This is a genomic window from Campylobacter sp. IFREMER_LSEM_CL2194 (assembly GCF_025771685.1).
In the GTDB taxonomy this organism is placed as follows: domain Bacteria; phylum Campylobacterota; class Campylobacteria; order Campylobacterales; family Campylobacteraceae; genus Campylobacter_D.
The window spans coordinates 1-45,449 of record NZ_JAKMQS010000011.1 but is presented as its reverse complement, the minus strand read 5'-3'; the positions used below and the strand labels follow the sequence as shown (position 1 = coordinate 45,449).

The 45,449-nt window shown below is 29.3% G+C and carries 44 protein-coding genes; 17 read left to right on the top strand and 27 right to left on the bottom strand.

The window, feature by feature from the left end; translation table 11 throughout:
• Positions 1 to 103: 103 nt before the first annotated feature.
• The 6 genes from L8V79_RS06665 to L8V79_RS06640 all read right to left on the bottom strand — a co-directional run bounded on the left by L8V79_RS06665 (position 104) and on the right by L8V79_RS06640 (position 8,433).
• Entirely contained in the window at positions 104 to 2,212 is a 2,109-nt protein-coding gene (locus L8V79_RS06665; RefSeq protein ID WP_263702987.1) for a polyribonucleotide nucleotidyltransferase, read from the bottom strand.
• Positions 2,213 to 2,344: 132 nt separating this feature from the next.
• Positions 2,345 to 3,001 (bottom strand): phosphoribosyltransferase family protein, encoded by a 657-nt coding sequence (locus L8V79_RS06660; protein ID WP_263683187.1) that lies wholly within the window; start codon positions 2,999 to 3,001, stop codon positions 2,345 to 2,347.
• Complete coding sequence (locus L8V79_RS06655; protein WP_263702988.1) at positions 3,001 to 5,037, bottom strand: LPS-assembly protein LptD; 2,037 nt, start codon at positions 5,035 to 5,037, stop codon at positions 3,001 to 3,003. Before L8V79_RS06655 ends, L8V79_RS06660 begins: the two co-directional genes overlap by 1 nt.
• Positions 5,027 to 5,485, bottom strand: coding sequence for an RDD family protein (locus L8V79_RS06650; RefSeq protein WP_263702985.1), 459 nt, complete (start codon positions 5,483 to 5,485; stop codon positions 5,027 to 5,029). Before L8V79_RS06650 ends, L8V79_RS06655 begins: the two co-directional genes overlap by 11 nt.
• On the bottom strand, positions 5,482 to 6,732 hold the full coding sequence (gene purD, locus L8V79_RS06645) for a phosphoribosylamine--glycine ligase (protein WP_263702983.1): 1,251 nt from the start codon (positions 6,730 to 6,732) through the stop codon (positions 5,482 to 5,484). The genes L8V79_RS06650 and purD overlap by 4 nt, the downstream gene beginning before the upstream one ends.
• Positions 6,733 to 6,993: 261 nt before the next feature.
• Positions 6,994 to 8,433: a hypothetical protein gene (locus L8V79_RS06640; RefSeq protein WP_263664185.1), complete on the bottom strand. Its 1,440-nt coding sequence runs from the start codon at positions 8,431 to 8,433 to the stop codon at positions 6,994 to 6,996.
• 112 nt (positions 8,434 to 8,545) lie between these two features.
• On the opposite strand from L8V79_RS06640, the gene L8V79_RS06635 reads away from it, so the two are divergent.
• The gene (locus L8V79_RS06635) at positions 8,546 to 9,097 is read left to right on the top strand and encodes a class I SAM-dependent methyltransferase (protein WP_263664184.1); all 552 of its coding nucleotides are present in this window, start codon (positions 8,546 to 8,548) and stop codon (positions 9,095 to 9,097) included.
• Here L8V79_RS06635 and guaA read toward each other — a convergent pair whose 3' ends face one another.
• Together guaA and nhaD are read right to left on the bottom strand one after the other, a co-directional pair.
• Positions 9,098 to 10,633, bottom strand: a complete 1,536-nt coding sequence (gene guaA, locus L8V79_RS06630; protein ID WP_263702981.1) for a glutamine-hydrolyzing GMP synthase — start codon at positions 10,631 to 10,633, stop codon at positions 9,098 to 9,100. It lies immediately after the preceding gene.
• A gap of 9 nt (positions 10,634 to 10,642) precedes the next feature.
• Positions 10,643 to 12,001 (bottom strand): sodium:proton antiporter NhaD, encoded by a 1,359-nt coding sequence (nhaD, locus tag L8V79_RS06625; RefSeq protein ID WP_263702980.1) that lies wholly within the window; start codon positions 11,999 to 12,001, stop codon positions 10,643 to 10,645.
• 134 nt (positions 12,002 to 12,135) lie between these two features.
• Between nhaD and L8V79_RS06620 the strand changes: the two genes are divergently transcribed.
• From L8V79_RS06620 to L8V79_RS06610, 3 genes are read left to right on the top strand one after another with little or no spacing between them, the layout of a single operon-like run.
• Positions 12,136 to 12,588, top strand: a complete 453-nt coding sequence (locus tag L8V79_RS06620; protein ID WP_263679592.1) for a hypothetical protein — start codon at positions 12,136 to 12,138, stop codon at positions 12,586 to 12,588.
• Positions 12,581 to 14,374, top strand: coding sequence for an excinuclease ABC subunit UvrC (uvrC, locus tag L8V79_RS06615; protein WP_263702978.1), 1,794 nt, complete (start codon positions 12,581 to 12,583; stop codon positions 14,372 to 14,374). The genes L8V79_RS06620 and uvrC overlap by 8 nt, the downstream gene beginning before the upstream one ends.
• Complete coding sequence (locus tag L8V79_RS06610) at positions 14,371 to 15,399, top strand: hypothetical protein (protein WP_263702977.1); 1,029 nt, start codon at positions 14,371 to 14,373, stop codon at positions 15,397 to 15,399. Before uvrC ends, L8V79_RS06610 begins: the two co-directional genes overlap by 4 nt.
• Here the strand turns inward: L8V79_RS06610 and recR are convergent.
• From recR to L8V79_RS06595, 3 genes are read right to left on the bottom strand one after another with little or no spacing between them, the layout of a single operon-like run.
• The gene (gene recR / locus L8V79_RS06605) at positions 15,386 to 15,958 is read right to left on the bottom strand and encodes a recombination mediator RecR (protein ID WP_263679595.1); all 573 of its coding nucleotides are present in this window, start codon (positions 15,956 to 15,958) and stop codon (positions 15,386 to 15,388) included. The genes L8V79_RS06610 and recR overlap by 14 nt on opposite strands.
• Before the next feature lies 1 nt (position 15,959).
• Positions 15,960 to 17,192, bottom strand: a complete 1,233-nt coding sequence (locus L8V79_RS06600) for an ArsS family sensor histidine kinase (RefSeq protein ID WP_263702975.1) — start codon at positions 17,190 to 17,192, stop codon at positions 15,960 to 15,962.
• Complete coding sequence (locus L8V79_RS06595; RefSeq protein ID WP_012661225.1) at positions 17,189 to 17,860, bottom strand: response regulator transcription factor; 672 nt, start codon at positions 17,858 to 17,860, stop codon at positions 17,189 to 17,191. Before L8V79_RS06595 ends, L8V79_RS06600 begins: the two co-directional genes overlap by 4 nt.
• Positions 17,861 to 17,973: 113 nt before the next feature.
• On the opposite strand from L8V79_RS06595, the gene dnaJ reads away from it, so the two are divergent.
• A complete protein-coding gene (gene dnaJ, locus L8V79_RS06590) occupies positions 17,974 to 19,095 on the top strand; it encodes a molecular chaperone DnaJ (RefSeq protein ID WP_263702974.1) in 1,122 nt (373 codons plus the stop codon).
• On the opposite strand, the gene L8V79_RS06585 is transcribed toward dnaJ, so the two are convergent.
• From L8V79_RS06585 to gatC, 8 genes are read right to left on the bottom strand one after another with little or no spacing between them, the layout of a single operon-like run.
• Positions 19,092 to 19,874, bottom strand: a complete 783-nt coding sequence (locus L8V79_RS06585) for a shikimate dehydrogenase (RefSeq protein WP_263702973.1) — start codon at positions 19,872 to 19,874, stop codon at positions 19,092 to 19,094. The genes dnaJ and L8V79_RS06585 overlap by 4 nt on opposite strands.
• Entirely contained in the window at positions 19,871 to 20,677 is an 807-nt protein-coding gene (locus L8V79_RS06580) for an SPOR domain-containing protein (RefSeq protein ID WP_263702972.1), read from the bottom strand. The genes L8V79_RS06585 and L8V79_RS06580 overlap by 4 nt, the downstream gene beginning before the upstream one ends.
• Positions 20,678 to 20,694: 17 nt before the next feature.
• Complete coding sequence (locus L8V79_RS06575; RefSeq protein ID WP_012661221.1) at positions 20,695 to 21,240, bottom strand: DUF1882 domain-containing protein; 546 nt, start codon at positions 21,238 to 21,240, stop codon at positions 20,695 to 20,697.
• A complete protein-coding gene (locus tag L8V79_RS06570; RefSeq protein WP_263702970.1) occupies positions 21,237 to 22,478 on the bottom strand; it encodes a serine hydroxymethyltransferase in 1,242 nt (413 codons plus the stop codon). Before L8V79_RS06570 ends, L8V79_RS06575 begins: the two co-directional genes overlap by 4 nt.
• Positions 22,479 to 23,981: a lysine--tRNA ligase gene (gene lysS / locus L8V79_RS06565; RefSeq protein WP_263702969.1), complete on the bottom strand. Its 1,503-nt coding sequence runs from the start codon at positions 23,979 to 23,981 to the stop codon at positions 22,479 to 22,481. It abuts the gene before it with no gap.
• A gap of 11 nt (positions 23,982 to 23,992) precedes the next feature.
• Positions 23,993 to 24,448: a Fur family transcriptional regulator gene (locus tag L8V79_RS06560; RefSeq protein WP_039617809.1), complete on the bottom strand. Its 456-nt coding sequence runs from the start codon at positions 24,446 to 24,448 to the stop codon at positions 23,993 to 23,995.
• On the bottom strand, positions 24,438 to 25,007 hold the full coding sequence (locus L8V79_RS06555; protein ID WP_263702968.1) for a CvpA family protein: 570 nt from the start codon (positions 25,005 to 25,007) through the stop codon (positions 24,438 to 24,440). Before L8V79_RS06555 ends, L8V79_RS06560 begins: the two co-directional genes overlap by 11 nt.
• A 21-nt stretch (positions 25,008 to 25,028) precedes the next feature.
• The gene (gene gatC, locus L8V79_RS06550; RefSeq protein WP_263664170.1) at positions 25,029 to 25,316 is read right to left on the bottom strand and encodes an Asp-tRNA(Asn)/Glu-tRNA(Gln) amidotransferase subunit GatC; all 288 of its coding nucleotides are present in this window, start codon (positions 25,314 to 25,316) and stop codon (positions 25,029 to 25,031) included.
• A 149-nt stretch (positions 25,317 to 25,465) separates the two neighbouring features.
• Between gatC and L8V79_RS06545 the strand changes: the two genes are divergently transcribed.
• The 6 genes from L8V79_RS06545 (at position 25,466) to pyk (ending at position 30,865) form a co-directional block, all read left to right on the top strand.
• Positions 25,466 to 26,011, top strand: coding sequence for a hypothetical protein (locus L8V79_RS06545; protein ID WP_263702967.1), 546 nt, complete (start codon positions 25,466 to 25,468; stop codon positions 26,009 to 26,011).
• Positions 26,008 to 27,003, top strand: coding sequence for a hypothetical protein (locus tag L8V79_RS06540; RefSeq protein WP_263702966.1), 996 nt, complete (start codon positions 26,008 to 26,010; stop codon positions 27,001 to 27,003). Before L8V79_RS06545 ends, L8V79_RS06540 begins: the two co-directional genes overlap by 4 nt.
• 1 nt (position 27,004) lies before the next feature.
• The gene (locus tag L8V79_RS06535; protein WP_263679603.1) at positions 27,005 to 27,337 is read left to right on the top strand and encodes a hypothetical protein; all 333 of its coding nucleotides are present in this window, start codon (positions 27,005 to 27,007) and stop codon (positions 27,335 to 27,337) included.
• Entirely contained in the window at positions 27,324 to 27,947 is a 624-nt protein-coding gene (locus L8V79_RS06530; RefSeq protein ID WP_263702965.1) for a type III pantothenate kinase, read from the top strand. The genes L8V79_RS06535 and L8V79_RS06530 overlap by 14 nt, the downstream gene beginning before the upstream one ends.
• A gap of 107 nt (positions 27,948 to 28,054) precedes the next feature.
• Positions 28,055 to 29,401 (top strand): FAD-dependent oxidoreductase, encoded by a 1,347-nt coding sequence (locus L8V79_RS06525; protein WP_263702964.1) that lies wholly within the window; start codon positions 28,055 to 28,057, stop codon positions 29,399 to 29,401.
• Positions 29,402 to 29,413: 12 nt separating this feature from the next.
• Positions 29,414 to 30,865 carry a pyruvate kinase gene (pyk, locus tag L8V79_RS06520; protein ID WP_039668148.1) on the top strand — a complete coding sequence of 484 codons (1,452 nt, stop codon included), beginning with the start codon at positions 29,414 to 29,416 and terminating at the stop codon, positions 30,863 to 30,865.
• A 7-nt stretch (positions 30,866 to 30,872) separates the two neighbouring features.
• Here the strand turns inward: pyk and gmhA are convergent, their stop codons facing one another.
• The 4 genes from gmhA to L8V79_RS06500 are packed head-to-tail and all read right to left on the bottom strand — an operon-like array spanning position 30,873 to position 34,254.
• A complete protein-coding gene (gene gmhA, locus L8V79_RS06515; RefSeq protein ID WP_263702963.1) occupies positions 30,873 to 31,433 on the bottom strand; it encodes a D-sedoheptulose 7-phosphate isomerase in 561 nt (186 codons plus the stop codon).
• Complete coding sequence (gene rfaE1 / locus L8V79_RS06510; protein WP_263702962.1) at positions 31,423 to 32,796, bottom strand: D-glycero-beta-D-manno-heptose-7-phosphate kinase; 1,374 nt, start codon at positions 32,794 to 32,796, stop codon at positions 31,423 to 31,425. Before rfaE1 ends, gmhA begins: the two co-directional genes overlap by 11 nt.
• A complete protein-coding gene (rfaD, locus tag L8V79_RS06505; RefSeq protein WP_263702961.1) occupies positions 32,789 to 33,742 on the bottom strand; it encodes an ADP-glyceromanno-heptose 6-epimerase in 954 nt (317 codons plus the stop codon). The genes rfaE1 and rfaD overlap by 8 nt, the downstream gene beginning before the upstream one ends.
• The gene (locus tag L8V79_RS06500; protein ID WP_263702960.1) at positions 33,739 to 34,254 is read right to left on the bottom strand and encodes a D-glycero-alpha-D-manno-heptose-1,7-bisphosphate 7-phosphatase; all 516 of its coding nucleotides are present in this window, start codon (positions 34,252 to 34,254) and stop codon (positions 33,739 to 33,741) included. Before L8V79_RS06500 ends, rfaD begins: the two co-directional genes overlap by 4 nt.
• Before the next feature lie 130 nt (positions 34,255 to 34,384).
• Here L8V79_RS06500 and L8V79_RS06495 point away from each other — a divergent pair, with 130 nt between their 5' ends.
• Entirely contained in the window at positions 34,385 to 34,690 is a 306-nt protein-coding gene (locus tag L8V79_RS06495; protein WP_039668143.1) for a cytochrome c553, read from the top strand.
• 11 nt (positions 34,691 to 34,701) lie between these two features.
• On the opposite strand, the gene ccoS is transcribed toward L8V79_RS06495, so the two are convergent.
• Both ccoS and L8V79_RS06485 read right to left on the bottom strand, forming a co-directional pair.
• A complete protein-coding gene (ccoS, locus tag L8V79_RS06490; RefSeq protein ID WP_039668142.1) occupies positions 34,702 to 34,911 on the bottom strand; it encodes a cbb3-type cytochrome oxidase assembly protein CcoS in 210 nt (69 codons plus the stop codon).
• Positions 34,908 to 37,253 carry a heavy metal translocating P-type ATPase gene (locus L8V79_RS06485; protein ID WP_263702959.1) on the bottom strand — a complete coding sequence of 782 codons (2,346 nt, stop codon included), beginning with the start codon at positions 37,251 to 37,253 and terminating at the stop codon, positions 34,908 to 34,910. The genes ccoS and L8V79_RS06485 overlap by 4 nt, the downstream gene beginning before the upstream one ends.
• 175 nt (positions 37,254 to 37,428) lie before the next feature.
• Here L8V79_RS06485 and rho point away from each other — a divergent pair, with 175 nt between their 5' ends.
• Positions 37,429 to 38,733 (top strand): transcription termination factor Rho, encoded by a 1,305-nt coding sequence (rho, locus tag L8V79_RS06480; protein WP_039617780.1) that lies wholly within the window; start codon positions 37,429 to 37,431, stop codon positions 38,731 to 38,733.
• Positions 38,734 to 38,735: 2 nt separating this feature from the next.
• Positions 38,736 to 40,268 (top strand): DNA polymerase III subunit gamma/tau, encoded by a 1,533-nt coding sequence (locus L8V79_RS06475; RefSeq protein ID WP_263702958.1) that lies wholly within the window; start codon positions 38,736 to 38,738, stop codon positions 40,266 to 40,268.
• Here the strand turns inward: L8V79_RS06475 and L8V79_RS06470 are convergent.
• A complete protein-coding gene (locus L8V79_RS06470) occupies positions 40,265 to 42,355 on the bottom strand; it encodes a TonB-dependent receptor domain-containing protein (protein ID WP_263702957.1) in 2,091 nt (696 codons plus the stop codon). The genes L8V79_RS06475 and L8V79_RS06470 overlap by 4 nt on opposite strands.
• Before the next feature lie 154 nt (positions 42,356 to 42,509).
• Between L8V79_RS06470 and exbB the strand changes: the two genes are divergently transcribed.
• The 3 genes from exbB to L8V79_RS06455 are packed head-to-tail and all read left to right on the top strand — an operon-like array spanning position 42,510 to position 43,973.
• Positions 42,510 to 42,941 carry a TonB-system energizer ExbB gene (gene exbB, locus L8V79_RS06465; RefSeq protein ID WP_263702955.1) on the top strand — a complete coding sequence of 144 codons (432 nt, stop codon included), beginning with the start codon at positions 42,510 to 42,512 and terminating at the stop codon, positions 42,939 to 42,941.
• Entirely contained in the window at positions 42,934 to 43,323 is a 390-nt protein-coding gene (gene exbD / locus L8V79_RS06460) for a TonB system transport protein ExbD (RefSeq protein WP_263702954.1), read from the top strand. The genes exbB and exbD overlap by 8 nt, the downstream gene beginning before the upstream one ends.
• Positions 43,320 to 43,973 carry an energy transducer TonB gene (locus L8V79_RS06455; RefSeq protein ID WP_263702953.1) on the top strand — a complete coding sequence of 218 codons (654 nt, stop codon included), beginning with the start codon at positions 43,320 to 43,322 and terminating at the stop codon, positions 43,971 to 43,973. The genes exbD and L8V79_RS06455 overlap by 4 nt, the downstream gene beginning before the upstream one ends.
• Before the next feature lie 10 nt (positions 43,974 to 43,983).
• Here L8V79_RS06455 and L8V79_RS06450 read toward each other — a convergent pair whose 3' ends face one another.
• A complete protein-coding gene (locus tag L8V79_RS06450; protein WP_263702952.1) occupies positions 43,984 to 44,436 on the bottom strand; it encodes a DUF411 domain-containing protein in 453 nt (150 codons plus the stop codon).
• Positions 44,437 to 45,449: the final 1,013 nt, after the last annotated feature.

Genomic DNA, 45,449 nt, shown 5'->3' with positions numbered 1-45,449 from the left:
CTGAGCTAACGAGACAATCAAAAAACGAAATTATGCCAAAAGAATATTCTTTTGTCAAGATATAATATAAAATTTTGAGCATATTTTTTTATATACTCAAAATTTAGGCTAAGTCTAAAGATACTTTTCCATTTTTAATTTCTGCAACTTTAACTTTAATTTCATCTCCTACCTCTAACTTTTCTTTAATCTTAGAATTATGTAATAAACCATCCACGCCTTCTTTAAGTTCTACAAAAACTCCAAATTCTACAACCTTTTGAACTCGTCCTAAAAATTCTTCACCGATATCAAATTTAGGCATTTCCTTTTTGTCGCGCTTTTTGTTAGAACCTTTAGAGTGAAGTAAATTTAATATATACTCTTTACTTTGAGAAATCAAATCATGATCAATTCCTGCTATTTTAACCTCACCTTTATCTCTATCTAAATCAATATTAACTTCAAATTTTTCAATAATTTCTTTAATGGTTTTACCACCTTGACCTATAATATCAGGAATTTTATTTGGATCTACATTAAAAATTTCAATCTTTGGCAAAATAGCTTCATTAACAACTATGTTTTGATTAGCCTCTTCCATTAATTGCAAAATGTGCTTCCTAGCTTCTTTTGCTTGATATAAAGCCTCTTTTAAAACCTGTTGCTCTATACCACCAAGTTTTATATCCATCTGCAAAGCAGTGATTCCATCATAGCTTCCTGCTACTTTAAAATCCATATCTCCATCATGATCTTCAAGCCCCATGATATCGGTTAAAATAGCATATTTTTCATCTTCAAAAACAAGCCCCATCGCCACACCTGCTACTAGTTTTTCACTTTTTACCCCTGCAGCTCTTAAAGCCAATGCACCACCACAAACAGTAGCCATAGAACTAGAACCATTGCTTTCTAAAATTTCAGAAACCAAACGAATTGTATGAACATAATCTGTATCAACACTAGGATACAAAGCTCTTTTTGCTAAATTTCCATGACCTAGCTCTCTTCTGCCAGGAGCTTTTATAGGGCTAGCTTCGCCCACCGAAAAACCTGGAAAATTATAATTAACCATAAATTTTTCACAAATTGGGTTTTTTTCTGTAAGCATATCTGACATTTGCGCATCATTATCATTTCCCAAGGTGGCCACAACTAAGGCTTGGGTTTGCCCTCTAGTAAAAAGACAAGATCCATGTGCACTTGGTAAAATATTTGTTTCTATGTCTATTTTTCTAACATCCTTTAAACCTCTACCATCTGCTCTTTTATTTTCATTAATAATTTGGTTTCTAATAAGTTCTCTTTTGCATACATGTAAAGCTTTTTCAATATCTTCAAATTTCCATTCGTTTTCAATAACTATAGATTCACTTTCAATCTCTTTTGCTATTTGTAAAATTTCACTTGCCCTTTCACTTTTTGCCATTTGATTAATAGCAATTTTGAGTTTTGTTATATAAGTATTTTTTATATAGTCAATAATTTGAATATTATCTGACTCTATTTTAAACTCAAGTTTAGAATTTTTTCTATAAGCAGCAAATGCTTTTTCATATTCATTGGAACCACGCAAGATTGCACTACTTGCAAAATCTAAAGCCTTTAAAGTATCATCTTCGCTAAGTTCATTCATACGGTGTTTATCATCTTGCTTGTTTGCCAAAGCTCTCATTTCTATCATTAAAAGCTCATCTTTAACGCCTGCTACATAAAGATCTAAAGTGCTATTTTTTAACTCGCTATTGCTTGGATTTAAAACAAATTCATTATTTATACGACCTATTCTTACGCCACAAACAGGTGCTTTAATAGGGATATCACTTAAATACAAAGCAACGCTTGCAGCGTTTAAACTCATCACTTGTAAATCTACTTCAGGATCAGCAGAAAGAACCATTACAACAATTTGGGTTGGATATGCATATCCTTTTGGAAAAAGAGGTCTTAAACTTCTATCTATAATCCTAGCGCTTAATGTTTCATTGTCGCCTGGCTTAGTTTCTCTTTTTACATAACCTCCTGGAATTTTACCTGCTGCGTAAGCTTTTTCTATATATTGAACTGTAAGAGGCAAAAAATCTTCTTCTACCATTTTTTCTTCTCTTGCCACAGTTGCTAAAACTACTGCATTTTTTTCTTGCATTAAAACTGCACCTGCTGCTTGTTTTGCCACTTTATCGGTATCAAATATTTCAAGGTGATTATTGATATTTATTTCATGTCGCATGATTTTCCTTTAAATTTTTATCATAGGCAAAACCAAATAAGCTTTTTAAATTTTAAAAACTAAAACTTAAAAAGCCTGTTTTTATTTTGCCTATAAATTTATATCTAAACAACTTATTGCTCAGATATAAATTTATTTTTTTAAAGGTAAATAATACCTACTTTCTTCTAAAATATCTAAAATTTCGTGAGCTTGCAAAATCGTTTTATTTTTAAAATAAAACTCAATATCTACAAAATGATCAATTTTTTGCACGCAATAAACCTCATCTGCAAAAACACTAATATAATCATATACATCACTTGGCATTAAAGCGGTGGCATAAATAATACTACTAACCTCTTCTTTTAACAAACTTTTTATACATGAAGAAGCAGTAATCCCACTCTCACACCCCTCATGCAACATTAAAATATTTTTTCCTTTTAAATCTTTTAAAAGATTACCTTTTCTATAACGATATACATTCTTTAAAATTTTTTCTTCATAAGTTCTATTTGCCTCACCATAAATATAATCTAAGCTTATATCAAAAGCCTTAACTAAGGCTTCATTGTAAACTAATTCTTTTGTTTCGCTAATCATAGCTATTTGACATTCATCATTATTAGGAGCTTTAATTTGCTCTGTAAATAAAAAATCATAGGGTATTTCTAATTTTTTTGCCAATACATCAACAAAAACTATAGATTTTAAAGAAGGAGTAATAATGATATAATCTTTTAATTTATTTAATGGAAGTAAATCATATAATCTTTCAAGCGCATCTTTTTCATCTTCAAAAAACATTATATAGACCTTTCATTTTCTTCCAGAGAAAAATCATAAGATACACCACCCAAAGGATAAAAATTAAACATAAAATACACACCACTTTGATCTTTAGCGCTAATCCCACCACTAGTAAGTTTAGGTGAAATATCCTTACGATACATCAAAGAATAATTCCAACACTTTCTTTGATAAGTATAACCTATCTCCCATTTTTCAGGATCTTTATTCAAATCAAACCACAAACCACCAAATATTTGATAGTTGGTATTTATATCATACTGAGCTTTAGTTCCTAAAAAATTATATTTTTCTTTTTCATATATTCTATAGGCATGATTTAAACTAACTTTCCACTCACCATAATCAAATAAGGCCTCACTAAATACTTTATCAAAGCGATTATCTACCCCTGAATATTCTGCCTCATTTCTTAAACTTATATAATCATTATAAAAATATTCCACAACATTATCAAAACCACCAAAACTACCTTCTTTGGTAAAATATTTAGCCTTTAAACCATGATATAGCTTTTTTTTGCCTAAAGCACTATAAAAATACTGATACATCGAAAAATTAAACTGCTCAGGATCATCTTTTAATTCTATAAAATCTTCGGTAATTTTACCTGATTTGGCTCCGGGTATAAAATAATTAGCACCTAAATATAAGGTATGATAAAAATTTTCATAAGGCTTAGAAAGATCTGTATATAAAGAAAAATTATGTGAATTTCTAAACAAATGCTCTTGATTTTTAATATCTGTATTAGAATAATCTACAAAATTTACATAAACTCTTTCTGTAAAGGCAAAATTTAAAAAATCATCCAAAAAACTTGTATGATAAATTAAAGGCAAATCAAAATCTAAAGTTTTAGCATAAATACCCGTATGTCTATAATATCTATGAAAAGAAGCATCTAAGCTATACTGTATATAGTTATCAAAAAAACCATTTAAATATCTATGATATTGAAAAGAAGGGTATTCTTGCATGGTATCTTTGTTGCTAATTTTAGAAGTGTCTATATAATACTTCGCATAAGCACCATAATAATTATCATCATCAGATAAGAAATAATTTATTTTTGAGGTAACCAAAGAAGCTTCAGTTTTTGCACTAGAGCTTAAGTTCATATAATCTACATCATTTAAATAAGTAGCATCAATCCATAAGCCTTCTTGAAATTCATCGCTCAAAAGGCTCTTGAATAAAGCTTCGCTTGAATATTTAATTTCTAAACCATAATGTTCTTTGTTTTTTAAATTTTCCTCTCTTTTGTAGCTTGATTTTTCTCCAAAAATACCACCGCTAATTTCACCTTGAGAATAAGGACTATCAATAAATCTTAAAGTTGAGTATAATCCATAGCCTCTTTTTGTCCTAATTTGAGGTTCAAATTGAATATCTGCATTATCATCAATAACATAATAGATTGGTTGGTTATAATATAACCCCTCGCTTTGTTTTAAAACCACCTGAGGAATTAACAAACCACTTTTCCTTTTAGTGTCTACACTAAAGCCAAAATACGGCAAATACATCACAGGAGTATTTTTTACATACAATCTTGCATTATAAAGATGTAAAAAATTACTCTCTTTATTTAATTTACCCTCATCAAAACGAATTTCCCAATCAGGATTTTCAACATTACAACTAGAAACAACCGACTTTTTAGTTACAACAAACTTATCATTTAAATCTGCTTGATGACATTGCAACCAAACCTCTAAATCGTTATTTGAAAAAAATAAATTTTTAAAAGCTGTTGTGTTATCTTTAAGATTAATTTTAGTATAAGTAGAATTGGTTCTTTCTTTTTGTCCTCGTAAGATATTTACATCACCAAACAATTCTAAATCTTTAGTTGTTTCATTAAATTTAGCCTCGCTTGCGGTTATTAAATATAAATCAGAAACTACAACTACATTGTTTTTTGCTTCTATAATATCATTTGTTTTTACAACATCTAAAGCATAAATGTCTACCTTAGAAGCATACAAACTCCCTACACAAGCTAAAGAAAGCAATATTTTACGCAAGATCTATCACCACTGTTTTGGCTGCATAATCATGCCAAGTTTTCAAAACAATATTACTCAAAGCCCAAGCAAATCCTAAACCATACAACATATCACTAATTTGTCTTACACCTGCTCTTAGAGCGCTTTGAGTAAAATTTGGTTTATCTAGCAATTCTTGATCAATCACCATGATCTTCAAAAGCATTTTTCCTAAAGTTGCGCCATATAAATAAGTAAATAAACTATGGTATGCAAACTGTAAAATCAAAATCCCACCAGCAAAACGCATTAAAAGATTATGAATTTCTTCATAAGTTTGCATAGAATTAATTTTATCAAGCAAAATAATACTTACGATGCCCAAAATTACAAAACTATCAACAACATAAGCTAAAAATCTTTTTTTAAAACTTGCTATTTTTATTTCTTCTTTTTCTAGCTTATCAAATAATTCTTGATTGGCGCTCATTTAAGAACCTGAAAGGCAATATCTTTTCTGTATTGTTTTCCTTTAAAATGGACATTTTCACAAAGCATATAAGCGTTTTTTTGAGCTTCTTCAATGCTTTTGCCAGTTCCCACACAAACCAACACGCGACCACCGCTGGCATATAATTTATCATCTTCTAAACTCACACCAGCATAAGAAATATGAGAATTTTGTGGAATATCGCCTATCTCAATCAAAGCTTTTGGTGAGTCCTTGTAAGGATAATTTTTACTTGCACAAACCACACCCACTGCAAATTCATTTTTAATGTTTATATGAGTATTAGCAAGATTTTTATTCACACATGCTAAAAATAAATCCAAAGGATTTTCTATTAAAGGCATCAAAACCTCACATTCAGGATCGCCAAAACGCACATTATACTCTAAAACATAAGGTTTATTATTTACAACCATCAAGCCTATAAACAACACTCCAACAAATTCAGCACCTTCTTCTTTCATGCCTTTAAGAGTTGGCGCCACTATATCTTTCTTCACTTGCTCTAACAAACTTTCACTTGCTAAAGCACTTGGAGCATAAGCCCCCATGCCGCCCGTATTAGGCCCTTTATCATTATCTAATAATCTTTTATGATCTTGCGCTGCAGGCAACAATATAAAATCATTTCCATCGCAAACTGCAAATACACTTAATTCAAAGCCATCAAGATATTCTTCAATCACAACAATTTTTCCAGCTTCCCCAAAGCTTTCTCCACTTAGCATATTTTTAGTAGCTTCTAAAGCTTCTTCATGGCTTTGCGCGATAATCACCCCTTTACCTGCGCATAAGCCATCTGCTTTTACAACAATAGGAGGTGTTAAAGATGTGATAAATTTCTTAGCTTTTTCATAATCAGTTGTGTTTAAAAATTTAGCTGTTTTGATTTTATATTTTTTTAAAAAACTCTTCATAAAAGATTTTGAAGCTTCCAACATAGCAGCAGCTTTAGTAGGCCCAAAAATAGCAATATTGTTTTCTTTAAAAAGATCTACTATACCCTCTGCTAAAAAATTTTCACTCCCAACTATGCAAAGATCAATCTCAGATGCTTTTGCATAAGCTGTTATAACTTTAGGATCTTTCATATTAAGATTTGTTCCTATTTTAGCAGTAGCACCATTTCCTGGAGCAAAATAAAATTCTAAATTATCATTTGTTTTTTGAAGAGCCAAAGCGATAGAATACTCCCTAGCACCGCTTCCTAGTATTAAAATTTTCATTATTTTCCTTAAAAATATTACAAAAACCCAAATGGCCGGAGTATAAGTGTCTGACCCTCAAAAAGTCAAAGTATGCCATTAGGTGATTTTTAAAGGCTGCAGCTTCTCGCTTTTTTCAAAACTCAAACGAAGTCACAGAACACGGTAAATCACACATCACAGCTTATAATTAATGTGTTGGATCCTCTTTAATACCATATCGAACCATTTAGGCAGTATAATTATAACTAACAAAACTTAAAAATAGCGTTTAAAAGGTTTTTATAAAATCTTAAATTTTGTCTTAGAATCTTTCTTTAAAAAATATTTTCCTTCCAAAATAACATCAGCAACAGGCGCCCATATAGTCTTTTCATCGACATAAACTATATCAAATTCAGTATTTTTCATTAACCCTTGGTAATTTACTTTCTTAGGTGCATGCTTAACTACATAATAAGGATTCATTGCAAAAATTTGAATCTTCATATTAACATATAAATCAGGATTAGAAGTTACAACTAGGAAATTCTTTTCACATTCTTTTTTTACTTTCTTTACATATGAAAACAACAATTGATCATTTGGGTTTAAAGCATGTTTGTTTAGTCTGTTTAAATAAAGCTCAGCAAAAGAAAGCGTACAAAAAGAAATTTCACTTGCTGTTTTAAAATAAGAGTTTTTAATGCTTGTTGATTTTAAAGATTTTTTCCAAATTTCTATATCTAGTTTTGTTGCACATATATTTAAACCCTGCTTAATCTTTTCAAAAAGCTTTTCTCTTGCCATATTAAAACTATTACTAAAAATAGTAAAATTTTTTTCATAAAAAGATTTTTTTATCAACTCTAGTCTTTCTACGCTTTTAGTAAAATAATCAGCTTCGTTTTTTAATTCTATTAGTTTTTGTTTTTTACCTTGTATCATTTCTTCTAGTTCATGGTGTTTTTTTCCACCTTCTGCTTCTAATCTTGCTTGTTTTGATTTTATATCTGTTATTAAAGTACTCATTTGACGATCAAGTGCTAATTTTCTATTTTTTCTATTATCGATCGAAGCAAGAAGCGCTTGATAATGACACTGATGAGATAAAAAAACCTCTTCATATAAGCGTTCCATATTGATATGCTTTTGCTTGTCTTTCATATCTTTATATGACATTTCAAGGTGCACTATGATATTTTTCATTGCAGAAAAATCAGCTTGATTGATAGTATTATCCGAAAATAATAAAGTATCTAAAGCCTTATATAAAAAACGCTTCATAGCAAAAAAATCAATAATATATGGCACCTCATCTGTGTTAATGTCTTTTACTGCATTAATTGACAAGGTTTCATTATAAAAATATCTTTGAATGGCTTGTGGGATAGTTAAATTTAATGTGATTTTATCAAGATTATCATAATCTGTTTCTCTATAAAGTTCTTGAACATAAGCATCTCGTCTTGTCAGTCTTAAATCTTCTAATTCATCATCACTATCTGTTTTCCAGAAATCTCTTTCTTTGATAAAATCACCATCTGTAAATTCTTGAAATTTAGAAGGACGTAAATCGGTAATATGCTTTCCATCGGATCTAAATTCAACAAACATACCAACCGTTGGCATACTTCTTTTATCATGCCATGCGTGTTTATTAAATTCAAAAAATGTTTTTGCTAGATTGATTACTGTTCCTCTTCCAGTAGCATCCACATAAACCATTATTTTTCCGTGCATATCCAAATCCTTGATTTAAAGAAAAATTCAATTCTTATTTTAACTTTGTTTTCATAAATTTACAATTATATTTTAAAATTTCACAAAATAAACGTCTTTAGGTATTTTATTTATGTTTTTATATCAATATTTTAAAAACCCAAAACAAACAGGTGCGTTTTGCGCAAGCTCTAAAAAATTAAGTAAACTCATAACTTCTCATGTCCAACATGCAAAAAATATCGTTGAAATAGGGCCTGGTACAGGAAGTTTTACAAAGTATATCCTCAAACAAAAAAGCCATAATGCAAGTTTTTTTGCCGTAGAAATCAACCCTCAAATGGCAAAAAAATTAAAGCAAAAAATAAAAAATATAGATATAGAAGTCAACTCAGCAGAATTTTTACCAAATATGTTAGAAAAAAGAGCGATCAATAGTGTAGATTTAATTATCTCAGGAATTCCTTGGGCTTTATTAAATTCCAAAGAACAAGATTTATTGCTAAAATCCATTCATGATGCTTTAGAGGAAAATGGTTGTTTTGCAACATTTGCTTATATACTCCCAACACCAAAAGGGAGAGCTTTTAAGAAAAAACTTTTTGCCACTTTTAGCAAGGTAGAAATTTCACCTATCATTTGGCAAAATCTTCCCCCTGCTTTTGTTTATTTTTGCACTAAATAATCATTCCCATTCAATCGTTGCTGGTGGCTTGCTAGAAATATCATACACTACGCGATTGATTCCTTCTACTTCATTAATAATACGACGTGAAATATTTTCTAATAATTCATAAGGTAAATGAGAAAAAGTTGCAGTCATACCATCGCTTGCATTAACAACACGCACGCAAACTGCATTATCATAAGTTCTATTATCACCCATTACACCAACACTTTGCACGTTTAAAAGCACACAAAAAGCTTGCCATGTCTTATCATACCAGCCACTGCTTTTTAATTCTTCAATCAAAATAACATCTGCTTTTCTTAAAAGCTCCAAACTAGGCTCATTTACCTCACCCATTATACGTATAGCAAGGCCTGGCCCTGGGAAAGGGTGACGATAAACTACATCTTTACTTAAGCCAAGCTCCATTCCCAAAGCTCTTACCTCATCTTTAAAAATTTCCTTTAATGGCTCGATGAGTTTTAAATTCATCTTTTCAGGTAAACCACCCACATTATGATGAGATTTTATAGTCTTACTAGCTCCTACAACCGAACTTTCAATAATATCAGTATACAAAGTCCCTTGTGCTAGATATTTTACATCTTTATGTTTTTTAGCTTCTTCTTCAAAAACTTCTATGAAAGTATTTCCTATGATTTTTCTCTTTTGTTCAGGATCTCTTACCCCTGCTAAACGACTTAAGAAAATCTCTCTAGCATCAATACTGATTAAATCAATGCCTAAGGTGTGTCTAAACATATACTCAACTTGTTCTTTTTCACCACTTCTTAAAAGACCATTATCAACAAAAACAACTACTACTTGATCTTTTATCGCACTTGCCAACAATGCAGCCACCACGCTACTATCAACTCCGCCACTTACTGCACAAAGTACTTTATCATTTCCTACTTCTTCTTTGATTTTTTGTGCTTGAGTTTTTGCAAAAGATCCCATATTCCATACACTATCACAATTACATGCATACTTAGCAAAATTTTTCAAGATGCTTTTTCCAAATTCACTATGTTGCACTTCAGGGTGAAATTGTAAAGCAAAAAATTTACGCTTCTCATCTCCAAATACACAAAATGGACTATTTTCGCTAGTCGCTAAAACCTCAAAACCTTGTGGCAAATTCTCAACCTTATCAGAATGGCTCATCCATACCGTTTGCTTTTTAGGTAAATTTTTAAACAAATCACTATCATTTTGAATATCTATAGTTGCTTTACCATATTCTTTATGGCCTGCTGGGGCAACATTTGCTCCAAAATGATGTGCCATAAGTTGCATACCATAGCATATTCCTAAAACTGGTATATTTAAATCAAAAATACCCTTATCACAAAAATAAGCATCATTTGCATATACACTAGCTGGCCCACCACTTAAAATAATACCCTTAGGCTCTTTAGCTTTGATCTCATCTAAACTTACATTAAAAGGTAAAATTTCTGCATACACACCTTGTTCTCTTAATCTTCTAGCAATGAGTTGTGTGTATTGTGAACCAAAGTCCAAAACTAAAATATCTGCTTTTTTCATCTAACTCCTTTACAAATTTAACAATTGAAATTGTACATACCAAACTATAATAGATATTATATAACCAACCAAAATCGTCCATGCATATTTTAAATGAGCATTAAAAGTATAAATTCCCTTCATTTTGCCCATCACTCCTACTCCAGCAGCTGAACCAAAGCTGATCAAAGACCCCCCTATTCCTGCTGTAAGAGTTACTAAAAGCCATTGAGTATCATCCATGCTTGGATTTGCCTTTAATACCGCACTCATAACCGGAACATTATCTACAATAGCAGATAAAAATCCTACTCCTATATTAATACTAGTAGCTCCAAATTTTGTATAAAGATCAGAAGCATAAGCAAGCCAACCAACAAAATGCAAGGCGCCCACAGCAGATAAAATACCAAAGAAAAATAATAAAGTGTCCATCTCAATACGCGTCATATAATGAAAAATATTTAAATCTTTTTTACCTTGTTTTCTGTTGAAAAAATACATATACAAACTAAGCAATGAAAGGCCAAAAATCATACCCCACATTGCAGGTAAATCACAAATACTATGAATAAATACCGCCAAAGCTATAGTTAAAAAACCAAGCACAATAAAAACTTTACCACCTGGTTTAATCTCGACTTTTTCTAAATTATCCTTATGGAAATTTGGCTTAATATTAGGCACATAACGTGACAATAAATAAGCAGTAAGCAACCAGCCAATAAAAGAGGCAGGAAAAAGAGCAAAAAATTCAAAAAACGTGGCTTTTTTTGCTGTCCAAACCATTAAAGTAGTAATATCACCAAAAGGCGACCAAGCTCCACCAGCATTAGCTGCTACTACAATATTTATAGCACCTGGGATTAAAAATTCTTTATTATGTTTATCTATAGTTAAAAGCACAGTGGATAAAATCAAAGCTGTTGTAAGATTGTCCGCAATTGGGGAAATAAAAAAAGCTAAAATACCTGTTAGCCAAAATAACTTTCTATAAGTATAACCCTTGCTTACAAGTTTGTATTTTAAAGTTTCAAAAACTGATCTTTCTATTAAAGCTTCTATAAAAGTCATAGCAGCTATTAAAAAAAACACAATTTGCGCAATTTCTAAAATAAGATGATTTACACTTTCTTCAAGTATTTGTGTGTCTAAATCATTCATTACCATATATATACCAATGATAATAAAAGAAAAAGTTCCTATAAATAAAGCGGGCTTAGTTTTATTGATATGATATTTCTCTTCTGCTGCGATAAAATAATAACCCAATATAAAAATTATTAAAATACCTATACCTAAAGCACTAAAAGCTAAATTTAGCTCATGTGTTTGACTAGCCAACAAAAAACTAACACCAAAACAAAGTAAAAAAAGTATTTTATTCATATTTCACTCTCCAAAGATTGGAATTTTTTTATTTCCTTTACACTACCATTATTATCTTTTATCTCATAAAATGGAGCATCCTTATAGCCACATGCATTTAGAAATATTAATAAAAAAAATGTTAAAATAATTAAATGAAAATTAAAACGAGTCATTACATCATCAACGAGCTTGCTGATTTTAAACATTATAAACCTTTAAAAATATTTTTTCAATATAAAGAGTTTTTAAATTTATTTAATCACAATCACCAACAAATGATTACTAAACTCTTTATAAAAAATAATACTTTGATTATTTTAGTTAAGCACCACATTGCATATATGGAATTAAATCACGATAATACCAAAAAAATGATTAAAAGTCTCATAAAAAACTATACTTTAGCTAGGCCAATGAGTAATTTTGCAAAGGTGAAAAACATAAAAATACTCAGTGATCAAAACTTTATTTCTAAAAACAAAACTTTTAATGAGCATAAAAAAGCTCACTTAGAGCTTTCTAATGGAAATTTTAAAAATCATTTTGAAAATCCCATTTTACATAACAAATTTGAAGAACTGCGAAAGCTTATAAAAAATGCTTGAAAATGAACTCAAAACCTTGCCAAATTTACCTGGTGTATATCAATACTTTGATATTCAAGGTAAGCTTTTATATGTAGGTAAAGCCAAGAATTTAAAAAACCGTATTAGAAGTTATTTTAACTTCACTCCAAATCTTTGCCCAAATCCTAACAATAGCTTGAGAATTCAAAAAATGATTAGCCAAACACATCATTTAGAATTTATCACTACAAAAAGTGAGGCTGATGCTTTAATATTAGAAAATTCTTTCATAAAACAACTTCATCCAAAATATAATATATTATTAAGAGATGATAAAACCTACCCTTATATTTATATAGATTTAAATGAAGATTTTCCAAGATTTGAAATTACAAGAAAAATCATCAAAAAAAACAAAATAAAATATTTTGGTCCATTTTTTAAAGGAGCAAAAGAGTTTTTAAATGCTTTGTATTTATCATTTGAACTAAGACAAAAAAAATCTTGTAAGGAGCTTTGCCTTTTTTATCAAATCAAGCGTTGCAAAGGTCCATGTGAGCAAAAAATTTCTAAACAAGAATATGAAAAAATTATCCAAAAGGCCACTCAAGCTCTTTTAAATCCCTTATCTTTGACAAAAAATTTAGAAAATAAAATGTTTGAATATGCAAAAAATGAAAACTATGAAGAAGCAGCTACTATAAGAGATCAAATCAAAACAATAGAAGATTTAAGTGTAAAAATACAAATAGACCTTGCAAAATTAGAAGATTTTGATGTTTTTGCCATACACCATGAAGCAAATATACTCTCTATGGTGCGTTTTGTTATAAATAATGGCAGGATAATCAGCTCAAACCATAAAGTACTAACTCTAAATCATCAAGATGAATTTGACCTAAATGCAATATATAAACAATACATATTAGAAAATTATACCCAAGATAGTCCAATAAATTCAACCCGAATCTATACGCATGAAGAATTTGAAGACATGAACCTTTTGCAAAATTTACTTAGTGAAAGGTTTTCTAAAAAATTTCATCTTAAAACTCCAAAACTTGGCGAAAAAAAAGCCTTATGTGAACTTGCACTAGAAAATGCAAAAATAAACACACAAAAGCACTTAAAAAGCGATAATTATTTATTTTTAAAAGAATTAAAAGATTTTTTTAACCTACAAAATTATCCTAATTATATAGAAATTTTTGATAATTCTCATATGCAAGGTGAAGCGAATGTCGGTGCTTTGGTAGCTTATAAAGATGGACAATTTGACAAAAGTTCTTATAGACACTACCATTTATCCTATAAAAACGATTACGATCAAATGCTTCAAACCCTTAGCAAAAGGGCTTTGTCATTTGATAAAAATCCCCCACCTGATTTATGGTTAATTGATGGAGGAGATGCTTTATTAAAGCTAGCCAATGATATCATAAAAAGCTCTGGTGTAAATGTAGATATTTTAGCAATTTCTAAAGAGAAAATAGATGCGAAAGCTTACAGGGCAAAAGGAAGTGCGAAAGATAAAATTTATACTCAAGAAGGCAAAATTCAACTTTCTACTGATGATAAAAAATTACAATTTTTGCAAAAATTACGTGATGAAGCACATCGCTTTGCAATTAGTTTTCATCAAAAAACAAAAAGAAAACAAGATTTGCAAAGTTCTAGATTAATACAACTTGGAATTTCTCAAGGATATATTAAAAAATTTTTAGATTATTATGGTAGTTTTGATGAGATTAGCAAAGCTAGTTTTGATGAATTAAAATCACTTTCCAATGCAAAAATAGCTAAATTAATCAAGGAAAATTTATGATATTATTTATTAGTGTTTTGACTTTAATTTTATGTTTTTTAAATTATTATTTTTTATATCCTATGGATCAAAAATTATTCTTCATTTATACTTTTATAAGTATTTTGATTTTTATTATTGCCTGTATTTATATAATCTCAAAAAATCATAAAATCAAAAAAGACAAAACCTTGATTCAAGAAATAGAAAAATATTTTTCCTTACCAAAATCAAACTCTTTAGAAGAATTAAAAGAAAATTTAAAATTATCGTTTGATTTAATGGGTAAAAAACTGCATGAGCAAAAAAAGGAAAACCTACATCTAGAACAAAATTATCAATATCTTGTCCACGGCTTGAGCTATCTATATCTAGATAATTCTGCTTATATATTAAAACCTTTTATCAATGATTATAAACCTAACTTAGAGCATAGACGCTTTAAAAACATACATGCGGGTATTATCAATAATAACAAAAATGAAAATTTTCTATTGCAGTCTATTTTGCTTAAAATGGGTATTAGTAGTGAAATTTTATACAAACATAACCAAAAAGATGATAAAAATTATTCTTTTATCATTTCAAAGGAAAAAATAGATGATGTTTTAAATTTCACTTTTGAAGAAATTCATATTGAGGAGATTGTTGATTTTTTAAATACTCATTTTACACAAGAGTGTTACATTACAAGAGATTGTTATAATGTTTTAATTTTTAAATCTTCTTACTTTGAAAATGATCTTATTTTAAACATAACTAATCAATTTTGTTCACATAATCAAACCATAGATAATTTAAGTGACTTTAAAAAGGCATTACAATTTAGATTTAAATTAATTTTAGTAGACTATGAGGTTATAAAATTTGACCTAATGCATATTAGTCAAATTTTACAAGAGTACAAGATAAAAAATCCACAAATTGCAATTTTGCTTTTTTCTAAAAACAGAGTTAAAGATTGTAATTTTGCAAATTTAATCTTAAATGATATTAATAAAAGTGAATGGCTAGTATTGTTAAAACAATATATCAATCAAGCTTAGTTCTATGATTTATAGCTTTATGCAAAGATATAAAATCAACATTTTCCAAACTAACACCACTTGGAATACCTTGAGCTATTTGAGAAAAACTCAAATTTAAATCTTTTAATTTTTCTTCTATAAAAAAAACAATGGCATCAGAATTTAAGCCTTGTGTGAAAGCAAAAAATATTTCTGTGGTTTTATTATGCTCAATCATGCTTCTTAATTTTATAATATTTTCTTCACTTGTATCATCAAGTACAAAATAAAGCCCATCATAACTTCCACTATCTTCTAAAACCAAAACATCTTTAGAATCTTGAACTATACAAATAATGCTATGATTTCTTTCTATATTAGAACAAACTTCGCATAATTCATTTTCACTTAAAGCACCACATTGTGTGCATTTTTTTATCATTCTAATTGATTCTTCAATATGATAAGCAAGCTTAGAGCCTAATAAAGGATCTTTTATGCAAACATGATACGCAAGCCTTAAAGCAGACTTTTTCCCTATAGTAGGCAAAGCGGAAAAGGCAGATACTAGCTCGTTAAATTTTTCCAAACCTTTCAAATTATTTTAACCTTGAAAAAACAATTTTAAAAGTATGATAGCCATCTTCATAGCTGTAGGTTAAATTATAACCGTGAAGATTGCAAATATTGTTAATGATATAAAGTCCTAGCCCCATTCCCTCTACTTGGGTATTTTGTTCTCTCACAAAAGGTTTTAAATAATAATCAAAAGTTTTTTTAAGCTGCATCCCTTTATTTCTAACAATTATATAATCCCCAGAGCATATAATCTCACACGCTTTATCATCTGAATACTTAATAGCATTATCAATTAAATTTTTAAGCATTAAAGAAAAGAGTTCTAGATCGGCAATTATCATAGTATCTTCTTTATAGGATATTTTTACTTTTTGATAAAAATCATCCCTCATTAAATAATCTTCAGCCTGCTCTAAAATCAAACTCAAATGATAGGTTTGCAAATTAAGTTGACAATTTCTTGATAAGACTTTTTCAATTTTTCCAAATTCATCAATCAACAATTCAAGTCTTTCAAAAATCGCTACTAGACGATCTTTTTGCTTTTGGTTATCTAACATTTCACAAACTATTCTACCTTTGCCAATAGGTGTTTTAAGCTCATGCATAATCATTCTTAAAAAAAACTGTCTTGATTTTACAAGCTCTTGAATTTTATTGATAGCATGATCAAATTCAAAAGATATTTCTGAAATTTCATCATTAATCTGAGAGTATTCAGATAAAGGTTCAATTTTACCTGCACTAATATTTTTAATTTTCTTTTTTAGAATTTTTAAAGGCATTAAAGATCTTAATACTGAAAAATATAAAAATATAATCAAAATCAAACTAAAAAAGAAACTTAATAAAAATAAATATTCTAAACGCGTAGAAGCATTTAATTCATAAAGATGTTTTGCATTCAATCTTTCTACATAGAAAAAAATTTGATTATGATAAATAATAGAAGAAAAACTTCCATACAAAGAATTAATCCTAAATACCTTTTCACCTTTTGCAATGATATGTTTTACACTGCGATCATTTTCAACTAATTTAAAAGATTTAGAAAGAAGATACTCATGTATTGAAAAATCTTCTTTTCTTTCTAGGTTGTATATTATTTTTTCTACAATTTCTTTTTGCCTTCCTTGTTCGTTAGTTAAATAAGAATCAATCTGAACCTTTCCTAAAAGCACAAACAAGGCACAAACAAATAAAAAAGCTGTTGCAAAAAGAACGGTGATTTTAAGATTAATAGTTACTTTCATCCTATTAATTTATATCCTATTCCTCTAACTGAAAAAATATGTTTTGGCGCTTTTGAGCTATCACCAATTTTAGTTCTAAGTCTACCAATAATAACATCTAAGCTTTTAGAGTCTTTATCTTTTAAGCTTTTACAGTGATACACAAGTTGTTCTCTGCTAACCGAAAAACCATGTTGTCTTATCATATAGCTTAAAATTTCATACTCAGCAGGAGTTAAAACCAAAACCTCATCATTGTAACTTATCTCATGTCTTTTCTCATCAATTTTAAATGCCGAATTGATTATTTTCTCGGGAGTTTCATTGGTTCGTTTAGAACGACGAATCAAACTCATAATTCTTGCGTGCATTTCTTTTGGATCATATGGTTTTGGCAGGTAGTCATCTGCACCTATTTGAAGTCCTACAATTTTATCACTCAAATCACTTCTAGCTGAAGAAATAATAATAGGAATACTATATTTTTCTCTTATTTCACGACAAACTTCAAGACCATCAAGTCCAGGTAAAGTTAAATCAAGAATTAAACAATCATAGTTTTTTATACCAGCACTCATTCCCAAATATGGATCTTCATAATTAGTAACTTTTATATTAAACTGGGCCAAATATTCTGCCAAAAACTCTGCAAAATCTGGATCATCTTCGATCATTAAAACATTAATCATCTCTACCCCTTTAGTGAAAATATGTTACGAACTTAACATTATAACACATAATTTAACTATTCATTTATTTTTTTGCTAAAATTACAATATTAATTTTTCAAGAGAGGAAAAAAGTGGAACTTAATTATTATGAAATACTAGAAATTTCCCAAACTTCAGATAAAGAAACCATAAAAAAAGCATACAGAAAGATGGCTTTAAAATATCATCCTGATAGAAATCAAGGAGACAAAGAAGCAGAAGAGAAATTTAAGCTTGTAAATGAAGCTTATGAGGTGCTTAGCAATGATGAAAAAAGAAGTATATATGATAGATACGGAAAAGAAGGGCTTAAAGGTCAAGCCGGTGGTTTTGGTGGTTTTGGAGATGTTGATTTAGGGGATATATTCTCGAGCTTTTTTGGAGATGGATTTGGTTTTGGCAGCTCAACACGTAAAAAAGAAAAAGGAAATAAATATCCTCAAGATTTAAAAATAACGACAAAAATTAGCTTTAAAGAAGCTGTTTTTGGCTGTAAAAAAAAGATCGGTTTTACCTATAAAAGTTTTTGTAAATCATGTAAAGGAAGTGGTTCAGAAAATGGAAAATTAGATACTTGTCCTCATTGCGGAGGAAAAGGGCAAGTTGGTGTTAGACAAGGCTTTATGACCTTTGTGCAAAGCTGTGATCATTGTAAAGGTAGTGGTCAGATTATAAAAGATAAATGTAAAACATGTCATGGTAATGGCTATGAAGAAATAAAAGATCATATAGAACTTGATATACCAGAAGGTATAGACAGCGGTATGAGTCTTAGAGTACAAAATAAAGCAAATGAGCTTCCAAATTCTTCTCAAAGAGGTGATTTATATATCAAAATCATCGTAGAAGATGATGATAAATTTATCAGACATGATGATGATATCTATACCATAGTACCTGTATTTTTTACCCAAGCTGCTCTTGGAAAAACTATTAAAGTATCCACTATAAGAGGAGAGGCTGATCTTAAACTTCCAGTCGGTGCAAAAGATAAACAAAAATTCGAATTAGCCAACGAAGGTGTTAAAAATATTCACAATGGAAAATTAGGCTCACATATTGTACAAATTGAAATAAAATTTCCAAAAACGCTTACTGATGAACAAGAAAATCTACTATTGCAGCTTGAGAAAAGTTTTGGCTTAGCAGATGAAGAAGGCTTTATAGAACAAGAAAGTTTGTTTGATAAAATCAAATCTTGGTTTAGCCACTAAGGAAGTTTTAAAGCCATTTCCATGGCTTTAAAAATTTCTTCTGTTTTTTGACATTCTAAAAATAACTCAAGAGCAAAAACACCTTGCCATAAAAGCATTTGTGTACCATCTTTTATTTTTAAGCCATTTTCTCTTGCTAATTTTAAAAAAGGTGTATTTTTACCATATATCACATCAAAAGCATATTTGGCATGTTGAAAAATACTTTTTAAAATCTCTTCTTGGCAAGGTAATTTCTCATCATTTAAACCTGCACTAGTTGTATTGATAATCAAATCAAATTTTTTACTTAAATCAAGTTGATTATATAAAAAACATGGATAGCTAGCTAAATTTTCAAATCTAGCACTAGAACGATTTGCTACTGTAACTTCAATATACATAGATTTTAAAGCATATGCTAAAGCTTTAGCTGTACCCCCAGCACCCAAAATCAAAGCATTTTTGATAAAAGAAAAATCCTCAATTGCTTTTAAAAATCCCAAATAATCTGTATTATAAGCATAAATTTTATTATCTTTATTTAATAAAGTATTAGCAGAGCCTATATGTATAACACTTTCATCTTTAAAATCAGCTATTTTACAAGCTGCTTCTTTAAAAGGTATGGTGATATTAGCACCATCTAACTTTTGAATAATCTCTTTTAGTTTTGCTTTATCTTTTAGATGATATCTTGTATAAACTGCGTCTTCTTTGAGTGTTTGCAAGGCGTTATTATGCATTCTTGGAGATTTAGAATGCATAATAGGATCACCTATAACTGCAAAAGTTTTCATTTTACTCTAAATGTAAAAGCACCTTTTGCAATTTTAGAACGTACTTTTTCTAATTCGGTCTTTAATTCACTCTCTTTATAAGGTCCAACTAAAACTTTCGTTAGCTCTTTGCCATTTACTGTTGTTTTATAAATTTTATAATCATATCCATTTTCTTTAAGTATATTTAATTCTTTTGATTTAGGATCTAAACTATTTAAAGAAAAAACTTGAATATAAGCACCTGAAGGAAGTTGTGTTTGAACATTTGGTGTTTTGATACTTTCAAATAATTCATTTGTATTGCTTTGCTCTGGAGCTTTTTGTTGCTCAACTATATTATTTTTTGGTTTTTCAGAAGGTTTTTGAGTTGGTTTTTCTATAGATTTTTCTATAGGTTTAATCTCTTCTTGTTTTTCTTCCACCTTAGCTGGCTCTTCTTTTGGCTCTATTGTAGTAATTTGGTCTAAAACACTATTACTTGAAACTTCTTGCTTTTCTTCTATGGTAGTATTTGTATCATTCAAAGAACTCTCTTCTTTTAATTTTCTAGCTAAAGCTTCAAATTCATCCTCTTCTTTAGCACTATCTGTAATAGGCAAAGAATTAAAATTATTTTCATAAGCAGCTTGCTCTTGTGGTTCTGATGGCATTTGTAATGTTTTTTCTTCACCTGGGTCATTAATTAGCTTCATTACTATCATAACAACTAAAAATACAATGATTAAAATAATCGATCTAAGTAAAATTTTTTTAAGTTTTTCGCTTTTATTGCTTTTTTGCAAAATTATATCATCAAATTCGTTTTTATTGTTTTCTTCCATTTTTCATCCTTTCAAAATTACATATGTTTAGACCAAGAAGCACCGCGTTCTTTTTGATAAACTTCATAAGGCAAGGTTAATATATTAAATTCTCTAGGTATATCCATACTAGGAAAAACCTTCCACTCTACTGGCATCTTTTGAGAAAAAAGTAAAGATAGTTTTGAGCCCAAAGAACAAGCCTCGTTAAAAGTTGTATGTCCTTTATGAATATACAAATGTAAATGATTATTAGTCCTTGTTCTATAAGCAGTAAAATTAATAAAACCTTCTTCTCTTAAAACAAGCTGCGCTCTATGCCAAAAACGCTCCGCGTTAAAACCGTTATAATCAAATACAATATTTTCAACCTTATCAAAACTATTGATCAAAGAATGCGCCACAATTATCTTTTTTTCCATATGCTCTTGTATAACACTAGCGGTTAATGGGGCATTAACTTTTTCAAATTTATCAAAGAAAATTCTACCCTTGTATTCGTATTTATTTACTATAGTATCACGCTTTATATAATAATGGCTTGTAACCATTTTAATTAAAGCTAAATCCATTGTTGTAATCAAAATAAAGCCCTTTCATAAATAATAAAATTACTTGCTAAATCCTTCAGTTTAACCTTAATTTCCTCTTGTAATTTTGTATTTTGTATATCATCTAAAATATCAGCTATATAATTTGCAACAATAGAAATTTGCTCTTCTTTAAAACCTCTTGCTGTTAAAGCTGCTGTTCCAAGTCTTAAACCACTCGTTACAAAAGGACTTCTAGTTTCACCTGGAACAGTATTTTTATTAGCTGTAATACCTGCTCTTTCTAGCGCTAAATCTGCATCTTTACCACTAAATTCTTTATTTAAAAAGCTTAATAAAATCAAATGATTATCAGTACCACCGCTGACTAAATCATATTTTCTATCTATTAAAACTTGTGCCAAAGTAGCAGTATTTTTGATGATTTGCTTAGCATAAATTTTCCACTCATCACTTAAATTATATTTAAATCCAACAGCCTTAGCAGCAATTACATGCATTAATGGACCACCTTGAATGCCTGGAAAAATTGCAGAATTTATTTTTTTAGCAATTTCTTCATCATTACACATGATAATCCCGCCCCTTGGACCCCTTAAAGTTTTATGTGTAGTAGAACTTACAACATGAGCATAAGGAAATGGACTAGGATGCTCACCCGCTACAACCAAACCTGCAATATGTGCAATATCAGCAAACAAGTACGCGCCAACCTCATCTGCCATTTCTCTAAATTTGGCAAAATCAATCACTCTAGGATAAGCACTAGCACCACAAACAATAAGTTTTGGTTTAATCTCTTTTGCTATCTCTCTAACTTTATCATAATTAATTCTTCCATCAAGCTCAACTCCATAAAAAAAGCTTTCATAAACCTTTCCAGAAGAACTTACTTTAGAACCATGAGTTAGGTGTCCTCCATGGCTTAAATCCATACCCAAAATTCTATCACCTGGATTTAACAATGCCATATATACACCTTGATTTGCTTGTGAGCCTGAATTAGGTTGCACATTGGCAAAATTACAATTAAAAAGTTTTTTACATCTTTCTATAGCAATCGTTTCAATCTCATCAACAAATTCACATCCACCATAATATCTTTTACCAGGATAGCCTTCTGCATATTTATTTGTTAAAATACTTCCCATTGCCTCCATAACTTCTGGTATGGTAAAATTTTCACTTGCTATCATTTCAAGACCATCGCATTGTCTTGCTAACTCTTTTTGGGTTAAATCAAAAATTTCTTTATCAAATTTTTCCAACATTTACTCTCCTTTTATCTCATTTTTAAGTGGTCTCATGGCTGGGAAAAGCACTACATCACGAATTGATTTTTTATTAATTAAAAGCATAACCAATCTATCTATTCCTATACCTTGTCCTGCAGTTGGTGCCATAGCATAACCTAATGCATTAACAAAATCCTCATCCATTTCGCATGCTTCTTCATCACCTGCATTTTTTGCTTCAATTTGCTTTAAAAATCTCTCATATTGATCTAGAGGATCATTAAGCTCATTAAATCCATTAGCAATTTCTCTACCTGCGATAAACAACTCAAATCTTTCAGCAATATCTGCATCTTTATCACTTCTTCTAGATAAAGGACTTATAGAAATAGGAAAATCTATCACAAAAGTAGGATCAATCAATTTATCTTCAACATAATTATCAAAAAGTTCAGCTTGTAAATGACCTAATTCCAATTTTTCATTGGCTTCAAATCCATCTTTTTTTAGCTTTTCCAAAATTAATTCTTTATTATTAATAAGCTCATCATCCAAACCGCCATATTTTTTTAATGCGTCTTTATAAGTAATTCTTTCAAATGGCTTAGAAAAATCAATTATTTTTTCATCAAATTCAAGTTTTTTATCTAATTTTAATTTATCTAAAAGCATAGCAAAAAGCTCTTCTGTTAAATCCATTAAATCATGATAATTATGATAAGCCCAATAAAACTCGATTGTAGTAAATTCAGGATTATGCGTTAAATCCATCCCTTCATTTCTAAAACATCTATTAATCTCATAAACCGCCTCAAAACCACCTACAATCAAACGTTTTAGATATAACTCTGGAGCAATTCTTAAAAATCTTTCCACACCCAAAGCATTGTGATAAGTTACAAAAGGCTTTGCATTTGCTCCCCCTGCAATAGGATGCATCATTGGTGTTTCAACTTCCAAAAATCCTTTGTTATCAAAAAAAGATCTAATATAAGAAACTATTTTAGAACGCAAAATAAAATCTTTTCTCACCTCACTATTCATAATCATATCAAGATATCTTTTTCTATATCTTTGCTCAATATCTGTCAGCCCATGATATTTTTCCGGTAAAGGCACTATAGCTTTTGTAGCTATTTGAATTTGCTCTACATGAAGACTAAATTCTCCTGTTTTTGTCATAAAAGGAAAACCTTTAACCAAAACAATATCCCCTACTTCGAGATATTTTTTTAAAATGGCAAAGTATTCTTCCCCTAAAATGTTTTGATTAAAGTAAATTTGTAAATTATCTTGCTCATCTTCTATATTAGCAAATACTGATTTACCAGCTATCCTAAGAAGCTTTAATCTTCCTGCTAATACTCCATGAGCATTTTCATCACGCTGATTTTCTATATCTTTAATATAGATGAATTTAGCCTTATATTCACTTATACTCATTTCTTTTTTTAAAAAGTGTGGATAAGGGTTGATTCCTAGTTCTTTTAACTCTTGCGCTTTTTGAATTTTTTGTTGCTCTAAAATATTATCAAACATTAAATATACCTTTATTTTTTACTACATTGTGGACATAGGCCATAAAGTTGCATTAAATGTCCTGTTAATTTAAAATTATATTCTTTTGCGATTAACATTTGTTGCTGTTCGATAATAGGATTTTCAAATTCTACAATCTCGCCACAACTTTTACAAATCAAATGATCATGGTGAGGTTTATTTGCAAGTTCAAATTTCTTCCCTGAAGCACCAAAAGATATAGAAGTAGCCATACCAGATTCTTCTAACAAATTTAAAGTTCTATAAACTGTTGCAATGCCTACATTTAATTCGGGATTTTTTTGCTTTATTTCTACGTATAGACTTTCTGGAGTATAATGCATATCGCTATTATATAAAGTTTTTAAAAGCACTTCTCTTTGTTTAGTATATTTTAGACCATTATCTTTAAGTGTTTTTTTAAAACGCTCAAGCAAAACATCATATTCAATATTTTCAATTTGCATTATTTACCTCCGAATTTAGACTTAAATTAGAATCTATAATTTGTTCTTGTATTTTATCTAAACCATTTTGAGTAAAATCAGTATTCATTATAAAATCACCTGTTTGTCTAAGTAAATCTAATGTATAGCTATTTTTAGCATATTTTTCTAAGCTTGCATTTAAAAATTCTATATTATTAATACAAGCCACTAAAATTGCAAAAATCAAAAATATTTTAGCACTACCAAATAAAAATCCACCTATACGATCTATAAAACCAAGACCACTCATACTAAAAATCTTTGATAATATATTGCCCAAAGCCATACAAGCTACCCAAATTACAATTAACAAAACCAAAAATCCTGCAAAAATCGCAAGATTTTCATTTTCAATTGCATAAAAATTATTATTAATAATTTCTGCTATTTCTTTAGCATATCTTGAAGCAAGTAAAACCCCACCAACTATACCTAATAAACCAAAAATTTCCTTAAATAAGCCACTTACCAAACCTTTTAAACCTAAAATCGCAGTTAAACCTAAAACAAATACATCAAACCAAGAAAAATTTTCCATCTATATTAAACTCCAAATATTTTATTCAATTATCTTAGGGACTATAAAAAATCCATCCTGAGAATTTGGAGCATGCTTGCTAAGCATATCTATCACATCAGATTTTCTACTTTCATCTAGTCTAAATGGAGTTGCAGCATTTGTAGTGCTAGTCATAGCTTCAACATCATCAAGTTTTAGCTCATCTAATTTTTCTACAAAATTAACAATCTGACTTAATTGTTCTTCCAATTCTTGTCTTTTATCATCGGCAATTTTTAAAGCACTTAGCTTTTCAAGTTTGGTTAATAATTTATCATCAATTTGCATAATTTACCTTAATCTTAATTTTTAACTCAAGAAAACTCTTTTTAGGTTAAAAATTATAACATAAAATCATTTATTTTTTCATTTTTATATGTTACAATTATAGACTTAAAACAATAAATAATGTTTATTCTTGCTAAAAAAGGGAAAATATGGCTTTAAAAGAAAACCTAAAAGCGGTTCAAGCGGAATTAAGCTCTCAAGAGCAAATGATGGAAAATTTTATCAAATCTGAGCGCTTTATAAAAAAATACAAATACTATTTCATTGTAATCATTGTACTTTTAATCGCATATCTTAGCGGAAGTTATTTTTACAATCTAAAAAAAGAAAGTAATATTCAAGAAAGTAATATAATTTTTAACAACTTATTGAAAAATCCTTCAGACCAAAAATTACTTGAAGAATTAAAACAAAAAAATGCAAATCTATATACCATATTCATGATGAGTCAAAACAATCAAGATCTTAATCAAACTTTAAGCCTTAACATAGATCCTTTGTTAAAACAAATAGTGCTTGCTCAAAACAATCAAAAATCAGACTTTTTGAAAGATTATAATACCTTATTGGTAGGTTTTGATTTTCTAAAACAAAACGATTTTAAAAATGCAGATATAGAATTTAATAAAATACCTATAAATTCTCCCTTATGGCAGATTATTACAAGCTTAAAACATTATCAAGGAATAAAATGAAACACTTTTATTTATTTATCATTACTTTAATATTTTTTAGTGCTTGTGGCACAAAAAGGGAGTATTATCAACCAACGCAAGCAGAACAGCTTCCTTATAGCTCTCAAAGTATTAATGGTAAAATTATAAATTTCAATAACAATATAGCACAATTAAGCAATAATTCCTTTATAGATACTATGGGAAATATTATTAATTTTAAACTAGATAAAAATTATCATATTATAAATATGCAACAAGAAGAGGTTCTTATTGGCGATGATAATGGAAATTTTAAGATTTTAAATTTACAAGGTGATGAATTATTTTCTCATAAATTTAATGAAAGTGTAGTGAGTGCAAGTATAGATGGAGATGATATAGCTTTAATTTTAGCTAGCAATACCTTAGTATATGCAAATAAAAATCTTGGTATTAAAATGCTTCAAAATCTTGGCACAGCCTATGCTCAAGATAGTCGTTATGCTAATCCTTATTTTTTAAATACCATTATTATATATCCTATGCTTAATGGAAAATTAGCCATACTTAATAAAAGCACACTAAAAGTGAGTAAAGAAATTTTAGTAAGTAGTGAGGAATTTTTTAACAATATCATCTATCTTTATGTTAAAAATGATACTATGGTTGCTGCAACTGCACAAAAAATCATCGTTGTTACTCCAAATAGAACCTTATATTTAAACGAAAATATTAAAGAAGTAAACACTAATGATAATGAAATTTTTGTACTAACAAAAGATGGAAGAGTTATTAAAAATGATTATAATCTTAGAAAAATCGATGAAATAAAATTTCAATTTGCTCTGTTTTCTAAAAGCACCTTGTACAATAACTCTTTGTATATTTTTGAAAAAACAGGTTATTTGATCAAGCTAAATACAAATTTGAAAGATTATACAGTATATAAACTAAGTGAAGCCGTTGATAAAAAAAGTTTTATGGCTAATGGTAAATTTTTCTTTCAAAATAAATTTTTACAATTAAACTAAAATGAATCAAGAGCTTAGTGATATTCTTATAAAATATGGGATTGTTTTAAAAAATACTAAATCCTTAGATATCCATGCTTTTAGTAAAAAGAAAAAATTAATTTGTATTTATGGAGAGAATACAAACAAACAGTGTTGTTTGATTTTATTTTCTTTTACAAAAAGTAAAATTTTAACAAAAGAATGTCTAGAATTTGAAAGTATTTTTCAAAATATAAACCAAACTCTAAACTTAAATTTTCAAAATTATTTTATATTTCACCAAGCTTTAATTTGTTCTAAAGCAAAAGAATATCTAGCTACCAAAGGGATTAAAAATTATGCTTTTATGTGATATTGGTAACACAACCGCTAGTTTTCTAAATGAGCAAAAATTTTATTCTATGAGTATTGAGCAGTTTTTACAATACGAACCTACACAAAAAGTATTTTATATCAATGTTAATCCAAATTTAGAGCAAAGATTAGAACAAAATCCTTTATTTATTAATCTTGCTCCATATTTTAATTTTGATACCATTTATAATAATTTAGGTGTTGATAGAGTAGCAGCGTGTTATACTATAGAAGATGGTGTTGTAGTCGATGCAGGATCTGCAATCACTGTAGATATTATTTCTAATTCTATTCATCTTGGGGGATTTATACTCCCAGGTATTGAAAGCTATAAAAAGTCTTTTTCCAATATTTCATCACGTTTAAGATACGAGCTAAACACACAGATTAATTTTGATGCTTTCCCTCAAAGAACCGTTGATGCTTTAAGTTATGGAGTTTTTAAAAGCATATATTTACTTATAAAAGATAGTGCATATGATAAAAAATTATATTTTACAGGCGGAGATGGGCAATTTCTTGCAAATTTTTTCGACTATGCAATTTATGATAAATTTTTAATTTTTAGAGGTATGAAAAAAGCTGTTTGTGAAAATTTTATACTTTAAAATTTATTTCTATACCCAAGCACTTGAAATTATAAAATTTATTTACTCAAAACAACTATATTTTGATATTATTAGCAAAATCAAACACACAAAAGGAATTGATAACAATGGATCAAAAACATTTTGATACCGTGGTAATTGGCGGTGGGATTTCTGGTGCTGCAGTATTTTACGAGCTGGCTAGATACACAAATATTCAAAATATTGCTTTGTTAGAAAAATACAATAGCGCTGCAACTTTAAATAGCCATAGCACAAGCAATTCACAAACTATCCACTGTGGTGATATAGAGACAAATTACACTTTAGAAAAAGCAAAAAAAGTTAAAACAACAGCAGATATGATTGTAAAATATGGTCTTTTGCAAAATGCACAAAATAAGTTTATGCACTCACACCAAAAACTCGCACTTGCAGTTGGAGACAAGGAATGTGAGTATATGAAAAATAGATATGAAGAATTTAAAGAATTATATCCTTATATTAAATTTTATACTAAAGATGAAATTAAGCAAATAGAACCTAATGTTGTATTAGGCGAAGATGGCATGAATGATAGAACCGATGAAGTAGTAGCTATGGGTGTAGAAGCAGGAGTGGTTTATACTACAGTAGATTTTGGCTTGATGAGTCAAAATCTTATAGAGCAAGCTTGTAAACAAGGAAAAAATACTCATGTTGCCTATAATCAAGAAGTTGTGTTTATAGAAAAAAAAGATGATATTTTTTATATTAAAACAAAAGATTTTAAAGAATATAGCGCGAAATCTATTATAGTAAATGCAGGAGCGCATTCTTTATTTTTGGCACATAAAATGGGTATAGGATTAGATAAATCTTGCTTTCCGGTTGCAGGAAGTTTTTATATGTCTAAAAGAAAAATTTTAAATGGTAAAGTTTACATGGTGCAAAATCCAAAACTACCATTTGCTGCGCTACATGGTGATCCTGATTTATTAGCTAATATGAATACACGCTTTGGCCCTACTGCCTTAGTTATCCCTATGTTAGAAAGATACCATGGTTTTAAATCACTACCTGAATTTTTCAAAACACTTAACTTAGACATGAATGTAGTCAAAATTTGCCTTAATCTTTTTAAAGATTCTACTATTAGAAATTATATTCTTTATAATTATTTATTTGAAATTCCTTACATTAACAAAAGACTTTTTGTAAAAGATGCCAAAAAAATAGTTCCTAGTTTAAAAACAGATGATATTTACTATGCTAAAAACTTTGGCGGAGTACGCCCTCAAGTGCTTGATAAAAAGGCAGGAGAACTAATGCTTGGTGAAGCAAGTATCACTGAAATTCCAGGTATAATTTTCAATATGACCCCAAGTCCAGGTGCTACAAGCTGTCTTGGCAATGGTTATAGAGATGCAAAACTTATTTGTCAATACTTGGGTGCTAATTTTAATGAGGATTTATTTACTAGCGAACTACTATAAAAAGGATAAAAAATGCTAAAAAAAACAAAAATAGTTGCAACGATTGGACCAGCAAGTGAAAACGAAGCTACAATAAGACAAATGATTATTAATGGGGTAAATGTTTTTCGTTTAAATTTTTCACATGGAACCCATGAGTATCATAGTCAAAATCTAGCTACTATTAGAAAAGTGGCAACTGAACTTAATGCAAGAATTGGAATTTTGCAAGATATTAGTGGACCAAAAATTAGAACCTTAAAAATTCCAGAAGCTTTTGAATTAAAAAATGGAGATAGACTAGACTTTTACAAGGATACTTTTGAAGGAGAAAAACTTTCTAATGAACATTATAAAGTCTGTATTAATCATCCTGAAATTCTTTCAATGCTAAAGGTAGGAGAATACATCTATCTTTGTGATGGCTCCATCAAAACTAAAGTAGTGCAAGTTGAAAAAGATTTTATCCAAACCCAAGTAGAAAATAGCGGGGTGCTTAGTTCAAACAAGGGAATTAATTTTCCTAATACAAAAATTAATATCGATGTTATCACCCAAAAAGATAAAGACGATCTTGCATGGGGTATTAAAAATGATGTTGACTTTTTAGCCATCTCTTTTGTACAAAATGCTCATGATATTGATGAAGTTAAGAAAATACTTGATGAAAATAATGCCAAAATTGCTATTTTTGCAAAAATAGAAAAATTTGATGCTGTTGAAAATATCGATGAAATCATAAATTGCAGTGACGGTATAATGGTAGCAAGAGGGGATTTGGGTATTGAAGTGCCTTATTATAGAGTGCCAAATATACAAAAACTCATCATTAAAAAGGCTAACGAGGCTAATAAACCTGTCATCACTGCTACTCAAATGCTTTTTTCACTTGCAAAATCCAAAACTGCCACAAGAGCTGAAATTTCAGATGTTGCTAATGCTGTGCTTGATGGTACTGATGCGGTTATGCTTAGCGAAGAAAGCGCAGTAGGGATTGATCCGGCAAATGCGGTTGATATTATGACTCAAACCATTATAGAAACAGAAAAAAACTATCCTTATGAAAAATTTGAAACCTTTAAATGTTTCAATGAAACCGATATTATTGCTAAATCAAGCACACAACTAGCAACCGATTTAAATGCAAATGCAATTTTTACCATCACAAGTAGTGGTGCTTCTGCGGTTAAAACAGCAAGATATCGTCCAAAAATGGATATCATAGCTATTACTCATTCTAAAAAAGCTTTAAATTTTTTAAGTATAGTTTGGGGAGTTCAACCTGCTATATTAATAGAAAAACATGAAAATTTAACAGAGCTTTTAAGCAATTCTGTAAAACTTGGAGTCGAAAAAGGCCTTATGAAAAAAGATGGAGTTTATACTCTTACTGCAGGTTTTCCAATAGGTGTTGCAGGAAGTACAAATTTAATTAGAATTTTACAAAAAGATCAAATTGAATATTATTTAAGTTTGGGAAAATAACCCAAACTTAATATTCTTCTTCTATCAAATCACATAAACAATGTATAATTAAAATATGTATTTCTTGAATTCTAGCTGTATCATCGCTTGGAATGACTATATTATGCTCACATAATTTATTCATCACTCCACCACCCTTTCCACTGAGTCCTATACACTTAGCACCAATTTCTTTGGCCTTTTCAAAAGCTTTAATCACATTTGGACTTTTTCCACTAGTAGAAATTCCAATCAATACATCATTATCGCTAGCTAAAGCTTCAACTTGCCTTGAAAAAACAAATTCAAAACCATAATCATTTCCTATAGCACTTAAAGCAGAAGTATCAGTGCTTAGAGCAATAGCAGCTAAAGCCTTTCTTTCTTTTTTATATCTTCCGCTAAGTTCAGCTGCAAAATGCTGGCTATCTGCAGCGCTTCCACCATTTCCACAAATTAAAATTTTCCCACCACTTTTCAAGCACACTTTTAACTCTTGAGCAACCATAGCAATTTGCTCTTTTAAACTCAAACTTTGTTCTAAAGTTTTTTGATGTTGAATAAATTCCTTTTCGATTTTATTTATCATTTGCAATCCTATTAATTATATTGGTAGTGCTAAATCCATCTTCAAAGTCGATCAATTCTACTTTTTTTACTAAATTTGAACCCACTACCTCTTTGTCTTTATAATCAGCTCCCTTAACTAGCACATCAGGTTTTAAAAACTCTATCAATTCATAAGGAGTATCCTCATCAAAAATCACTACATAATCTACAAAATACATGCTCGCAAGCATACATGCACGTTGAAACTCTAAATTTATAGGTCTTGAATTTCCTTTTAGTCTTTTTACGCTTTCATCTGAATTTAAACCTACAACTAAGATATCTCCTAATTTTTTAGCTTTTTCAAGATATTTTATATGACCATAATGCATAATATCAAAACACCCGTTGGTAAAAACTACTTTTTGATCTTGTAGCAATTTTACAAGCTCTTCTTTGCTTTTAATTTTATCTTCAAAAGAAGCTTTTTTGAGGTTTTTTATCTCTTCTAAACTTACACTCACACTTCCTACTTTTGCTACCACAACAGCTGCTGCATCATTTGCTAGCTCGCACGCTTTTACAATATCAACTTTTAAAGCCAAAGTATAAGCAAGCATAGCTATAACACTATCTCCAGCTCCTGTTACATCATAAACCTCCAAGGCTTTTGCAGGGATAATATGTAATTTTTCATCAAAAAGTGCTATTCCTTCTTCAGATAAAGTTATAATAGAATAAGCTAAATTTAAATCATCTTTTAATTTTTTCAAAGCTTTTTCTAAATTATCAATTTTTTCTACACCCAAAGCTTGAATAGCTTCTTTTTTATTTGGAGTTAGCAAGGTTGCATTTTGATATTTGCTAAAATCACTTCCTTTTGGATCAATCAAAATAGGTAAATTTAAAGTATTTGCATGCTCTATCAAAGCTTTTGTTACTTTTGAAGTTAAAATCCCTTTGGCATAATCACTCAAAACAATCGCATCATAATCTTTTGCGATTTTTTTATACTCTTGAATAATTTCATCTTCTAATTTAGTATCAAAATCATTCTCATCATCAAGCCTTAAAACTTGCTGAGAATGTGATAAAACTCTGCTTTTAAGAGGGGTTTTTCTATCTTTTTCTACTAATAATTTTGCATTTAAATTCTCTTTTAAAAATCTTCCACTCTCATCATCACCCACAAGTCCTAGAGCAAAAACCTCAGCGCCAAGACTTTTTAAATTTGCATATACATTGCCAGCTCCACCTAGTCTTTTATCTTCTTTTTGTGATTTCATCACCATTACAGGAGCTTCTGGAGAAATTCTAGTACAATCACACCATATATAATGATCCACCATAAAATCCCCAACAACTAAAATTTTTGGCTTTTTAGAACTTAAAAAATCAAGCATTTACTTCCTTTTCATAAAGCCTTTTAATCTCATCTAAATAATCTTTTATCCCCTCTTCAAGACTAAATTTAGCTTTATATGAAAAACTCTCATCTAATTTTGCTTGAGTATGAAATTGATAAGCGTTTTTATAAGGATTAGGAATATACTCACAAGGATAATTAGTGTTTAATTCTTTTTGTAAAATATCAACTATATCTTGAAAAGTTCTTGCCTTACCTGTAGCTACATTATAAATTCCGCTTTTTGCTTCTAAAGCTTGCAAATTTGCACTCACAACATCTTTAATATATACAAAATCACGATAAATTTGATCACTTCCTTCAAACAAACGCGGACTTTTACCCGCTAAAATTTGATGTCCAAATTGCAAAATCATAGAAGCAGTGCTATTTTTAAAAAATTCTCCCTTGCCATATACATTAAAATATCTAAGCCCGACTATATGCATTTTATCAAAGTATTTTTTTGCTAATTTATCCATCATTAATTTTGAAAATGCGTAAGGATTTTTAGGGGCTTCACTTAAATTTACAGTTTGTGGGCTTGGAGCATCTCCATAAACTGAAGCTGAACTTGCATAGATTAGTTTTGCATTAAGCTCCAAAGCAAGTTCTATAAAATCTTTAAAAGTGTTTAAATTAGTCTTTAAAACTTTGTTTTGATCATAAACAGTTGTATCTGAAATTGCAGCCTTATGAAAGATCGCATCGGGTTCAAAATCTTTTACAACCTTTAAAGTTTTTTCATCGTTAATATCACCCACATAAAGCTCACCTTCAAAATCTAAAATATTTTTAAAATGGCCAAAGCTTTCTAAATTTCCATTTTCAAAAGTAGCACTTGAGCGCATTTTATCTACAATCAAAACTTCATGTTTGTCTTGAAGTTCTAAAGCAAGTGCAGAGCCTATAAAACCTGCTCCACCCGTTATCACTATTTTCATTTTCTATCCTTTAAATAATGCAAAAGTTCTTTTAAATTTTTAAAGACCTTATAGTTTTTATCATCATTATAATTTTTATTAATCAAAAATAGATTTTTTACACCAGCATTAATTCCAGCTTGCATATCGCTTAAATTATCCCCTATAAAAAAAGATTGTGAAAAATCTATATCAAATTCTTGTTGTGCTTTTAAAAGCATGCCAGGTTTTGGCTTACGACATTCACAATTTTCTAAATGCGGGCAGTGATAAATTTTTTCTATTCTAATGTTTCTTTTTAAAAACTTATCCAACATATATGAACTTAAAATTTCAAAATCTTTTTCACTATAATAAGCTCTTGCAATGCCTGATTGATTAGTAGCTACAAAAATTAAAAAATTTTGCTTTTGAAAAAATTCGCAAAGTTCAAAAATACCATCACAAAATTCAAAATCACTGATCTTGTGAACATATTTTTTATCTATATTAATAATCCCATCTCTATCTAAAAATAACGCCCTTGTTTTCATAAAAAAATTATAATGTATTTTTATTAAGATTTTTATAATTTATCAAGTAAAAAAGTTTTTTAAGCGACTTTAAATAAAAAAAGTTTATAATTCAAAACATTTTATTTTCAATTTATATAGGAGTGATACAATGAAAAAGCTACTTGTGTTATCAGCTTTAGCATGTCTTGGTGTTTCAGCTTTTGCTGCAGATGGTGCTACACTTTACAAAAAATGTGCAGTATGTCATGGTGCTAAAGCAGATAAAGTTTATCTTAACAAAGTTCCTGCTTTAAATTCTTTAACTGCTGCTGAAAGATTGCAATACATGAAAGACTATGCAGCAGGTAAAAGAAACGCTTATGGTCAAGGTGCTATCATGAAAATCAACCTTAAAGGTTTAACAGAAGCAGATTTCAAAGCAATTGAAGAATATATCGAAAGCTTAAAAAAATAATTTAACAGCCTTTATGGCTGTTTTTTGTTCTTTTCTAAAGCCTCTTTTTTTCTTTTTTCTAAAATCACCGCATCATTTAAAGCTTCTTCACTATCATTTAAAGTAGTAAATTTATAATCATCATCAAATTGTTTATTCTTTATACCCCAAAGCAAAGCACAAATCGCCAAAAACAAAGCAACCAAAGAAACGCCTATCATCATCATTAAAACACCGTTCATTTTTTAATCCTTAAAGCATTTAAAATCACTATTATACTACTAAAAGACATTGATAAAGCCGCGATTAAGGGATTAATCAAACCAAAAAAAGCTAAAGGCATGCTCAAGGCATTATAAAATAAAGAAAAAGCCAAATTTTGTTTAATAATTTGATAAGTTTTTTTAGCTATTTGTATGGCTTTTTGTAGGCTTTTTAGGTCATTTTTTAACAATATAATATCACTATTTTCCATAGCAAGTTCAGAACCTTCTTTTAAAGAAACCCCAACACCTGCATAAGAAAGTGCTAAAGCATCATTTACTCCATCTCCTACCATTAAAACCTTACCTGTTTGATTTAAATTAGCTATTATTTGCATTTTATCTTCTGGCATACACGAGGCTTTGAAATTATTTATTTTTAATTTTTCAGCCACCTTACTCACAGCAGATAAATTATCACCACTTAACATATAAATTTGCATTTTACATTCTTTCATAAATCCAATCAACTCTTCAGAGCTTTCTCTTATGCTATCTTCTAACTCAAAAACTGCTAATATGATTTTATTTTTAGCAAATATAAAATGCGTGGTTTGAAATTCTTGTACTTGCATATGATTTTCTTCGAAAAATTTCTCATTTCCTCCCAAAAATTCATCTTTACCCAAAAAGGCTTTATAACCTCTTGCTTGAAAATTTTGAACTTTTTCAAATTCTATTCTGCCATCGATTTTTTCATCTAAAAATTTCAAAATGCTTTTAGCCACTGGGTGGTTAGTTAGGTGTAAGAAATTTAATAACTCATTTTTATCCAAACTCTCATCCAAAAAGCTTTTTTTAACTTCTAAGCTAGCCTTTGTTAAAACCCCTGTTTTATCAAAAACAACCACATTACACTTGCTCAAATCCTCCACAACACCTGCTTCTTTAAATAAAATTTTTTCTTTCAAACCAGCACTAATTGCTACTAAAGAACTCACCGGAGTAGCCAAAGCTAAAGCACATGGGCAAGCTATAATTAACACAGAAACCATGCGTATCATAGCCTCTTCAAAACCCAAATTTAACACAAAAAAAGTAAAAGCAAAGCAAAGTAAAGCACAAGTTAAAATAATAGGTGAAAAATACTTACTTACTTGCTGTACCATTTTTTCTATTTTGGCTTTTTTTGAACTGGAGTTTTCAAGTAAATTAATAATCCTAGCTAATTTAGAATCCTTATAAAGTGCATTTGCCCTATATAAAGCATTCCCGCTTAAAACCAAAGAAGCAGAATAAATCATATCATCTTTTTGCACATCAAGTGGTAAACTCTCTCCACTTAAACTAGACATATCCAAGCTAATATTACCACTAACACACACTCCATCTATTAAAATTCTATCGCCTTCTTTTAATTCTATAATATCTCCTATTTGTACTTCTTCTACATCGATATTTTCTATTTTGTCATTTTTTAAAACCCTTACTTCACTACTTAAAAACGATCGTAAATGATCAAGCGTATCAAGGGCTTTTTTCTTACTTAAAAGCTCTAAGTACTTTCCTATAAAAACAAAACAAATAATCATCGCCACAGAATCAAAATACACTTGCGAAGCTCTTGAAAACATTGCCCATATTGAATATATATAAGCTAAACTTGCCCCACTAATTACCAAAGTATCCATATTAACACTTTTAAATTTCAAAGCATAATAGGCATTTTTATAAAAGATTGAGCCTGTATAAAAAAGCACAGGAGTACAAAGTAAAAATTCAGCAAAATGTAAAATATCCTTAGTATCAGCTTCCATGCCACTAAAAAATCCAGCATACTTGGCTACAGATATCCACATGATATTCATCACACAGGCTATGGCAACTATTAATTTTGCATAAAAATCTCTTTTAGTTTGAGTTGCTCTTTGTTCATTCTTTGTAGGCAAATACACACTAGCTTTATAACCAATACTTTCTATGCTTTGGATAATTTTTGCTAAATTTATACTTTTTTCATCAAAAACAATTCTAGCTTTATGAGTAATAGAATTAATATCAACTTCTATCACTCCTTCACTTTTAATGAGAATTTTTTCATTAAGCCAAACACAGGCAGCACAATGAATTTCTTCTATAAGTAAAAAAATCTCACTAAAACCTTCTTTGGTTTGTTGTATGTATTTTTCATAATCTTTAACATTATGTTCTATTATGGCAGGAGTTAGGGTTTGATTGCCAAGTTTTTCATAAAATTCTTCCAAGTTATTTTCTTGTAAAATCTCATAAACACTTTCACAGCCTTTACAACAAAAATAATTTCCATTTTTTTCTATCATTTGATCTTGTCTGAAACTTAATTGGCAGTGTTTACATTTCATCTTATACTTTCTTCAATAATTTTTTACAATATTTTATCATTTTTTTAAAATCGCTATTTTAAAAATTATTTACAAAGCTATATTATAATTTTAAAAATTTGACAAAGAAGCATTTTTTTGAATAAAATCTCTTATTCATTATTAAATACTACATTTTCTACATTTTAGAGGATATATGGAAAATACAAAAGAAAAAAAACAACATCAAAGAACACACATTCCAGTGGAAGGTTATAAGATAGAAGATTTAAAGTTGCTTGATCTAGAAAGCTTAGTTAAAATTGCTAATGAAGCAGAAATAGAAAACCCAAGAGAATTTAGAAGACAAGATCTTATTTTTGAAATTCTAAAAGCACAAACCAAAAAAGGTGGTTTTATACTCTTTACAGGAATTTTAGAAATTTCACCTGAAGGCTATGGCTTTTTGCGTGGAATGGATTCAAATTTAAGCGATAGTGTAAATGATGCTTATGTGTCAAACTCACAAATTCGCAAATTTGCTCTGCGTGTTGGAGATATAGTTACTGGTCAAGTTAGAGAACCAAAAGATCAAGAAAAATACTATGCTTTGTTAAAAATCGAAGCAATTAATTATCTTCCATTAAAAGAAGCTAGAGAAAGACCTTTATTTGACAATCTTACTCCAATTTTTCCAACTGAAAAAATCAAATTAGAATACGATCCTTTAAAACTTACAGGTAGAATGCTTGACTTATTTGCCCCTATAGGAAAAGGCCAAAGAAGCTTAATCGTAGCACCTCCAAGAACTGGTAAAACTGAGCTAATGAAAGAATTAGCTACTGCTATTGCCAAAAATCACCCAGAGGCTCATTTGATTGTGCTTTTGGTAGATGAGCGCCCTGAAGAAGTTACAGATATGCAAAGATGTGTCAAAGGCGAAGTTTTTAGCTCAACTTTTGACTTACCTGCTTATAATCATGTTAGGGTAGCTGAACTTGTTATAGAAAAAGCAAAAAGGATGGTAGAAACAGGTAAAGATGTCATTATTTTGCTTGATTCTATTACAAGATTAGCAAGAGCTTATAATACCGCTACGCCAAGTAGTGGTAAGGTTTTAAGCGGTGGGGTTGATGCAAATGCCTTGCATAAACCAAAACGCTTTTTTGGTGCAGCTAGAAATATAGAGCATGGTGGCTCATTAACCATTATAGCAACTGCTTTGATAGAAACAGGCTCAAGAATGGATGAAGTAATTTTTGAAGAATTTAAAGGAACGGGAAATAGTGAAATCGTTCTTGATAGAAATATTTCAGATAGAAGAATTTATCCTGCAATTAACATCATAAAATCAGGTACTAGAAAAGAAGAATTGCTCCAAGGTGTTGAAAAGCTTCAAAAAATTTGGGCAATTAGATCAGCTATTTCACAAATGGATGACATAGAAGCTTTAAAATTCTTATACTCTAAAATGCTAAAAACCAAAAGCAATGAAGAGTTATTATCTATCATGAATGAGTAGCAATGCTTCAAGCTCTTGCTGTTAAATACAGACCAAAAAATTTCAATGAGCTTGTAGGGCAAAATACTGTTTCTACAAGCTTAAAATATGCTCTTGAAAATAACCGTTTAGCACACGCTTACTTATTCTCAGGGTTACGCGGAAGCGGAAAGACTTCAAGTGCAAGAATTTTTTCAAGAGCTCTAGTATGCGAAAATGGACCAAGTGCTAATCCTTGTGGAGAATGCTCTCAATGTTTATCTTCACTCACTGGCTCTAATATAGACATTATAGAAATGGATGCTGCAAGCCATAGAAGCTTAGAAGACATTCAAGAGCTTATCGAGCAAGTCAAATACGCTCCATCTTTAGCTAGGTTTAAAATTTTTATTATCGATGAAGTGCATATGCTCACCCCACAAGCAGCAAATGCCTTGCTTAAAACCTTAGAAGAGCCACCAAGTTACGTAAAATTTATACTAGCAACAACCGATCCTTTAAAACTTCCTGCCACAGTTCTTTCAAGAACGCAGCATTTTAGATTTAAGCAAATTTCTACCCATGATATCTTAAATCATCTTGAGTGGATTTTGGAAAAAGAAAATATCAACTATGAAAAAGAAGCTTTAAAACTCATTGCAAGAAGCGGAAACGGATCTTTAAGAGATACCCTAACCTTACTAGATCAAGCCATAGTGTATTGTCAAAATGATATACAAACACAAAAAATCACTGCTATGCTAGGCTTTTTAGATCCAGCTAAAATTGAAGAATTTTATCAAGCCATTTTATCCAATGATAAAGATAAAGTTCTTGAGTTTTTAAAAGAATTTGAAGATTATGAGGCAAGTAATGTCATTGATGAGATGATATTTTTTCTAAAAGAAGCATTTTTTGCCAAAAATCATCTTTTTTCTATGCTAATTTATGAAAGATTTTTTAGAATTCTTTCACGCGCTAAGACTATGTTAAATTCTAGCGATGATGATAGCTTTGTGCTTTGTGTTATGGCTTTCATGCTTATAGAAGCAACTTATCTAAAAAGCATTGATGAGGCTATTAAAAGTTCAAAACAAGATAGCATGCCAAATCCAAAACAACAAGAAATTCCTTCTATTCAACAAACCCCTAAAGAAGAAAAACTTAGTCCTTATGAAAATCTCTTAAAAGCAATATATAAAAGAGATTATGACTTAGCTGAAGTTTTCAAAAAAACGACACAGTTTGTTTCTTTTGAAGATGACATTTTAAGCATTAGCTCGCATGCTAAAGATGATGATAGAATGGTTTTAAACAATGGTTTTAAATTAATCAAAACATTGCTTCATGAGATTTTTGGAGAAAAAGCACAAATTAAAATCCAAAAAATAGAAACCATAGATACTCAAAAGCTGCAAGATATATTCAAAACTCCCATAAAACAAGAAGTAAAAAGCGCTCCAAATTTAAATGAGCATTTTGAAAATTTTAAAAAAGACGCTAAAAAATACGATCCTAAAGACGAAACCAAAGAAGCTCTTAACAAACTCTTTGGTTCTCCGACAATACAAAATTAAAAACTACCATTGATTGAAATATAAATTCTTCTTCCTTCTTCTATACGGTTATAAGTATTTACCCAAACATCTTTGCCATCGCTCTTATAAGATTCCCAATCATTTGTAAAACTTTTATCAAAAAGATTATAAATTGCTGCATTAATATTCCAATTTTTATTGATATCATAACGCACACCCATAGAAGCTAAAAAGACATCTTGATAATATTCTCTATTAATATTTGTATCACCCATATAACGATCTATTTGCCACTCGCCTTTTACCCATGGAGTAAATTTATTAAAGATATTATAACTTGCTTTTAACATGATGTTGTGTTTTAAACTATCAATCTCTGGCTTTCCTATCACAGCCTTATCTTGTGCATCTTTTACTTCACTATCAAGATAAGTATAAGCTAAATCTAGATTTAAATGTTCTATAGGAGTAATCCCTGCTCCAAGCTCTATGCCTTTGTATTCAACCTTGCCAAGATTTACATCCTTATAACATTTATAAGCTCCACAAGTACCAACACCTGGTATCATATCATCTTTTTTAAATTCTTGTTCTGAGATTTTATCTTTAAAATTTGTCAAAAACCCGGTTGCTGAAATATAAAATAAGTCATTATTGTAAACAGCGGCTAATTCATAATTAAGCGATGTTTCTTCTTTTAGATTTGGATTTCCATACATAGGATATTTACCCTGTCCACTATAATTATAAGCACCTGCTATCAATCTATTAGCATATGGAGTTCTAAAACCCGTTGAAACACCGCCCTTTAAAGTAAGCTCGCTAGTAGGATTATAAACTAAATAAGCTCTTGGTGAAATATTATTTCCAAAAATTTCATGATGATTATACCTTGCACCGAAAGTAAATCTTAAATCATCTCTTATACTATACTCATCCTCTGCAAAAAAAGCTAATAAATACTGATCAAAATTCGTTGGGTTAGCGATTTTATCTTGCATTTTTTCAAGTCTATATTCACCACCCACGCTTAAAATATGACTTTGGCCTAAAGGAATAACTGATCTTGTATCTACAATAATATCTTCAGCAACTATATCTCTATTTTGCCCTAAAAATGGCTGATTAGATAAACCAATAACCTCTCTCCCATCATTACTTACACGGTTATACTGCAAGGTAGAAGTAATCGAAAAATCTTCATACACACCCTCATGACTTAGGTAAGTTACCAACTTATCTACTTGCATAGTATCTTTATAGCCACCCTTTAACGAACCTGCGTCGTCTCCAGGCACAGTTAAATCACCTATTTGACCTCTATTATTATCATAGTGATTTCTTGAAAAATCAATATCAAATATCAAGGTATTATAATCATCTACTAAGTAATTTAGCCTAGTTCCTAAATTAAAATTATTAGCTTTTGTAGGACTTTGTTCCTTTTTTGCTTCGATTTCTTTTCCACCACCATCTCTATATTTTATATTAGATTGCTCCCTATAAAATTCTCTAAAACGCAAAGTAAGTCCCAAACGATTATTCATCAATGGACCACTTGAATATATACTTGTACCATAAGTATTACCCCATTCTTTATGTGCATTAAAAATACTATCTAAACTAACTGATGTTTCCCATTTATCGCTTACTTTTTTTGTGATGATATTCACAACACCACCTAAAGCTTCAGAGCCATATAAAGTACTCATTGGTCCTTTTATCACTTCTATTCTTTCTATGCTAGAAATTGGAGGCAGAAATGAATTTGAAATTTCATTAAAACCATTAGGCCCTACTTCTCCGCCTATCCCTTGTCGCCGTCCATCGATTAAAATTAAAGTATATCCAGTAATACCTCTCATGGTAATGTTATAAGATCCAGTTTTTCCTTTGCTAGCAAATAAATCCACACCAGGAATATCAGCAATAGCTTCGGCAACATCTCTATAAGGCTTACTTTCTAAATCTTTTTTGCTAATCACATTTATAGTAGCAGGGGCTTCTTTAATATCTTGAGAAAAACCAGAAGCGCTTACTATGGAGCTATCTAATAAAACTTCTTGCGATAAAGCATTGCAGACCAAAAAACTAGCAACACAAAACGATAAACAATGTTTTTTCATTATTTCCTTTCTTATAAATATATTTTCAAAACTGGAATATTATGATAATAATTATTAATTTAAAATAAATTTATTGTATCAATTATGATAATTGTTATTAATAAAAAATTTAATTTTTAGTAATATAATCACAAAAAAATAAAACGAGGATAAGATGGAATTTTTAAAAACTTACATTGACTTAATTATATTTATTGTTTTAGGAATAATGGCATTTATTGCTATATGGTGCACTATAGAACGTATATTGTTTTTTAGAAAAATTAAGCTAAATGATTATCAATGTCAAGAAAAATTTGATGATGCAATTAGTGAAAATCTCACCATGCTTTATATCATTTACACTAATGCTCCTTATGTAGGACTTTTGGGAACTGTAGTGGGGATTATGATTACATTTTACGACATGGGTGCAAGCGGGAATATTGATGTTAAATCTATTGTTATTGGTTTATCGCTAGCTTTAAAAGCTACAGCATTAGGAATTTTAGTTGCTATCCCTTCTTTGATGGTTTATAATGGATTACTTAGGAAAATATCAACCTTGAGTAATGCATATCGTATTTTTAAGGATAAAAATGCTTAAATTACCAAAAAATGAGGGTTTAAACATCATTCCTTTTATAGACATAATGCTTGTTTTACTAGCTATTATTTTAAGCATATCCACTTTTATCGCGCATGGTGAAATCAAAATCAATCTACCTCAAAGTGAAAATTCAAATTCCATAAACGAAAATAAAGACAAAGTGAGTATTTTAATCAATAAAGAAAATGAATTTTATATCGATGGAAAAACAGCTTCCTTAGAAGAAATAAAAGCAAAATTTGACACTATAGATTCTAAAACATTAGTAGAGTTAAAAAGTGATAAAGAAGCAAAATTTGAAAGTTTTGTAAAAATTATTGATATTTTAAAAAATAAAAATCATGAAAATTTTCAAATTTTAACAGAGCAAAAAAGATGAAAACATTTATAAACAATCATAAAAATCAGTCATTTTTTATTACTTTATTTCTCTTTTTGCCTTTATTTTTTATTTTTATTTATACTAAGAATTTTTTACATATACAACATAGCGCTTCAAAAGAAGAAAAATTTAATATAGCCATAAAACAATTTTTACAAGATTCCCCTAAAGTAAAAACCGAACAGCCTAAACAAGAAAAAATAAAAAAGCCAGAACAAACAAAAGAAAAAGCTATCATTCAATCTAAAAAAACAAACACTTTAACCAATACCAAGGCAATAAATCAATTAAATGAAAAAATAAAACCTCAAAAAACTATAGCACAAGAAAAAAACACTCCAATAACTTCTCAAGAAAGCATATCTTTAGCTAATAACAATGAGCTTTTAAAAGAAGTCAAACAAGCTATAGATGAAGCTTTAATCTATCCTAGGCAAGCTAAAAAAATGCGAATGAGTGGCGAAATTTTAGTAGAATTCACATGGACTAAAGATAAAAATCTATTAAACTTAAAAATATTAAAACCATCAAAATATAAATTATTAAACGATAGTGCTTTAGAAACTATACGTATAGCGTCTAAGAATTTTCCACAATATGAAAAAACTTTTCATATAAGAATACCATTAATATATAAAATAAGCTAAGCAAAATTGCTTAGTTTGTCTTGACTAAATTATGACCTTTATAGATCCCATAAATTTTATAGTCTCCATTTTTAAGCATTAAAACTACAGGATATTCTTCTTCATAACCTTGCTCCATTCCAGGACTTCCCTGAGGCATACCAGGAGCAGAAATACCTATAACATCTTCAGGTTTATTTTTCAAAAGCCAAGCAACTGCATCTTCAGGCACATGCCCTTCTATAACATAACCATCAATTACGCCAGTATGGCAACTTTGATACATAGGCTGAATATTCATTTTTTCTTTTATTTTTAAAAAATCATCGCTTTTGTGTATTTGCACTTTATAACCTTTATCTTTCATATAATTAGCCCAAAAATCACAGCATCCACAAGTAGGACTTTCATAAATATTTAATAATTTCTCATTAGCCAATAAAGTTGCAAAACCCAGTGATAAAGTTAAAAATAATTTTTTCATATATCCTCCAAAAAAACAAAAAGATAAAATACATTATAAAAATTAATATTTTTTATAAAACCAATAATTTTTATTTTAAAATCTATAAAAATACACTCTTATTTCACTCGCAAATACTTATTCTTTACCTACAACTAAAACCCAAGCTATATACCAAATAAAACATTCAATGAATAATTTCAAATCAAATTTATAAACTCTATTAAAAACTTAAACCAAAATTTGTTATAAATATTTCAAATTTAAATCAACCAAATCACCCCCCCCCCAACCCACCAAATAACAATTCAATAACCAACCACACAAATCTAGGCCATAAGAAACAACCCATAAAACCATAAAAATTCAAAAATAAAATAGAATAACTAATAAATAGCAAAAACAACACATAAAACTAAATTTTATAAAATAATAAAAAAATAAACAACTAAAAATAAGAATTAAAGCCCATCTGTAGTCAATAACCAAGCTGACTAAACCACTAAATAAAAACAATAAAAAATAAAACAATAACCCCCAACCACCAAATAACAATTCAATAACCAACAACACAAATCTAAGCCATAATAAACAGCTAAAAAACTAAATATTTAATTCTTAATAAATATTATATCTAACCATATACTAAAATAAATACAACCATCCGACCACCCAAAAACCAAAAGTTAAGTCATTAAAACTCATAAAAAACAAAAAAACTATAAATAACTAAGAGCCATAAAGAAATATAAGAAATATAAGAAATATAAGAAATATAAGAAATATAAGAAATATAAGAAATATAAGAAATATAAGAAATATAAGAAATATAAGAAATATAAGAAATATAAGAAATATAAGAAATATAAGAAAAATTTAAAAATAAAAATCAATAATAAGTAAAAAAATAAACTAAACCAAGGATTAGGACAATAAATAATCAAATAGCATATAAAACCATAAAAATTCAAAAATAAAATAGAATAACTAATAAATAGCAAAAACAACGCATAAAACCAAATTTTATAAAATAA

Coding starts and splice junctions, on each gene's coding strand:
- lysS (WP_263702969.1), bottom strand. CDS start 23,981: ATGTTTGATAATATTTTAGAGCAACAAAAAATTCAAAAAGCGCAAGAG.
- L8V79_RS06595 (WP_012661225.1), bottom strand. CDS start 17,860: ATGATTAATGTTTTAATGATCGAAGATGATCCAGATTTTGCAGAGTTT.
- purD (WP_263702983.1), bottom strand. CDS start 6,732: ATGAAAATTTTAATACTAGGAAGCGGTGCTAGGGAGTATTCTATCGCT.
- pyk (WP_039668148.1), top strand. CDS start 29,414: ATGCTAAAAAAAACAAAAATAGTTGCAACGATTGGACCAGCAAGTGAA.
- L8V79_RS06475 (WP_263702958.1), top strand. CDS start 38,736: ATGCTTCAAGCTCTTGCTGTTAAATACAGACCAAAAAATTTCAATGAG.
- L8V79_RS06585 (WP_263702973.1), bottom strand. CDS start 19,874: ATGAAAACTTTTGCAGTTATAGGTGATCCTATTATGCATTCTAAATCT.
- L8V79_RS06525 (WP_263702964.1), top strand. CDS start 28,055: ATGGATCAAAAACATTTTGATACCGTGGTAATTGGCGGTGGGATTTCT.
- L8V79_RS06640 (WP_263664185.1), bottom strand. CDS start 8,433: ATGCACGGAAAAATAATGGTTTATGTGGATGCTACTGGAAGAGGAACA.
- nhaD (WP_263702980.1), bottom strand. CDS start 12,001: ATGAATAAAATACTTTTTTTACTTTGTTTTGGTGTTAGTTTTTTGTTG.
- exbB (WP_263702955.1), top strand. CDS start 42,510: ATGGAATTTTTAAAAACTTACATTGACTTAATTATATTTATTGTTTTA.
- exbD (WP_263702954.1), top strand. CDS start 42,934: ATGCTTAAATTACCAAAAAATGAGGGTTTAAACATCATTCCTTTTATA.
- L8V79_RS06530 (WP_263702965.1), top strand. CDS start 27,324: ATGCTTTTATGTGATATTGGTAACACAACCGCTAGTTTTCTAAATGAG.
- L8V79_RS06570 (WP_263702970.1), bottom strand. CDS start 22,478: ATGTTGGAAAAATTTGATAAAGAAATTTTTGATTTAACCCAAAAAGAG.
- L8V79_RS06540 (WP_263702966.1), top strand. CDS start 26,008: ATGAAACACTTTTATTTATTTATCATTACTTTAATATTTTTTAGTGCT.
- L8V79_RS06620 (WP_263679592.1), top strand. CDS start 12,136: ATGAAAATTAAAACGAGTCATTACATCATCAACGAGCTTGCTGATTTT.
- L8V79_RS06660 (WP_263683187.1), bottom strand. CDS start 3,001: ATGTTTTTTGAAGATGAAAAAGATGCGCTTGAAAGATTATATGATTTA.
- rfaE1 (WP_263702962.1), bottom strand. CDS start 32,796: ATGCTTGATTTTTTAAGTTCTAAAAAGCCAAAAATTTTAGTTGTTGGG.
- rho (WP_039617780.1), top strand. CDS start 37,429: ATGGAAAATACAAAAGAAAAAAAACAACATCAAAGAACACACATTCCA.
- L8V79_RS06495 (WP_039668143.1), top strand. CDS start 34,385: ATGAAAAAGCTACTTGTGTTATCAGCTTTAGCATGTCTTGGTGTTTCA.
- L8V79_RS06580 (WP_263702972.1), bottom strand. CDS start 20,677: ATGGAAGAAAACAATAAAAACGAATTTGATGATATAATTTTGCAAAAA.
- L8V79_RS06665 (WP_263702987.1), bottom strand. CDS start 2,212: ATGCGACATGAAATAAATATCAATAATCACCTTGAAATATTTGATACC.
- gmhA (WP_263702963.1), bottom strand. CDS start 31,433: ATGATAAATAAAATCGAAAAGGAATTTATTCAACATCAAAAAACTTTA.
- L8V79_RS06470 (WP_263702957.1), bottom strand. CDS start 42,355: ATGAAAAAACATTGTTTATCGTTTTGTGTTGCTAGTTTTTTGGTCTGC.
- L8V79_RS06455 (WP_263702953.1), top strand. CDS start 43,320: ATGAAAACATTTATAAACAATCATAAAAATCAGTCATTTTTTATTACT.
- rfaD (WP_263702961.1), bottom strand. CDS start 33,742: ATGAAAATAGTGATAACGGGTGGAGCAGGTTTTATAGGCTCTGCACTT.
- gatC (WP_263664170.1), bottom strand. CDS start 25,316: ATGCAAATTGATGATAAATTATTAACCAAACTTGAAAAGCTAAGTGCT.
- L8V79_RS06545 (WP_263702967.1), top strand. CDS start 25,466: ATGGCTTTAAAAGAAAACCTAAAAGCGGTTCAAGCGGAATTAAGCTCT.
- L8V79_RS06650 (WP_263702985.1), bottom strand. CDS start 5,485: ATGAGCGCCAATCAAGAATTATTTGATAAGCTAGAAAAAGAAGAAATA.
- L8V79_RS06450 (WP_263702952.1), bottom strand. CDS start 44,436: ATGAAAAAATTATTTTTAACTTTATCACTGGGTTTTGCAACTTTATTG.
- guaA (WP_263702981.1), bottom strand. CDS start 10,633: ATGAAAAAAGCAGATATTTTAGTTTTGGACTTTGGTTCACAATACACA.
- L8V79_RS06500 (WP_263702960.1), bottom strand. CDS start 34,254: ATGAAAACAAGGGCGTTATTTTTAGATAGAGATGGGATTATTAATATA.
- L8V79_RS06600 (WP_263702975.1), bottom strand. CDS start 17,192: ATGAAAGTAACTATTAATCTTAAAATCACCGTTCTTTTTGCAACAGCT.
- L8V79_RS06555 (WP_263702968.1), bottom strand. CDS start 25,007: ATGGAAAATTTTTCTTGGTTTGATGTATTTGTTTTAGGTTTAACTGCG.
- L8V79_RS06610 (WP_263702977.1), top strand. CDS start 14,371: ATGATATTATTTATTAGTGTTTTGACTTTAATTTTATGTTTTTTAAAT.
- uvrC (WP_263702978.1), top strand. CDS start 12,581: ATGCTTGAAAATGAACTCAAAACCTTGCCAAATTTACCTGGTGTATAT.
- L8V79_RS06535 (WP_263679603.1), top strand. CDS start 27,005: ATGAATCAAGAGCTTAGTGATATTCTTATAAAATATGGGATTGTTTTA.
- L8V79_RS06635 (WP_263664184.1), top strand. CDS start 8,546: ATGTTTTTATATCAATATTTTAAAAACCCAAAACAAACAGGTGCGTTT.
- ccoS (WP_039668142.1), bottom strand. CDS start 34,911: ATGAACGGTGTTTTAATGATGATGATAGGCGTTTCTTTGGTTGCTTTG.
- L8V79_RS06485 (WP_263702959.1), bottom strand. CDS start 37,253: ATGAAATGTAAACACTGCCAATTAAGTTTCAGACAAGATCAAATGATA.
- L8V79_RS06560 (WP_039617809.1), bottom strand. CDS start 24,448: ATGCAAATTGAAAATATTGAATATGATGTTTTGCTTGAGCGTTTTAAA.